Genomic DNA, 55652 nt, shown 5'->3' on the forward strand with positions numbered 1-55652 from the left:
TCCGTCACCATTTTCTTGAGGTCTTCAGCCGCCTTGGCCTGCATGCGGGCGGGGATTTCCTCGGAGAAGAGTTCGAGCAGAAGGTCGGGCATGGGATCGGTTTCGAAGTTGGGCGACCCGGAAGGTCGAATGAAGGAGGCGAGGACGTGTCGGGCAAGGGAGAGTTGGGGAGAGCTAGGCTCCACCTGCCTCGGTCCTGACCCAGGCCTCGCCGCAGGCCTTGGCGAGCTCGCGCACGCGCAGGATGTAGCTCTGGCGCTCGGTCACCGAGATGGCGCCGCGGGCATCGAGCAGGTTGAAGCGGTGGCTCGCCTTGATGCACTGGTCATAGGCGGGCAAAGCGAGCTGATGCCGCTCGCCTTTGTCGCCGGCCGCGAGCAGGGCCTTGCACTCCTTTTCGGCATCGGCGAAGTGCTGCTTGAGCATCTCGATGTCGGCATGCTCGAAATTATGCCGCGAATATTCCTGCTCGGCTTGCAGAAAGACGTCGCCATAGGTCACCTTCTCGGCGCCGTCGCGGCCGTTGAAGTTGAGGTCGTAGACGTTCTCGACGCCCTGGACATACATGGCCAGGCGCTCGAGGCCGTAGGTCAGTTCCCCGGAGACGGGACTACACTCTTGACCAGCCACGATTTGGAAATAGGTGAACTGCGACACTTCCATGCCGTCGCACCAGCATTCCCAGCCCAAACCCGATGCACCGAGGGTGGGGCTTTCCCAGTCGTCCTCGACGAAGCGGATGTCGTGCAGCAAGGGATCGACGCCGATGGCGGCGAGCGAGCCGAGATAGAGGTCCTGCAGATCCGGCGGCGACGGCTTGAGGATGACCTGGAACTGGTAATAATGCTGCAGGCGATTGGGGTTTTCGCCATAGCGGCCGTCCTTGGGGCGGCGCGAGGGCTGGACATAGGCGGCATTCCAGGCCTTGGGGCCGAGCGAGCGCAGCGTGGTGGCCGGATGGAAGGTACCCGCACCCACTTCCATGTCGTAGGGCTGCAGCACGACACAGCCATAATCGGCCCAGTAGCGCTGGAGGGTCAGGATCAGGCCCTGGAACGAGCGTTCAGGGCGCATATAAGCGGGGGTAGCGTCGGCCATCTCGGTTCTCGAAAGTAATAAGCCGTGCCGGGGAAGGTGTTTCCGCCGGTACAGACGTCAGCCCGACCCTTAGAGCAAGATCGACACTGGGGAAACCTGTTTGTGCAGCGCGCGATCCTGTGCCTGTCCGCACAGCTGCCGGGAAGCTCTCATGAGACAAGGGATGCAACGGGACACATCAACCGATCCCGTACAACCAAATCCCAGGAGAGTAGTATGTCCAGGCAATCCCTTCTTCGTACCGGTCTCATCGCAGCCTTGATCTTCGGCTCGGTGGTCGGCTCCATCACCACCTCCTTTGCCGCATCCACCGGCCCCGGTGCGGGCGGCAACGGTGGGAACGGCGGCGGTCGCGGCGCCAGCGCGGGTCCTTCCGGTGGCGGTGGTGGCGGTGGTGGCATCTCACCCGAGGCCCGCTTGATCATCGCGAACCCGCCGCCCTGCCGCACCCATGTCTGCAATCCGCCGCCACGCCCGCCCGTGGTTCGCATCCAGACCAAATTCGTCGATCAGACGCGCTGCACCAATGTCTGGCGCCAGGTGGTGCTGGATGACGGCAGCGTCATCGAGGACCGCACGATGCCGATGCGCAAGCATTGCCGGGTCATCCGCAATTTCGATTGATCGAGCGTCCCAAAACAAAGAAGCAGGTTCGCAAGAACCTGCTTCGACGCGTCTGATAGGCTTGGCGTTAAGAGCGGCCGCACATACGCATGTGCCATGCCGGGAGGCAGCACCAGGTCTGCCGTCCTCCGGTTCAATCCGGGCGATAGACGCCGCTGCGCGGGTCGCGGCGCAGGTTGATGGCTTCCTGCCGAACGGGCTGGGGCTTGTAGAGTTCGTTGTTCACTCGCTCCCATTCGCGCTTGACCAGGCGAACAAGCACCACGGTCCCGACGAGGCTGGCGACTGCTAGAACGACAGGATGCATGGCAGGCCCTCTTCATTCATCATTTCGTAACTATAAACCGAAACGGGCACGAATTGCACGCCCTTCGAGTGCGGCAAGTACGCCTTCGGTTAATTGCTCACTTTCGGCGGCCGAAAAATGGGCGCCCAGACCAAGGCGCCGGCCCAGCAGACCACGTGACTCCGAGACAGTCTTGAAGCGCACCTTTTCGCCGTAGCGCGCGCGCATGACGGACCGGATGTCCCCAATCGCATCGGCAAGGCCGAACTCGATCGCCTGCGGCGCGAGCCAGAACTCGCCCGAAAAGAGCTGGTCGTCTTCGCCCTTGAGCTTGCCGGCTCGGCGCTCCTTCACCAGGGCGATGAACATATCGTGGATGTCGCGCTGCAGGGTGGCCAGCCTTTCGACATCTTCGGGTCTTTCGGGGCGGAAGGGGTCCAGCATCGTCTTGGAGCGCCCGGCCGTATGGACACGGCGCTCGACCCCGATTTTCTCGATCAGCTTGTCGAAGCCGAACGAGGCGGAGACCACGCCGATGGAGCCGAGGATCGAGGCTGGGTCGGCGATGATCTCGTCGGCAGCGCAGGCGATCATATAGCCGCCGGAGGCGGCGACATCCTCGACGAAAGCGAAGACCGGCAGCTTCTTCTCGGCGGCAAGGGCCCGGATGCGGCGCATGATCAGATGCGACTGCGCCGGCGAGCCGCCGGGCGAATTGATCACCAATGCGACCGCCTTGGCACCTTTTACCGCGAAGGCGCTGTCGATGAGCTTGTCGAGCTTGGTCATGTTCAGGCTGGCGCTGAAACGCGAGCCGGTGCCAATGGTGCCCGAGAGCGGAAGGACGGCAACCACGGGAGCCGGGTGGCGCCACTTCTCGGGCAGCAACCGCCGGATCCGGCCGACACTTCGCTTCAACAGATTGTCCGATTGCGGGATATCAGGTGTCGTCAACGCGGCTTCGCCTTTTCCTGTGCAGCATGAAGCGGCGGGCCTCACGAGAAGGTGATGACCGCCTTTGCCGCATATAGGCACGAAATCCCGGCGGGACGATAGGCTGCGGCATCTGCTGAATGCAGGATGAACGGGTCGATCAAGTGGCATTCAGCAGATGATGGGATAGTGAAAGCGGGAAGGAGCGAGAGATAGTCGCCACTCCCCTGGAACCTTCCCGGTTCTGGCAGTTAGTATCATAGTAAGCTGGCCCGTCGGGGTTGGGTCGAGCTTTCGCCGATCTGAATCGCAGGAGGAACGAATGTTTCGCAAGCTCGCTTTAGCGGCCGCCTTGGCTTTCGGCATGGGGGGCGCTGCCATGACCGTGCAGTCGGTCCAGGCCGCGGTGGTTCATCCGGCAGCCAATGCCGGCGTGATCCAGGCCATCGAACAGTCGGCCCCGGCACCGGATGCCGCACAGAAGGTCTATCACCGCGGTCGCCCGCATTATGGCCGTCCGCACTACGGCCGCCCGCATTGGCGTCCACGTCCACACCGCTATTGTCGGGTGAAGCGCGTGCGTGTGCACACCTATTACGGCTGGCGCTGGGTGAACCGTCGCGTCTGCTGGCGCTAACGAACGTTTCGTCCAAGGCGTTTCGCGACTTGGCGGCATCGCCAGGGATCACAAGGATGCGTCGGACCAAAGAGTGAGAGCAAAGCGATGCTCCGTCTGAACGCGCTTTGCTCGAGGGCGTGAATATGAACACCCCCGATCTTGGTTCGGGGGTGTTTCTTCATGCGCAGAGCGGATGCCTTAGAACTCGTCGATGCCGAGTGCCCGCCAGGCTTCGGTCAACTGCAGGGAGATAGGCAGGTTGAGGTTCTCCCCCGTGGGAGTGGGCTGGAGGAACCATCTGCGATAGGTTCTGACCAGCTTGCCCTGTTCGGCCATGGTCGCGAAGGCTCGCCTGACGGCTTCGGCCATCAGCGGATCTTCCCGGCGGAACATGATGCCATAGGCGTCGTAGGTGATGAAATCCCCGACGACGGCCAATGACTTCTGGGCGTGATTGCGGGCGATAAAGCCATAGAGCAGGGCGTCATCGGTCGCGAAGGCATCGGCTTTGCCTGCCGCCAGCATGTCGTAAGACTGCTGGTGGTCGGGAGCCGAGGCGATGATCATGCCAAGCTTGTATTTGTCGTTGAGCTGCTTCAGTGCGGCTTCATTGGTGGTGCCGGCTGTCACCACCAGGGTCTTGCCGTGCAGGTCCTTGTAGGTGTGGATGCCGGAATCGCGTTTGACCAGGAGCTTGGTGCCGGCCACATAGGTGATCGGCGAAAAGGAGACGCTCTTCTGGCGCTCGAGATTGGCAGTGGTCGAGCCGCATTCGAGATCGGCCTCACCTGATGTCACGGCCTCGATACGCGTATCGGAGGTGACGAGCTTGTAGTCGATGCGCACCGGCTTGTCGTGCAGTTCGCGCGAGATCTCCTCCACCACGCCCTTGCACAACTCGATGGCGTAGCCCTCTGGTCCGGCCTGGTCCGGGCGCTTGAAGGAGAAGGGAAAGGAGGCGTCGCGATAGCCGATGGTGATGGCACCGGTGCTGTTCGCCTTCAAAAGGGTGCCGGACAGTTCGAGCGGAAAATATTGCTGCTTGGGCGCGGCCGACAGGTCCTCGCCGATCATGTCTTCGGCCCTGGCGATGCCGATTGCCGCCATCACGATAGCGAACGTGAGCGGAATGAGTTTGTTCAAGGATCTCTCCCGAAAATCCGGGCGGCCGCCGGTCGGCGCCGCCCTCATGCGGCGTGCCGCGACGCAAGAGGCGATTGGCGGCACAAACGATGCTCGATGAGGGCGGCGGCATCGCAGCCGATGCCGCCGCCAGGCGTTCAGGCGTGAGCGCCTGCGGGTGTGGCACCGGCCACGCCGATGTCGTCCTTCTCCGGGCCGAGATCGCCTTCGAACTTGGCGACTGCAGAGGCCGCCAGCGAGTTTCCGATCACATTGGTGGCACTGCGGCCCATGTCGAGGAATTGGTCGATCCCGATGATCAGGAACAGGCCGGCCTCCGGAATCTTGAACTGCTGCAGCGTGGCGAGGATCACCACCAGCGAGGCACGCGGTACACCGGCCACGCCCTTGGAGGTGAGCATCAGCACGGCAGCGATGGTCAACTGGGTACCAATCGAGAGTTCGATGCCATAGGCCTGCGCGATGAACAATGTCGCGAAGGTCGTGTAGGCCATGGTGCCGTCCAGATTGAACGAATAGCCCAAGGGCAGCACGAAACTGGCGATGCGCTTGGAGACACCGAAACGCTCGAGCTGGTCGAGGATCTTCGGATAGGAAGCCTCCGAACTCGCGGTGGAGAAGGCAAGGAGGAAGGGCTCGCGCATGCGGCTGACAAGGCTGGTCATACGTCCGCCGAGCACGAAATAGCCGACGCCGAGCAGGAGTGCCCACAAGATGGCCAGAGTCAGGTAGAAGCCCCCAAGGAACTTGGCGAAGTTGAGGAGAACGCCCGGCCCGGACTTGGTGATGACCGAAGCAACGGCCGCGCATACGGCGAAGGGGGCGACCTTCATCACATAGCCGGTGATGACGAGCATCATATGGGCGATATCGTCTGCCAGCTGGATCAGTGGCTTGCCGCGCTCGCCCAGGGCCATGATGGCGACGCCGGCAAACATCGAGAACACCACGATCTGCAGAATCTCGCCCTCGGCCAGCGATTTGAACAGCGAGGTCGGTACCAGGTGTTCGACGAAGTTCTTGAAACTGAAGGATTCGGAGGAGAGATTGGCTGTGTTCGCGGCCTGATCGGCGATGACGATGCCATGACCGGGCTGGAGGAGATTGGCCATCAGCAGGCCGAGCAGCAGCGACACGATCGAAGCCGATATGAACCAGGCCATGGTCTTGGCGCCGACGCGCCCAAGCGTCGCGGCATCGCCCATATGGCCGATCCCGACGATCAGGGTCGTGAGAACCAGGGGGCCGATGATCATCTTGATCAGGCGCAGGAAGACGGCGCTGACCAGGGACATGTAGTCGGCGACCGAGACAGCCGTTTTCTTGTCGGGGAAGGAATAGAAGCAGGCGATACCGATCGCGATGCCCAGTACAAGGCCTATCATCACGTAGATGAAATTCTTATTCAAGTTGACCCCCCTCATTTGACCTAACGGTTGCATCCGGCGGGATGCAGACAAGCGAGATTTCTCTGGGGCAAATTATCAGACAAACGGCGTTTGAAAGGGCGCTTGCCAAAAATTTGCAACGGATTTGTCATGTTATTGACATAGTTGCACTCCAGCCGGCCGCGTGAGTCAAGCCTTTTCAAAGCGCTTTTGCAGATGTCGACCGGCACATTTCCTGTCGAATATTGACGGGATGTTTTGCTCGAAAAACAGGAGCGTTCACTTTGGTCAACGCGAAGCAGGACCATACCGCCCGTGGTGCAGGCTTCGCGCAGGACAGTGCGGCGGAACGGCGGTGCTGACCGGTGAACTTGCGGTGGCGGCTCAGCCGATGCTTTCCCCACCGTCGACGACCAGGGCCTGCCCGGTCATGAAGGCGGAGCGATCCGAGACCAGGAAGAGGATGGCCTCGGCGATCTCCTCAGCCGTGGCCCAGCGGCCCATCGGGATCTTCTCGCGGACATAGGCTTCGATGGCGGCACGGCCGCCCATCTGGGCGATGAAGGGCTCGTTGAAGGGGGTGTCGACCCAGCCGGGGCAGAGGGCGTTCACGCGCACCTTGTGCCGGGCATAGTCGAGGGCCATCTGGCGGGTCATCGCCACCACGGCGTGCTTGGAGGTGGCATAGGCGATCATCTCCCGGTCGTAGAACATGCCGGAATTGGAGGCGGTGTTGAGGATGACGCCACCGCCAGCCGCGATCATCGCCGGCATGGCGAGCCGGGCCGCAAGGAAATGGGCGCGGACATTGATGCGCCAGGAGGCGTCGAACCCATCGAGGCTGACATCGGTGAGCGGCCCGCCGATCTGGATGCCGGCATGATTGTGCAGGATGTCGATGCGGCCATGGCGATCGAGCGTGCTGCGAACGAGATGCTCGACGGCCGCATCGTCAGCCACATCGGTGGCTACAGCCTCGGCACGGCCTCCCTGCGTGCGGATCCTGTCGGCGGTCGCCTCGCCGGCGGCGGCGTCCCGGTCGGCGACGATCACGACGGCTCCTTCGCGCGCCATGGCAAGGGCACCGGCCTGGCCGATACCCGAGCCCGAACCGGTGACGACGGCGATGCGGCTTTCCAGGATCATGGTCATTCACTCGATGATGGGGAGCAGGGGCGCTATTGGCGCTTGCGCAGCAGGAACTGGGCGAGCAGCACCATCAGCACCGAGGCGACCAGCACCAGCGTGGCGATGGCGTTGATCTCGGGCGTGACGCCGCGGCGGATCGAGGCGAACACATAAATGGGCAGGGTGGTCTGCGGGCCCGCGACGAAGAAGGCCACGATGAAATCGTCGAAAGAGAAGGTGAAGGACAGCAGGAATCCCGCCAGGATGGCCGGGAAGATCTGCGGCAGCACGATGGAGCGGAAGGTGGTGAAGGGCGTGGCGTAAAGATCGCTCGACGCCTCGACCAGGTCGCGGCTCAGGCTGCCGAGGCGCGCGCGTACGATCATGGTGACCAACGCCATCGAGAACAGGCCGTGCGCGGCGATGATCGAGCCATAGCCGAGGCCGAGCCTGGGCGGGGCATCGCCCGGCCAGATCGCCGCGAGCAGCGGATTGGCGAAGGCGAAAACCTGCACCAGCGCCACCAGCGTGGCGATGCCGATGACCACGCCGGGCACCACGATCGCGGCGCCGAAAAGAGCATCGAAGACGAGGCGGGTTCGCGTGCCGACGCGCGACAGGCCGAGGGCCGCCATCGTGCCGAACACCGCCGCCAGCAGTGCACTGCTGGAGGCGACGATCAGGCTGTTGCGCAGGGCTTCCATCAGGAAGGGATTGGCGAGGGCGGTGCCGTACCACTTCGTCGAAAAGCCGACGATCTCGCTGGCGTTGCGGCCGGCGTTGAAGGAGAACAGGACGAGGAGCCCGATCGGCAGATAGAGAAAGGCGAAGACGGCGGCGACGAAGGCTCTCATCAGATCAGGTCCACCTGCCGGGCGCCCGATACGCGTGCCGTGATGCGGTTGGCGATCATGAGCACCACGACCGAGGCGACCACCAGCGTTACGGCGATGGCGGAGCCGAACGGCCAGTTGCGCGATTGCAGGAAGAGGTCGACCAGGGCATTGCCGATGAAGAAGACCTTGCCGCCGCCGAGCAAGGTCGGGATCAGATATTCGCCGAGCAGCAGGATCATCACCAGGCTGAAGCCGGTCATCACGCCGGGCAGGGACAACGGCAGCGTCACGCCGAGGAAGGTCGAGACGGGCCTGGCGCCGAGGTCGGCCGAGGCTTCGAGCAGGCGGCGGTCGAGCCGCTCGAGGCTGACGTAGATCGGCAGGATCATCAGCGGCAGGTAGCCATAGACGATGCCGACCAGCACCGAGCCCGGCGTGTTGAGGAGCCGGATATCGGCAATGCCGATGAGATCGAGCAAGGCCGGGATGCCGCGCGAGCCGAGGATGTACATCCAGGCATAGCTGCGCATCAGCAGGCTGGTCCAGAATGGGATGACCACCAGCGCCAGCAGGATCAGGCGCCAGCGTGGCGGCGCTTTGACGGCGAGGTAATAGGCGACGGGATAGGCCACCAGCAGGCAGGCGAAGGCACCGGCCGGCGCCAGGATCGCGGTGTTCCAGAAGGCAGTGGAGCGTGCGCCGAGATTGGCATATTGCGCAAAAGAGAACGCGGCCTGGTAGCCGCCCTCCGGCGCCCGCTCGCCGACGCTGAAGACGAGCACGGCGATGAAGGGCAGCACCAGGAAGACCACGAGCCAGGCGCTCGCTGGGGCGAGCAGCAGGGTCGTCACGAGCGTGCGGCGGGCGCGGGAGGAGGCCACGGATGAGGTTCCAGTGGAAGGGCGAGCTGCATTGTTGGCAAAATGCGCTCGGTGTGAGGATGCTGTCATTCCCGGCGCCGCCGCAGGTGGCGGGAAGGGAATCCAGGGCCAGGGGCGTCGTGCTGCCCCTGGATTCCCTTCCCCTCGCTGTGCTCGGCCGGGAATGACGGAGCGGCCTTGTCTCCAGCGATCACCAGGGGGCACTCAGGCCGATTTGAAACGGGCCATCAGCTCGGCCCGGTTCGGATCGGTCAGTGTCGCCGCCGCCCCGAATTCCAGAGGCTTCAGCAGGTCGGCGGCCGGATAGAGGATGGGATTGGCAAGAAATTCCTTGGGCAGGAGGGCGTTGACACGCGAATCCGTGCAGGGCGCGCCATTGGCGATGTGCTCCTTCACCGCATTTTCCGGCGTCATCAGATAATTGAGCAGGGCGTAGCCGGCCGGCTTGTTGGGCGCGTCCTTGGGAATGGCGTAGAAGTCGGTCCAGATCTCGCCGCCTTCCTTGCCGAGGATATATTTGATGTGGGGCAGGTCGCGATTGAGCTGGGCTCCGTCATTGGTCCAGCACATCGTCATCCAGGCATCGTTGGCGCGCATCGGCGGCTGATAGTCGGAGGACACGGCATAGAGATGGGGCTTGGCCTTGATCAGCAGTTCCTCGGCCTTGGCGAGCTCGTCCTGCTTCAGCGAATTGAAGGAATAGCCGAAATATTTCAAGGCGTTGCCGATGGTGGTGAGCTGGTAGTCATGCACCATGGTGCGATTGGAGCCCTCGGCCATGGCGGTGTCCCAGAAATCCTTCCAGCTTGCCAGCGGCTTGCCGAGCTTCTGGGTGTTCACCGCAAAGCCGGTGGTGCCCCAGTTCTTCGGCACGGTAAAGACCGTGCCGTCGATGGTGCCCTCCGCGGTGAAGCGGGCATCCTCGGTGGGGGCGCTATAGGCCGGCAGCTTGGCAAGGTCGATGGCGTCGATGAGGCCGAGCTTTTTGTAGGTCGAGATGGTGTAGTTGGTCGGCACGAACAGGCTCCAGCCGGTGGCGCCGGCCTGGAGCTTGGCCAGCATCTCCTCGTTGGAACCGAAGACGTTGACCTCGACGGCGACGCCCGTCGCCTTGGTGAAGTTCACGAAGGTCTGCGGGTCGTGATAATTGGGCCAGGTGGCGATCGACATCTTGTCGCCGAGTTCGCCGGCGGCATGGGCGGGAGCGGGCAAGATGCCGTTTTCCCGGCCGAGCACGGCCATCGCCATACCGAGGCCGGTGGCGCCGAGGAAATGGCGGCGGCTGATCGAGCCCTTCCGGTAGCGCAGGAGCTGATCGACAAAGTCTTGGGCGGAGATCGGCAGGCCGTCGCGATAGGATTTCGACATGGCTCATTTCCCTCTGGTGGTGCCGCTTTGCGCGGCTTTTAGATCGACTTCTCGATTAAGAAAATGGGTTAAAACAAAGAGTTAGAGCGAAGGTGACAATTCGAAGATAAAGTCATTTTGCTCTATCGTCGTTCAGGCGGCGAAGGCCAACGGTGCTCCCGGTGCGAAGCCGATCGAGACGCTGTCGCCCGGCCCCTTGAGGCCGGGGCCATGGGCCAGATGGTCGGCGGCGACCAGCACCGTGCCGACATCCTTGACGTCGATGGCATATTCGGCGGTCGAACCGAGAAAGATGCGGTTGTGCACGGTGCCCCGCAGGCTCGGTCCCTCGCCGGCCTCCAGGCGCATGGCTTCGGGGCGGATGCTGATGCGCGCGGCCTGGCCGGGCTGGAGCGGGGCATGGCTGCGCGCCTGGAGCATGGTGCCGTCGGCGAGCACGATCCTGGCCGCCTTGCCGTCGACCTCGGCGACCTTGCCGTCGAGGAAATTGGACTTTCCGACGAAATCGGCAACGAAGAGGTCGGCCGGATCGTCATAGATCTGGCTGGGTGCCCCGGTCTGGACGATGCGGCCCTTGTTCATCACGCAGACGAGATCGCTCATCGAGAGCGCCTCTTCCTGGTCATGAGTGACGAGCACGAAGGTGATGCCGAGGGACCTTTGCAGATTCTGCAGTTCGAGCTGCATCTCGGTGCGCAGCTTCTTGTCGAGCGCGGCGAGCGGTTCGTCGAGCAGCAGCACGGCAGGCTTGTTGACCAGGGCCCGGGCCAGGGCAACACGCTGCTGCTGGCCGCCGGAGAGCTCGTGGATGCGCCGGCGGCCATAGCCGGAGAGGCGCACCATGGCGAGGGCCTCGTCGACGCGCCGGGCGATCTCCGAACCAGCCAGGCGCGGACGCGCCTGGCGCAGGCCATAGGCGATGTTGTCGCCGACGGTCAGATGCGGAAACAGGGCATATTGCTGGAAGACCATGTTGACCGGGCGGCGATAGGGCGGCGTGCCGGCCATGTCCTGGCCGCTGATCATCACCTGGCCGCTGCTTGGCTGTTCGAAGCCACCGATCATGCGCAGGCAGGTGGTCTTGCCGCAGCCCGAGGGGCCGAGCAAAGCGACGAAGGCCCCGTTGGGGATGGCGAGATCGATGCCATGCACCGCGGTGACCTCACCATAGCGCTTGGCGACGGCGCGAAATTCGATATCGGGCGAGGTCCTGTCGTTCATCCGCGCTTGTCCCCTCGGTCGCTGCCAAGCCGTTTCGATCTGGCCGGTTCATTCTTGCTTTTCGGCTTTTGCGAAAGGAAAGCTAGCAGAGCCGATTTCATCTCGTATATACCTACCAGGGGGTATATGCTGCATGTTTGTTCAGCACAGGGGGTAGAAATCGGCGGCACCAGGCATAATCTGGCGGCATCCACGGCGCTGGCGGAGGCGATAGGAACCGCGGGTCGCACCGGCTCGGGTGACTTCGCGCGCGCCCTGCTGGCCTGGCTCGGCCTGCATGCGCGTTTCGACCACAGCGTGGTGTTCGCCTATCGCGGCTCGGCGCGGCCGCCGATGCTGTACGAGACCTTTTCGCCGGCCGAGAGCCATATCTTCGTCGCCCTCTATCAGGATGGCGCCTATCTGCTCGATCCCTTTCATCGGGCTGCGATCGGGGGCTGCGAAGGCTTCCGGCGCATGCGCGAGCTGGCGCCCGACCGCTTCTATACGAGCGAATATTTCCGCTCCTATTACAGCCAGACGGGTCTTGCCGAGGAGGTGGGCTTTTTCGTGCAGCTCCCCGAGCAGACTTCGGTGGTGCTGTCGCTGATGCGCCTGGCGGGGTCGGGGCCGTTCGGCACCGCCGAGGTGCGCGGCCTGCGCGACCTGGCGCCGATCGTCCTCGCGCTGTGCGCCCAGCATTGGCGCGACCTGCCGGAGTTCGGCGAGACCGGCAGCCGGATGGCGACATTGCCGCTGCCGGGCAGCGATTTCGATCGCGCCCGCCTATGGGCCAGCCAGTCGCTGACGGCGCGGGAGGGCGAAATCGTCAATCTGGTGCTGCAGGGGCATTCGTCGGATTCGATCAGCCGCCTTCTGCATATCTCAGTGGGCACAGTGAAGGTGCATCGCCGCAACATTCACCACAAACTCGGCATCCATTCCCAGGCCGGCCTGTTCGCCCGTTTCCTCTCGCTTTTGAACGAGACGGGCTAGCCTCCAGGCTAGGCCTGCCAGTCGATCGAGGCTTCACCGCGATGCAGGGCCTCCGCCTCTGCGGTGAAGCCGCCGTTCTCGTCATGCAGGATCAGCGGCGGCAGCAGGAGGAAGGGCGCGCGCGAACCCTTGACGGCGCGGATGAGCAGGCGGACGGCCGGCGCGCCGGCGTTCGGCTGCACGGGCTTGACCCGGATGTCGCCGAAGCGCCGGTCGAGGCTGGCCAGCAGCCGGGGCAGGGCATCCGCGCGGTGGATGAGGGCGAGGCTGCCTTTGGCGCGCAGGAGGGCGAGGGCGCAGAGGATCCAGGCTTCCTCATCGGCCTCGCCATGCACATGCGCACCGGCGCGATAGGCATCGGGTGCCGGGCGAATCGTGCCGGGAAGATGGAAGGGCGGATTCATGATGACATGGTCGGCCGTGCCGGGCTGCAAGGCCTGGCCCTTTGCCGGCCTTTGCGTGACGTCCGCCTCGATCGTGGCCACCCGTTCGGCAAGGCCGTTGCGCGCAGCATTCCCGGCTGCCAATGCCGCGATGACCGGATCGATCTCGACCAAAGTGACGCGACATTGCAGGCAGCGGACGGCAAGGCCGAGGCCGGCGGCGCCGATCCCCGCACCGAGGTCGTAGACCATCTCTCCCGCAGCCGGCAAAAGACAGGCCGAAAGCAAGGCGGCGTCGGTTCCGACCCGATGGCCCCGGGCCGGCTGTGAGAGCTGCAGCCGACCGCCGAGAAAAGCCGAGAGGGTGGTCTCGGTTGCGGTCACGGCGTGCGCAACTCCTTGCCGAGGCCGGCCTCGGTCAGCCGCTGGCGCGCCAGCACGCTCTGGTCCGTGTCGACCAGGATGCGGCGCGGGATCATGCCGAGCGAGCCTTCCAGCACGCTCATATGGGTGTCCAGCACGAGATGGACCACGCCTGCCTCTGTGAGCAGGGCCTCGATATAGGAGATCAGCACGGGATCATTGGTACGAACGATTTCTTCCATGCGGCAATGGTTGCGATTATCGCAACAATTGCAATGTGCTTGTTGGCGCGACAACTGCGAGCTTGTATGGGGAGCCGCGCATTTCTATGGTGCCGGCAAAACGGAGTGCATGTATTGGGCGTCGTTGTCGCATTCGAGGACAAATCCGGGTCGCAAGGATCGATCCAGCCGATCGTCGACCTGACCAAGGCGGATATGGCGCGGGTCAATGCCACCATCCTGTCGCGGACAGGGTCGGAGGTGACGATGATTCCTGAAGTCGCCAACCATCTGATCTCTTCCGGGGGCAAGCGACTGCGCCCGATCCTGACGTTGGCGACTGCCCAGCTTGCCCGCTACCAGGGCGAGGGGCATGTGAAGCTGGCCGCCTCCGTGGAGTTCATGCATACGGCCACGCTTTTGCACGACGATGTCGTCGACGAGAGCGATATGCGGCGCGGCAAGCCGGCCGCGCGCATGCTGTGGGGCAATGAGGCGAGCGTGCTGGTCGGCGATTTCCTGCTCGGCCAGGCTTTCAAGATGATGGTGGAAGTCGGCTCGCTCAAGGCACTCGACATCCTCTCGACCGCTGCGACTGTGATCGCCGAGGGCGAAGTGGCCCAGCTTGCCGCCGCCAAGAATACGGCGACCACCGAGGACGAATATCTGGCGGTGATTCGCGGCAAGACGGCGGAGCTCTTCGCGGCCGCCTGCGAAGTCGGCCCGGTCCTGGCCGAGCGCCCCAAGGATGAGCAGGCCGCCTGCCGTTCCTTCGGCATGAATCTCGGCATTGCCTTCCAGCTCGTCGACGATGCGCTCGACTATGGCGGCTCGGACACCAAGCTCGGCAAGAATGTCGGCGACGATTTCCGCGAGGGCAAGATCACCCTGCCGGTGGTGCTGGCCTTCCGGCGCGGCAATGAGGGCGAGCGCGATTTCTGGCGCCGCACGCTGGAACGCGGCGAGATCACGGAAGCCGATCTCGAGCACGCCATCGGCCTGATGCGCCGCCACAAGACGCTGGAAGATACCATCGAGCGCGCCCGTCATTATGGGGCCATGGCCAAGGATGCCCTGGCGCTGTTCGCCGACAGTCCGATGAAATCGGCCCTGGCGGATGTGGTGGAGTTCTGTATCGGCCGCGCTCACTGAGCGCCGGCCGGCCGCTTTTGGCCGGATGCGGAACTCGACAAGCGTATTTATGCGGACGGTCCGAGGCCGTCCAGGGAAGCAAGCCCATGGCTGATCTTTTCGACGTTTCCGTTCCGGTTTTCCTGCGCTATCTCACCAATCTCGACGCGATCCTCGACAAGACGGCCGAGCATCTGCAGCTCCGGGGCACTGAGCAGGCGGAGGTCCTCAACCTGGCCCTGCAGCCGAACATGTTCCCTTTGAAGTGGCAGGTTCGCATCGCGCTGGGCTTCTCCATCCGGGCCATCAACCCGGTGCTGCAGCAACCGATCATGCTCGATGACGGCCCGATCGAATCGATCGAGGACATCCGCCTCTTGCTGGGAAACACCATCGCGCGGCTCAAAAACGTCTCCCGGCGCGATTTTGCCGGCGGGGAAGCCAGGCTCGTACGGGAAAAGGCCGGCCAGGCGGTGTTCGAGGCCAAGGCCGTCGAATTCGTCACTCAATATGCCTTGCCGAACTTCTTCTTTCATCTCGGCATGGCCTATTCACTCTTGCGCCTTGCCGGTTGCCCGATCGGCAAGGGTGATTTCGACGGCTTCCACCAGTATGAAGCCGGCCTCAACCTGGTGCCGGAGATGCCGGCGCAGCCGCAGCCGCTGATGCAGCGGCTACCCGGTTGAAGCATGCGCGCCTGGCTGCGCAGCAGCCGGAGCCTCTCGTCAAAGGGCGGTGATCAGCTTTCGGAGCAAGCCATCGAGGGTTTCCTGCTCGGCCCGCGTCAGCACCGACAGCAGCCGCTCCTCATTGGCAACATGGCGCGCGATAGTCTCGTCGATCACGGCCTTGCCGGCCTCGGTGAGGGCGATCAGCTTGCCGCGGCGGTCATTGGGATCGGGGCGCCTCTCGACCAGGCCGGCGTGTTCCAGCCTGTCGAGGCGATTGGTCATGCCGCCCGAGGAGATCATCGCCGCTTCGTAGAGCCGGGTCGGCGAAAGCATATGGGGCTCGCCCGAACGCCTCAGCGTAGCCAGCACGTCGAACTCGCCGGGCTGCAGGCCCGCGGCGGCGAAGAGCGGGTTCATATGGTCGCGCAGCACCCGTTCGGACGCATCGGACAAGCGGCCGAACACCGCCATCGGCAAGGAGGGAAGGTCGGGGCGTTCGCGAGCCCATTGTTCGACGGCAATATCGGCGCGGTCCATCGGCAGGTTCTCTTGACGAAAAGTATCTTGACATTAAGATATTTTTCGTCTACTAACATGATAGCGAGATAATAAGTCAACTCGCCCATTCGGTGAAGGAGGAAGTGATGGCCAAGATGATTTTCTTGAATCTGCCGGTGCGCGATCTTGCCGCCGCAACTGCATTCTATGTCGCCCTGGGCGGCGAGGTGAATCCGCAATTTTCCGATGAGCAGACCAAATCGGTGGTGCTTTCGGATGCGATCGTCGTGATGCTGCTCACCCATGAGCGCTATGATCAGTTCACCAAGCGCCCGATCGGTGATGCGCGCCAGTGGAGCCAGGCCCTGATCGCCCTCAATGTCGACACCCGCGATGGTGTGGATGCGACGCTGGCCCGCGCCACGGCGGCGGGCGGGCGCGCCGATCCCAACCCGGCGCAGGACCATGGCTTCATGATCAGCCGCAGCGTCGAGGATCCCGACGGCAATGTCTGGGAAATCGTGTGGATGGATCCCGCCGCGATGGCGCCGCAGGGCTGAGGCGCGAATTCATCATCCTACCCTGGAGGTATCGGCACTTCCTCTTGGGAGTGCCGATACCTCCAGGGGAGGATGAAACTTGCGCTTGGGCTTCACCTGCACCCCGCAATTCAGGGGACATCCTGTGGCTGCGCGGCGCGTCCCGCCAGAATGCGCGTTCCCGCAGCCAGGATAATCGCAACCACGATCAGGAAGGCGGCGGTGCCGAATGTCGCCTGCATGCCGAAGGCGACGGCCTCCGAAGGGGCTTTGGCGATGTCGCCCGTTCCGGCGGCAAAACGGAAGATGGCTCCCATGGCCGAAGCCCCGGTTATCAGGCCTAGATTGCGCGACAAATTGACGAGGCCTGATGTCACGCCTCGCCGGTCCGCTGGGATACCGGCCATGACGGCGGTGTTGTTCGCGGCCTGGAAAAGCTGGTAGCCCGGCGTCAGGATGACGATGCCGGCAATATAGCCGGCGACGCCGAACGTCGGGCCCATCATGGACAGGGCGATGGCTCCGACGGCCATCTCGGTGAGGCCGATAAGGATCAGGTGAGGCGCACCCAGGCGATCGACGATGCGTCCGGCAAACACGCCGCTCAGGATGGAAAGGACCGGGCCGACCGCCATCACCGCGCCGATTTCAGCCTCGTCGAGAGCGAAGACGCTGGACAGATAGAATGGCCCGACCACGAAGGTCGTCATCATCACCGTCGCGACCAGGGCGCTCGTTGCCAAATTGACGCTCAGCTCCTCGCTACGGAAGGCCGCCACTTGGATCAGGGGTGAGCTGACACGTGCCTCCGCCAGCAGGAAGAGACCGCCGCCGATGACGGTTGCCAGCAGCAGACTCGTGCCGATCCAGCCGGGAGTGCCGCGTCCCGTGGTCATGGCCAGGGCATAGGCGGCGAGCGTTGCGGCCAGCAGCAGCGTGCCGAGGCTGTCGAAGCTGTTGCGGACATCCCGGGATTTGCCGCCGTCCTCGCGCAGGAATCGATGGGCAAGATAGAAGGCCAGGAGGCCCAAAGGAATATTGAGGAGGAAGATGCTCCGCCAGCCGAAGGCGGAAATCATGAGGCCTCCGAGCGATGGCCCCAGAGCGGTGCCGACGGCCGACATCGTACCGAGCAGCCCCATGGCACTGCCGGTCCTTTCCCTGGGAACGGCTTCGCCGATAACAGCCATGCCGAGAGCCGCCATGATGGCTGCGCCGAGGCCCTGGGCGGCGCGAGCCGCGACCAGCAGCCCGAATGTGGGCGCCACTGCGCAGGAAGCGGAAGCCAGCGTAAACAGGGCGAGCCCGGCCAACAGCAGCCTGCGCCGCCCGACGATGTCCCCCAATCGGCCGACACTGACGACCAAAGTGGTCATCGCCAGCAGATAGGCCAGCACGATCCACTGCACCTGCTCGAATGAGGCCGAGAAGGCCGTGGCCAAGGTCGGCAGGGCGACATTGGCGATGCTGGTGCCCAGGGACGACAGCAGGATGCAGAGGGAAAGGCAGGCAAGCGCTCCGTGGAACTTGGGCGTGGCCTTTTCATGCATTCGTCCATCGTCTCTGGTGGCTGATTTCGGCATGGATCGCGTCTTCCGTCGGTTCGAAGGTGGAACCACCGAAAGATAGGCCTGTGCCTGACATGGCGGAATACGCATCATTTGCACTTCATTCGTGCATCAAACGCCATGCCATAATTGACTTTGGATGCTATGATCGACCCATGTCGCTTCCCGATTTCAATCTTCTCATCACGCTCGACGTTCTGCTGACGGAAGGCGGTGTCGCCCGAGCGGCCCGCCGCCTCAGGCTCAGCCCCTCGGCGATGAGCCGGGCCCTGGCCCGCTTGCGCGAGACGACCGGTGATCCCCTGTTGGTTCGGGCCGGCCGCGGGCTCGTGCCGACGCCGCGGGCTCTGGAACTGCGCGAACGCGTCGGCCAACTCGTCCAGAGTGTCGAAAGCGTTCTTCGTCCGGTAGAAGCGCTCAACCTGAAAAAGCTCACGAGAACCTTCACCCTTCGCAACCGGGAGGGCTTCGTCGAGAATTTCGGACCCGATCTCATTGCTCATGTCCGCGAACAGGCGCCGGGGGTCACGCTCCGGTTCGTGCCGAAAGTCGACAAGGACAGCACGCCTCTGCGGGACGGCAGCGTGGATCTGGAGACGGGCGTGATCGGCGATTCGATGGGACCGGAAGTGCGGGCGCAGGCCCTGTTCCGCGATCGTTTCGTCGGTGTCGTCAGGATGGGGCATCCTCTGAGCGAGGCTCCGGTCACGCCTGAGCGCTATGCTGGCGGAAGCCATGTTCTGATTTCTCGCCGAGCCCTCTATCGGGGGCCTGTCGACGGCAGGTTCGAAGCGCTTGGCCTCAAGCCGAACATTGCCACTATCGTCAGCGGTTTTGCGGAAGCCCTGGCCCTGGCCCGCTCGACTGACCTGATCGCCACCGTGCCCGAGCGTTCCACCGGCCGGCTGCGCGCGGGGCTGTTCTGCTTCCCGCTGCCGTTTGCCTTGCCGGAGATCACGATTTCTCTGCTCTGGCACCCGCGGCTCGATGCCGACCCGGCGCATCGCTGGCTGAGGGAGTGCGTCCGAAAGGTCTGCATGGAGCAGCTTGCCGGTTAGGCCGGCTCATCATTTCATGGGATGCCTGCGATCCAAAAAGAGGGACATCCTACGGTGCCATGGCCGGCCTCAGCCCGGACAGCAGCCGGGCGAGACCGGGATCGTCCACGATGATGGAGGCGTCGCCGAGGCCCATCCATTGCACGCGGCGCTCGGCCTGTTCCTTCCACGCCGGCAGCATGCCGGTGACGCGCAGGGGATAGACGTTCACCTTGATCAGTTCGAAGCGGTCGGCGAGACGTTTCCAATAGATAAAGGAGCCGAGCGCCTTCTTGCGCGGCTTGCCGGTCAGCCCCGCTTCCTGCTCGGCCTCGATGCGCGCGGCGACATGATCCTTGCGGCCCTTGATGGGCCAGCCCTTCGGCACCGTCCAGCGATGGGTAGTGCGGGTGGTCACCAGGCAGACCTCGATGCGACCGTCTTTTTCGCGAAGCGGCAAGGCCGCGACCTGGCGGCGCGTCGGATTGGGCAGGATGTCGGTGGCGGTACTCGGCATGGTACTCTCACGCTTCCAGGGCAAAGCGCGTTGGGACGGGAACGTGCTTTGCTCTAACTCTTTGTTTCCTCGCGTCTTTGCGATTCTTGGCGATGCCGCCAGGAATCACAAAACGCCATGGTGGAGCAAAGGCTCCTACGCGACTGACTTGCCGATATCTTTGCTCAAGCACCGCTATGCCGGCGTGACACGGCGCACGCGCCGGGCAGGGGGTGCCTCATGGCGTGCCGAATATTTCGAGCGATGGTCCTTCCGGGAGCGCGGACGTCACAGCGACATGCCTGCATGTCGCGGCGTTCGCGCTCCCGGAAGGAGCCTATCTCCTCGAACTTGGTATCATTCCTCAGCCGGCAGGACCTGCTTGCGCTTGCCGAGCAAAGCCAGGATCGCGGCTCCCTTCACGGCGACGGCCAGGATCAGCGTGATCACGATGATCAGGAAGGCAGCCGCGGCGATGGCCGGGCTGATGTTCTCCCTGAGCGACGAGAACATCTGCCGCGCCAGCGTGGTCTGGTTGGGGCCGGCGACGAACAGGGTGATCACCACCTCGTCGAGCGAGGTCGCGAAGGCGAAGGCAGCGCCGGTGAGGATGCCGGGCAGAGCGAGCGGGAAGGTCACGGCTCGGAAGACGGTGCCGGGCGAAGCGCCGAGGCTGGCCGCCGCCTTTTCCAGTGCCGGATCGATACTGGCGAGCGAACCGGAGACGTTGACCAGCACGAAGGGTACGCACAAAACGGCATGGGCGATGATCACGCCCGCATAGGAGGAGGCGAGGCCGAGCCGGGCATAGAGGATCTGCATGCCGACGCCGAGCACCACCGCCGGCACCACCATGGGCAGCAGGAAGATCGAGCGCAGCACGCCCGAGAACGGCACCAGATTGCGCCTGAGGCCGAGGGCGGCAAGCGTGCCGACCACGGTGGACAGCACCGTCGCGCCAGAGCCCACGATCATGGAGTTGACGATCGAGCGCTGCCAGGCGTCGCTGGTGGCGAGCGTATCGAACCAGCGTGTCGAGGGGCCCGTCATCGGGTAGGTCAGGAACACGCTGTCGGTGAAGGCCAGCGGCAGGATCGCCGCCAGCGGGACGACCAGGAACGCCACGATCAGCGCGCCGAAGGCAAGGCGCAGGGCGTTGAAGGAATTCTTGCCCAATCCCATCATGGCTGCACCATTGGCGTGCGCGAGAGCCGTCCATAGACGAGGTAGAGCACCGTGGTCGGCACCAGCAGGAAGATGCCGAGCGCGCCGGCCATGCCCCAATTGGCGGTGCCGGTGGCATAGAAGGCGATGACCGAGGAGATCATCTGCTCGTTCGGGCCGCCGACCAAAGCGGGGGTGATATAGTAGCCGAGCGCCACCATGAAGACGAGGAGCGAGCCGGAGAGCACGCCCGGCATGGCCAGCGGCAGGAGAACGTGGCTGAAGGCCCGCAGCGGGGGGGCGCCGAGCGAAGCGGCGGCCGGCATCAGATTGCGCGGAATGGCGACGAGGCTGGCATAAACAGGTAGCACCATGAAGGGCAGCAGCACATGCGTCATGGCGATGAGGATGCCGGTGCGGTTGTAGATCAGCGGCAGCGAGGCATCGATCAGGCCGAGGGCCTTCAGCGTCTGGTTGATCAGCCCGTTCTCCTGCAGCAGGATCATCCAGGCGGCGGTTCGCACCAGGAGCGAGGTCCAGAGCGGCAGCAGCACGGAGAGCAGCAGGAGATTGCGCTTCCAGCCCGAGAGGCTCGCGGCCAGCATGGCGAAGGGCAGGCCGATGGCGACGCAGAGCAGCGTCACCTGCAGGGCGATCATGAAGGTGCGCAGCATGATCATGCGGTTTACGGCCATATCCGCAGGCACATTGGCGATGCTGCCGTCATCGGCGCGCTTGAGATCGACCGCAGCCAGGAGGTTCGCATCCGTGTAGGACGGCATCGAGCGCTTCAGCGCCAGCCAGAAGGCAGGCTGCCCCCAGCGCGGATCGATGCCGGCGAGGGGAGGCGGGCTGTTTTCGGGGGCGTTGCGCACGGCAGTGGCGGTCTTCGGCAAGAGGGTGCGGAAGCCCGCCTGCTGGCTGTTGAGCGCGCGCACGGCATCGCCGAATTGCTCCTGGGGGATCGTCGTACGCAGATCCTTGGCGAGCGCGGCCTGGACCTCGGCCGGCGGCAGGCCGTCGCCCTTCCAGCCGGCGATCGCCTCCGCCGTCAGCGGGAAGGCATGACGCACGGTGCCGCCCTGCACGGAGGTGACGATCATCATGCCGAGCGGCCACAGGAAGAAGATGCCGAGAAAGGCGATGAGCGGAAGCACCAGGAGAGCGGCCTTGAGCCGCGCCGCCGCCGTCATGGCAGGACCAGCGTGCAGTCGTCGGGCGCGAAGCCGACATGGACCTCGGAACCGATGGCCCGGCTCGCCTCGCGCCTATCGGCCTTGGCCACGAGGCGGCGTTCGCCGCTCGACAGATGCAGCCGGACATGGTCGCCGTGATAGACGTCATCCTCGACGCGCACGGGCAGGCTGTTGGCCAGGGCCGGCGCATCGCTCAGATGCAGCCTTTCGGGCCGCACGGAGACCAGCACCTGCGCACTCGGCTTCGGCGAAAGCTCGGTGCGACAGGAGACTGTCGGTCCCAAAGCGAGCTCGACGGTGGCCAGGCCGTCCGAGCAGGATTTCAGGGTACCGTCGAGCAAATTGGTCTCGCCGATGAATTCGGCGACGAAGCGCGTGCGCGGACGGTCGTAGAGGCCCGATGGCGTGTCGAGCTGCTCGATCTTGCCGAGATTGAGCACGGCGACCCGGTCCGACATGGTCAGGGCCTCGCCCTGGTCATGCGTGACGAAGATCACGGTGAGGCCGAGCTTGCGATGCAGCTCGCGGATCTCGAGCTGCATGTGCTCGCGCAACTGCTTGTCGAGTGCGCTGAGCGGCTCGTCCATCAGCACCACCTTGGGTTCGTAGACGAGGGCGCGCGAGAGAGCGATGCGCTGCTGCTGGCCGCCAGAGAGTTGGGAGGGCTTGCGGTCCTTGAGATGGCCGAGGCGAACCAGGTCGAGCGCCTTGGTCACCCGGGCGTCACGCTCCGCCCGGCTGATCCCGCGCATCTTGAGCGGAAAGGCGACGTTCTCGGCGATGCTCATATGCGGAAACAGGGCGTAGTTCTGGAAGACCACGCCCATGTTGCGCTTGTAGGAGGGCAGGTTCTCCACGCGGGTGCCGTCGACGAGCAAGGCGCCGCTGCTGGGTGCCTCGAAGCCGGCCAGCATCATCAGGAGGGTTGTCTTGCCCGACCCGGAGGGGCCGAGCAGGCTGACGAATTCCCCCTGGCCGACATGGAAGTCGAGATTGTCGACGACCTTCATCGTGCCGAAGGATTTGCTGACACCGTCGAAGTGAATGAACGAGTCCATCGGATCCGAAAAGCTCCTTCCAGGCGCGGGCCTTGGGAAGTTGGAATGAGCGATGTCCACACGGACATCGAGACGCAACCCAGCCGGCATTAACGCAGCCTTGTCATGCCTGGGCTCGACCCGGGCATCCAGTGCCTCGCCTCAACCTTGAAAGCGGTCCTGGATTGCCGGGTCAAGCCCGGCAACGACAAAGGCTGGTGCCCGAGAGCAGGCGCATGCCGGAGAAAGGACGGGCCTACTGCCCGAGCCAGGCGTTGAAGCGCTTGGTCAGATCCTCGATGTTGTCATTCCAGAATTCGGTGTCGATGGAGACCGAATCCGTCATGTTGGCCGGCGAGGTCGGCAGATCGACGGCAAGATCGGCGGGCACCTGGGCGGCCGCGGCCTTGCTCGGCAGGCCGTAGGCGATGTCCTGCGGCAGCTTGGACTGGTTCTCCGGCAGGCTGGCGAAGGCGATGAAGTCCATCGCCGCATCCTTGTTCGGGCTGCCCTTGAGGATGACCCAGCTGTCGACGGCGTAGATCGAGCCTGGCCACACGCCCTTGAAATGGGTGCCCTCGGTCTTGTTGATGCCGGTGATGCGGCCATTATAGGCCGAGGTCATCACCACCTGGCCCGACTTCAGGAGCTGAAGCGGCTGGGCGCCCGATTCCCACCAGACCATGTCGCCCTTGATCTCGCCGAGCTTCTTGAAGGCACGATCGACGCCCTCGGGCGTGCGCAGCACCGTGTAGACGTCCTTGGGGGCGACGCCATCGGCCATCAGCGCGAATTCGAGGGCGTATTTGGGGCCGCGTCGCAAGGCGCGCTTGCCCGGAAACTTCTTGGTGTCCCAGAAATCGGCCCAGGATTTCGGGGCTTCCTTCAGCTTGTCGCTGTCATAGGCAAGCTGGGTTGACCAGACGATGGCGCCCACGCCGCAATCGCTGACGGCACTGTCGATGAACTTGTCCTTGCCGCCGAGCTTGTTCCAGTCGAGCGGCTCGTAGATCCCGTCAGCACAGCCGATCGCCAATTCCTCGGCCTCGACCTGCACGGCATCCCAATTGGGCGTGCCTGCCTTGACCTTGGCCTGCAGTACGCCGATGCCGCCGTCCCAGGCCTCGTCGAGCACCGGCTTGCCGGTCTTCTCGGAGAAGGGCTTGAAATAGATCTTGCGCTGGGCGTCCTGGTAGTTTCCGCCCCAGGATACGACGGTGAGGTCGCGCGCCGAAGCGCTGGCGACGCCGGCGAGGACGGTGCCCAAGGCGATGCCGGAGGCAAGAAGGAGATGTCTGAAGCGCATTGCGGTCTTCCCCACTGGTTCTGGTCTCTGGTGTGCGTCGCAGTGTCTTTCCCGGAGGAAGGACCCGCTTCGTCTGTTGCACGCGGCTCACCGCCGCATGGAATTGTCGCATCGGAACCCGCGAGCCCGCCAATGGCAATGGCAGCGCCCGCTTCCGGTGAAAAAATTAGACGCCGATCTCCGCAAGCAGCTGCTTGGGAGCGAGGCGCAGGGCTGCCGCCCGGCGATGGCCTTCCAGCCCCTCGCTGGCGCTCTGCCGAATGGCCGGCGGGGCGACTGCGGCGACGCCGCGATCGTCCAGCCACTGATGGGTGCAGGTCTTGAGGTAGGATCCGACCCACAGGCCTCCTGTGTAGCGCCCCGCGCCCATGGTGGGCAAGGTGTGGTTGGTGCCGCAGCACTTGTCCGAATAGACCACGCTGGCCGAGACGCCGATGAACAGCGAGCCGTAATTGCGCAGCCTGGCTGCGGTGGCGTGGGCATCGCGCGTGTGCACCTCAAGATGTTCTGCAGCGATAAAGTCCGAATAGGCCAGCATGGCCCCTTCGTCTTCGCACAGCACGATCTCGCCATAGTCGCGCCACGCCGGACCGGCGACATTGGCGGTGGGCAGGTTGGCGAGCTGGCGCTCGACCTCGGCCAGGGTCGCTTCGGCCAGGGCCCTGTCCGTGGTGATCAGGCCGACGCGCGTGCGTACGTCGTGCTCGGCCTGCGCCAGGAGATCGACGGCGATGGTGACCGCGTCTCCCGTCTCGTCGGCCACCACGAAGATCTCGCTGGGGCCGGCGAGCTGGTCGATGCCGACAAGGCCGAAGACCTGGCGCTTGGCCTCGTTGACGAAGGCATTTCCGGGGCCGAAGATCTTGTCGACGGCCGGGATGCTCTCGGTACCATAGGCCATGGCGGCAATGGCCTGGGCGCCGCCGACCCGGAAGATGCGGTCGGCGCCGGAGAGGTGGCAGCCGGCAATCATGGCCTGGTGAGCGCCCGGCGGCAGGCAGGCGATCACCTCGTCGCAGCCGGCGACCTTGGCGGGCACGATGGTCATCACCGGCGCCGACAGCAGCGGATAGCGCCCGCCGGGCACATAGGCGCCGACACGGGCGATCGGGATGATGCGATGGCCAAGATGCAGGCCCGGCAGGGCCTCGATCTCCAAGGGCAGCAGCGTGGCGCGCTGGGCCTCGGCAAAAGCGCGCACCCGCTCGATGGCGAATTCGGTATCGGCTCGGGTCTGCGGGTCGAGGGCATCCACGGCCGCCTGGCGCTCGGCGGCGGTCACCTCGAAGCGCTCCACATCGACCTTGTCGAACTCGCGCGAATAGTCGCGCAGCGCCGCATCGCCGCGTTTGCGCACCTCGTCGACGACCTGCTTCACGGTGGCTTCCACGGACGCATTGTCGGTGAGGGCGCTGCGTCCCGGTGCCTTGATGCGTGTGATGCGAGCTTGGATGGTGGCGTCGAGCATTGGTGGCCTTTTTCTCTAATTCTTTGTTTTGGCGCATTTTCTGAATCAGGAAGTCGATCAACTTCTTGGAAAATGCCTTGGGAAGCGAGATGCCCAAAGACTTGCCGCCGCAAGCGCCCGGCGCAATTGCCCCAGACTGGCTCGTTCAATATATTCACCACTTGCGTGATGCCATGCCCAAGGAGGGACGATGAAGATCGGAGACAAGCTGCGCGAATTGCGCCACCGGCGCAAGCTCAGCGTCAGGGAGGTCGCCCTGCGCTCGGGTGTCTCGCACTCCTCGGTCTCGCTGATCGAACGGGACCTGATCAGCCCCTCGCTCGACACGCTGAGAGCGGTTCTCGACGCGCTCGGCACCACGCTGCCGGGCTTCTTCATCGATCTCAAATCCGCGCTGCCGCAGAGCCCCTTCTACCGGGCCGCCGACCTGACCGAGATCGGGCAGCCGGAGGCGATCTCCCATCGCGTCATCGGCCTCGATTATCCCAACAAGTCCATGCTGCTGCTGCACGAGACCTACGCGCCCGGCGCCGATTCAGGCGAGGCCTATGCCCATTCGGCGCAGGAAGGCGGCATGGTGCTGAGCGGCGCCATCGAGATTACCGTCGACGGCAAGGTCGAGGTGCTCCGTGCCGGCGATGGCTATTATTTCGACAGCCGGCTGCCGCACCGTTTTCGCAACATCTCGGACGGGCGCAGCGAGATCGTCAGCGCGATCACGCCGCCGACCTATTAGGCTATCAAGGACGCAATCTAACGAGGCCGAGTAGAGCGCGACAATCCCTCCCCGACTTCGGGGAGGGTGGCCCGGCAAAGCCGGGTCGGGTGGGGGAGAGTGGCGCAGTCGATCATATTTGACAGATGGGCGCCACTCTCCCCCTTCCGCCGCTGCTTCGCATCGGCACCTTCCCCGAAGTCGGGGAAGGATGATCGCGCGCCATTCTGAGAACCGAGGCCTGATGGCCGAAACAGCCATACAGGCAGGCACCCTGGTCGATTTACCGACCATTGCGCGGCCTCTCCCGCCATGCGGGGGTTGCGTCGAGGCCTGAGGGATGGGAGAGGGGGATGCCATGGCGCCTCCACAGACATCGACCGTTCTTTCAACGCCGGCCCCGCCTGTTTCCAAGGCACGTGCGGAGGCCATCATCCGTGATCATTACGGCCTCGACGTCGAAGCCTTCCCGCTGATCGGCGAGCGCGACAACAATTTCCGGCTCCGGGCGGGCGACGGACGCGAGTTTCTCCTGAAGATCGTCAACCCGGCCGAAGATGTGGCGGTGACCGATTTCCAGACGGAGGCCCTGCTGCATATCGCCCGAAGGGATGCCGACCTGCCGGTGCCTCGGGTCGTGCGTACGCAGGCCGGCGAAGCCTATTTCTGGCTTGAGGAGCCCGGGCAGCCGCCGCGCCTGGTGCGCGTGCTGACCTATCTGCCCGGCACGCCTCTGGCCAAGCTCGAACGGGGCCCCGCGCTTCGCCGCAATCTCGGCGCCGGCCTTGCCCAGCTCGACCGCGCCCTGGACGGTTTCGAGCATGCCGGCAGCCCGGCCGACCTGTTGTGGGACCTCACCCACGCCCCCAGCCTGCGGCCGCTGGTCGTGCATGTCGAGGACGAGGAGGCTCGCGCCCTCGTCACCGCCGTGCTGGACCGGCTCGAGGCCCACACATTGCCCCTGACGGCCGGGCTTCGAACCCAGGTGATTCATAACGACTTCAACCCCTCCAACATCCTGGTCGGACCGGGAGATGACGGTGCGTTGGACCAGCTCGCCGGCATCATCGATTTCGGCGACATGGTGCGAGCCCCGTTGGTCAACGAGGTGGGCGTATCGGCCTCCTATCATATCGGGGAAGGGGTAGACTTCCTGGAGCCGGTCAAGCAGTTCGTCGCCGGTTACAACCGCATCCAGCCCCTGCAGGACGATGAGATCGGCTGCCTGTTCGATCTCATCTGCGGCCGCATGACGCTGACGGCCATTATCACGGCCTGGCGCTGCACGCTGGAGCCCGGCAATCGCGACTACATCCTGCGCAATGCCGGCCGGGCCTGGGCGGGATTGGCTGCCGCGCGCTCGCTCTCGTCAAACCAGGCGGCGGACGAATTCCACCTTTACCTGAGCAAGGATCGCCTCTCATGACCATGGTCAATGCCTTCGATCCCAGCAACACGGCCGGCTTTGCCGCCGATGAGGCAGCCCTGATCGAGCGCCGCCGGCGCGTGCTCGGTCCTGCCTATCGTCTGTTCTATGCCCATCCGGTGCATGTGGTCAGGGGCGAGGGCGTCTGGCTTTACGGGCCCGACGACACGGCCTATCTCGACGCCTACAACAATGTCGCCAGCGTCGGTCATTGCCACCCGCATGTGGTGGCGGCGCTGGCGCGCCAGGCCGGGGTGCTCAACACCCATACGCGCTATGTCACCGACGGCATTCTCGACTATGCCGAGCGGCTGGTCGCGACCATGCCGGCCGAGATCTCCAACATCATGTTCACCTGCACCGGCAGCGAGGCCAACGACCTGGCCTTGCGCGTCGCCAAGGCTGTGACCGGCGGTACGGGCGTCATCGTCACGCAGAACGCCTATCATGGCGTGACGGATGTGCTCGCCCAGATGTCGCCCTCGCTCGGCGCGGGGGCGCCGATCGCCGAGACGGTGCGGGTGGTGCCTGCTCCCACATCTGCCGACACGACCGGCGAAGCCTTTGCGCAAGGCGTGAAGGCGGCGATTGCCGATATGGCTGTTCATGGCATCCGACCTTCGGCGCTGCTGGTCGACACCATCTTCTCCAGCGACGGCGTCTTCGCCGACCCGCCGGGCTTCCTGCGTCCGGCGGTGGAGGCCATCCGCGCTGCCGGCGGCCTGTTCATCGCCGACGAGGTTCAGCCCGGCTTCGGCCGTACCGGCGCCGGCATGTGGGGCTTTGCCCGGCATGACATCGTTCCCGATCTCGTCACCATGGGCAAGCCGATGGGCGATGGCCATCCGATGGCGGCCATGGCGGCGAGGCCCGAGCATCTCGAAGCCTTCGGGCGCGAGGTGCGCTATTTCAACACCTTCGGCGGCAATCCCGTCTCCTGCGCGGTGGGCATGGCCGTGCTCGACGTTATCGAGAACGAAGGCCTGATCGCCAATGCCCGTGACGTCGGCGCCGCGCTCAAGCGCGGCATTGAGGATCTCGGCAGGCATGATGGCCGTATCGGCGAAGTGCGCGGGGCAGGGCTGTTCATCGGCGCCGACATCGTCGATGCCAAGGGTGCCCCCGACGCCGCAGCGGCCGCCGCCATCGTCAACGGCCTGCGCGAGCGCCAAGTGCTGATCTCGGCTACCGGACTGCGGGGGCACAGCCTGAAGATCCGCCCGCCCATGGTGTTCTCGCATGAGAATGCGGCCTTGCTGATCGAGCGATTGAAGGCGACGCTGGTGGACCTGTAGGGGCCCACCAAGGTATAGCCCCTTCTCTCCTCGCGGGAGAAGGGGCGGCTGGACGAGGGCGATGAGTTTCACTTAGGAAGGGCAGAGCGCTTCAATTCGTCATAGCCGGGCTTGACCCGGCTATCCAGCGCCACAGACAGGCGGGCAAGAGACTGGATTGCCGGGTCAAGTGTAAAGACCGCGGACGTAGCTCGCGCAAACTCCGATGGTGTTTTAGCGAACGACATTGAGCCGGACGAGGCGACGTATCACCCGCAAGGAACCTCGACGCGGACGCAGCCGTCCAAATCTACATGGTTTCAGGACCGGCTCGCCGTCGCCCGAAAATCCTCGGCCGTCATGACATAGACGAGGCTCGGCGCTTGCCCCGGCACATCGTCGAGAAAGCCATCGCGGCGCATCGCCAGTCTCTCGAGCGTTCGGATCGAGGGGAGATTGGCCGGCCGGACGAGCGCGAAGACCGCCTCGCTGCCCAGGTCCTCAAAGGCGTGTTCTAGGCCTGCACGGCCGAGTTCCGTGGCCAGGCCCTGACCCCAGGCTTCGGGGGCGAATCGAAAGCCGAGATTGAGGCGTTCCTCGCTGCCATAGGTTCGGTAACCGACGCCGCCGAAGCCGATCAGGTGTTCGGGATTGTCTGCGGCCGCCACCGCCCATGTCCCGAAGCCGTGCCGACGCCAATGCTCGATCCAGCGTGCAAGTGCCCGCTCGCTGGCTGCGATATTCGGGGTCGGACCCGCCGGATTGTAAAGATTGGTCGCCGGATCGCCGTGGATCTCGAAATGCCGTTCGAGATCGGACACAGCAGGTTGACGCAAGACCAGACGTCCAAATCGCTTCATGATTTTCGGCATCCGCGGCTGGGGCTCGGCAATCCGCGGGATCCCGCGCTGGCCCTGCAGCGGGCCTATCATCGGATCACGGCCTTTCCAAGCGACAGCGGCGCGAGCAGGACAATAAAAAACCGCCCGAGAGCTCGGGCGGTTTTCAACAGCGCCCGGTTCGGGCCGCTTAGTTGAGCTTGGCGCGCACCTCGTTGAGGGCAGCCGACATCAGATTGCCGGTGCTGGCGGGCGGCTGGTCGGCAAGGATCGTGGTGGCAGCCTTGACGGCGGCATCGGCAGCGGCGGCCTTGACCTCGGCGACGGCCGACGTTTCGGCCTGGGCGATCTTCTGATCGGCAAGCTTGGTGCGGCGCGCCACGAAGTCTTCGATCTTGGCGATCTGCTCGGCCTTGAAGCGCTCGGCCTCGGCCTTGGCAGCCTCGATCATCGCAGCAGCTTCGGCTTCCGCTTCCTTCTGCTTCTTCTGATAGTCGGCCAGCAGTTTCTGGGCTTCCTCGCGCAAGGCGCGAGCCTGCTCGAGCTCGGCGCGCACGGCATTGCCGCGGGCATCGAGGCCCTTGCCGATCTGGCCAAAGGCCCCGAGCTTCCAGGCGATGGCCAGGAAGATCAGCGTGGCGATGAGGATGTAGAACTCGGGCCCGGCAGGGTTGAAGAGTTCATGGATCATCTCGGCGAAATATTCGATCACGCCCGCCTCCCTTAGTTAGCCAAGGCCGTGTTGACGGCAGACTGGACCGTCTGCGGCTCAGGGGCCTTGCCGAGCAATTGCTCGATGATGGCGGTGGTGGCGTCGACGGCGATGCCGTTGACGTTGCCGAGGGCAGCCTGCTTGGTCGCCTGGATCTTGGCTTCCGCCGCTGCCAGCTTGGCCGAGAGATCGGCCTCGAGCGACTTGCGGGTGGTGTCCGTTTCGGCAGTCACGGCAGCTCGGGTTTCGGCCGCGATGTTCTGGGCCTTGGCGCGAGCCTTGATGAGGGAGGTCTGGTATGAGGCCACGGCCTCATCGCTGTCCGCCTTCGCCTTCTGCGCAGCCGCAAGGTCCGCCGCGATCTTAGCTGACCGCTCGGAGAGGATGCCGGCGATGCGCGGGAGCGCGATCTTCGACATCAGGATGTAGAGAAGCCCGAAAGCGATGACCAGCCACACAAGCTGTGAGGCAAAGGACGAGCTGTCAAAGGGCGGAAATGCGCCCTTGGCCCCATGTGCATCGCCGGGAACCTCGGTTCCTGCGTGACTTTCAGCCATGAAACACCTTCAACGGATGTGAACTCACGTTTTTGCAGGCCAAGCTACAAACAGATTGAGCCACAAACAGATGGAATTGCTGCCAGTTCTAGAGCAAAGCGCGTTTGGACGGAAACGCTTGTTTGCCCTAGCGCTTTGGTTCGACACGTCTTTGCGATTCTTGGCGGGACCGCCAGATCGCAAAACGCTTTAGCCACTGAAACGACAGACGGCCCCGCGATTTCTAGAAAAAACCGCGAAAGCCGTCCCGTTCGGCGTGGCTGGCGCGGATCAGACTGCGAAGAGGAGCAGCAGAGCGACGAGCAGCGAGAAGATGCCGAGAGCTTCGGTCAGAGCGAAGCCAAGGAGCAGAGTGCCGCGCTGGCCGTCGGCAGCCGACGGGTTGCGCAGGGCGCCCGAGAGGAACTGGCCGAACAGGTTGCCGAGGCCGATACCAGCGCCGGCCATGCCGATGCAAGCGAGACCAGCGCCGATATACTTAGCTGCGACGGGATCCATGGAGAACTCCTGTTGGTGTAGGTTTTGTTGGATTTAGACGGGATCAATGGCCGGGATGAAGGGCGTCATTGAGGTAGATGCAGGTCAGCGTAGCGAAGACATAGGCTTGCAGCACGGCAACCAGCACTTCGAGCGCCACCAGGGCGATCACGAGAAGCAGGGGCAGGGGCGAAAGGATCGCCGTCAGCGCGCCGGCGCTGGCGAGCATGACGATGAAGCCTGCGAAGATCTTCAGCGCGATGTGCCCGGCCAGCATGTTGGCGAAGAGACGGACGGAGAGGCTGATCGGACGCGAGACGAAGGAGATGATCTCGATCGCCACCAGCAGCGGCAGCAGCACGGCCGGAACGCCGGAGGGTACGAACAGCTTCAGGAAGTGGGCGCCGTTCTTGTAGAAACCATAGAGGATCACCGTGGCGATCACCAGGGCCGCCAGCGCGAAGGTGACGATGATGTGGCTGGTGACGGTGAAGAAGCCGGGAATCAGGCCGAGCACGTTGCAGAACAGCACGAACATGAACAGCGAGAACACCAGCGGCATGAAGCGCATGCCCTCGTTCCCGGCCGAGGAGCGCACGGTGCCGGCCACGAATTCATAGAAGGTCTCGGCGAGGGACTGCCAGCGGCCCGGCACGGTGGCGCGGGCAGAGGTCGTGGCAATCATCACCAGCGCGATGAGGATCACCGCCAGGAACATGAAGAGAGCCGAATTGGTGAACGCGATGCTGCCGATATGGAAGAGCGGCTTGATCTCGAACTGCGTAATCGGACTATGCATCGCCTGGCAGGCCCTGTCTTCAATTGTGGCGCAAGGCGCCGGATCATTCCTGTTTGCCGGGCGTTTTGCCCAACATATTCGAGGCGCGCAACAAGTTCCGGATACCTGCCCCGAAGCCAAGCATCAAAAAGATGATGAGCCCCCACGGCGAAGTACCGACAAACCGATCCACGACCCATCCCAGCAAGCCACCGGCGATGATGCCGCCGACGAACTCGGACGAGAGGCGCATGGCCTTGCCGATCGCAGAAGGATCGCCCTCCTGCTTGCGCGCCTTGGCCGTTTCGGCTTCTTCCCCGGCCTTGATGGAGCCGAGGCGCTCGTCGAGACGGCGCAAGCGTTCGTTCAATTCACGTTCGCGGGATTCGTCTTTGCCGGATTTCCCGGCCTGGTCCGCTTCGTCGCTCGCCATTGCGGCAACATGCTCCCTGGCCGGCCAAAACTGAGCCGGACGCCCCCCTTGAAAACGGCGGGACCATACCCAGGCCCCCTTGCGGTGTCAAGGCGAGGCAGAATTATGCCAAGTGTTTGAGAATAAATAAAAAATGGGGAGAATGGCTGTTGGCTGCCGGCTTTTCTGCCAAAGCGTTTTGCGATTTGCCGGAATCGGCAAGAATCGCAAAGACGCGTTGAACCAAAGAATGAGAGCAAAGATGCGCTTACACTCAAACGCGCTTTGCTCCAGGACAAGGCATGGTTGCGGCGTCACATTTGCTCGTGCAGGCCTGCACAAGCCTGCCTTGAAGCCGTCCCGGAGCCGCCACAGATGGGTTGTGGTGGCAAAACGGGGGCGAGAATCAGGAGCTGACAAGCGCAATGCGGCTCATTCAAACGTCATTGGGGGCTTGTGCGAGCTTTGTCGTTAGCGGTTCTCATTTTGACCTATGGCCGGGTCGTCTTGGGAACGCGGACGTCCCCATCCGCATTTTGGAACCGTGGGTAGATACGTGCCGCTGTCATCCCCGGCTGAGCCGCTCTTGAGCGAAGCGAGAGAGGGCGAAGGGAAGGGGATCAAGGGGTTGAAGGGCTCGATCTCTAGCCCCTGGATCCCCTTCCCTCGCTTTGCTCGCCGGGGATGACAGTCCGGAAGCAGTTCACTTATTTCTTCGACATTTTCTAAGCCGCTTCCTGGCGCTCCGATGCGACGTGGTCGACAAGGCCCCAGGCCTGGGCTTCGTCGGCTGACATGAAATTGTCGCGATCCATGGCGGCCTCGACTTCTCTGACGGTCCGGCCGCAATGCTGGGCGTACAGACCGTTGAGACGGGCTCTCGACTTGATGATGTTGTTGGCGTGGATGAGCATGTCGCTGGCCTGGCCCTGATAGCCGCCCGAGGGCTGGTGCACCATGATCGAGGCATTGGGCAGGGCGAAGCGGCGCCCGGCCGTGCCGGCCATCAGGATGAAGGAGCCGAGCGAGAAGGCCGATCCCATGCACAGCGTCGAGACCGGGCTCTTGATGAACTGCATGGTGTCGTAGATGGCAAAGCCGCTGGTCACCGATCCGCCCGGGGAGTTGATGTAGAGCGAGATCTCCTTCTTCGAATTCTCCGCTTCCAGGAACAGGAGCTGTGCGCAGACCAGGGCGGAGACGCCGTCATCGACAGGGCCGTTGATGAAGATGATGCGCTCGCGCAGCAGGCGCGAGAAGATGTCGAAGGCGCGTTCGCCGCGGGTGGACTGCTCCACCACCATGGGGACGAGGGAATTCATGACGAGCTCCTCAGGCGGCGAGAGCCAGTTGCGATCCGATTAGATCGCAACTTTTCTCTGACTCTTTGTTTCGACGTATTTTCTTAATCGAAAAGTCTGCCAACTTTTCTGGAAAATCCTTTGGCAGCATGGTCGGCTGGTTGAGATTGGCGGCGACGGGCCGCAGGACGAAGTTGCTCTGGGTGATGCGCAGCAGCGTGGAGCCTTCGCCATGGGGGGTGAGCTCGAAGGTGACGACGCTGTCGAGGACGCGGTCCTGCATCTTTTCGCTCCAGGCATAGCGCAGTATTTGCGGGGCCTCGGCGGCAAGGAGGCGGCAATCGACCAGTTCGGGCTCTTTCGACTCCCGTCGCGGTGAACGGGGAGCACCCGTCCCGTCCTCGGCCGGCGTCAGCCAGGCGGCGACGTAATCGGGAATGGTGAGGGCACGCCAGACCTTGGCGGGCGGTGCTTCCAGCAGGCTTTCGAAGTGAAGATCGTCCGGCGCTGTCTTGTCCTCCGCGCCTTTGATCGTCGCGTCGCTCAGGATCGTCATTGGTCCATCTCCTTCAGCACGGCCTTGAGCCGGTCGATGCGTCCAGGCCAGAAGCTCGCGTAGCGGTCGACCCAGTCGGCCAGCGGGGCGAGCGCCTGGGGGGCGGCACGGTAATGCACCATGCGACCCTCGCGCCGCTCGGCCACTAGGCCCGCCTCGCGCAGCACGGCCAGATGCTGCGAGATCGCCGGCTGGGAAATCTCGAAGCCGGCCTTGATCTGTGAAACGCTCATCTCGCCGCCCGCCAGCCGTTCGAACACGGCGCGGCGGGTGGGGTCGGCGAGGGCCCGGAAGAGGTTTGTCTGCATCATGCAAAACACATAAGCACTTGCTTATGGATTCGGCAAGAGCAATTCGGAGCCTGGAGGGTCGATCTCCAGATCGACCCTCTTCGCCTTTTTCAGGTACAGCTGTTCTAAGATGGTCGATCAGGAGATCGACCCACCAGTCCTGCCTCGACCGAGGCGCCCTTGGCGCTCGGCAGTCCTGCTATCCCGAACGCCTACACCGCTTCCAGGAACTTCTCGGCTTCGCTCAGATTGACCGAGACGAGTTGGCTGACGCCGCGTTCGGCCATGGTGACGCCGAACAGGCGATTCTGGCGCGACATGGTGATCGGGTTGTGGGTGATGGTGACGAAACGCGTCTCGGTTTCGCGAATCATCGCGTCGAGAAGATCGCAGAAGCGCTCCACATTGGCATCATCAAGCGGCGCATCGACTTCGTCGAGCACGCAGATCGGTGCCGGATTGGTGAGAAACACCGCAAAGATCAGCGCCATCGCCGTGAGGGCCTGCTCGCCGCCCGAGAGCAGGGACAGGGTCTGCGGCTTCTTGCCGGGCGGACGGGCCAGCATTTCCAGGCCAGCTTCGAGGGGATCGTCCGACTCGGTGAGCTGCAACTCGGCCGTGCCGCCGCCGAACAGGGTCTGGAACAGGAGCTGGAAGTGGCCGTTGACCACGTCGAAGGCGGCGAGCAGCCTCTCGCGCCCTTCGCGGTTGAGGCCGGCAATCGCCTGGCGCAGGCGTTTGATGGCCTCGACCAGATCGTCCCGTTCGCTGACGAGGCCATCGAGCTGGGTCTGCACGTCCTTCTGCTCGTCCTCGGCCCTGAGGTTGACGGCGCCAAGGCGCTCGCGCTCGCGCTTGGCGTCCTCCAGCATGCGCTCGACCACGCGCCGATCGGGGATCGGGGCGTCCGGCGCAAGATTGGCGAGCTTCAGGAGGCCCGTCGGCGCGACGTTCAGGGCTTCCGCGATCTCGGCCACGATCTGGGCGCGACGCGCACGCAGGGCGTCGAGCTTTTCTTCCGCGCGCACCTGCTCCTCGCGCGCCTGGCTCAGGGCGACCAGCGCCTCGCGGCCCTGGCGATCGGTCTGGGCCAGACGGGTCTCGGCTTCGGCCAGGCGGTCGGCGGCAATCTTGCGCACTTCTTCCGCCGTCTCGGTTTCCGCGATCAGGCCCCGCCGTCGTGCCGCGAAGACGACCGGGGCATCGTCGAACTCGGCCCGTTCGATTTCCAGTTCGGTCAGGCGGCTGGTCAGCGTCTCGATCTGGGCCGCGCCATTCTCCTGGCGGTCTGTCCAGGACTGGCTTTCCTGTTCGATGGCGGCAAGACGCCGCGAGCGCAACTCGTCCTCGCGTGCCAGCGTCTGGGCCTGGGCGCGCGTCTCGGCCACCACGGCGCGGCCTTCCGCGACGCCATGGCGCAATTCCTGCAGCTGGTCGTTGAGGGCGCTGCCATCGGGCAGTGCCGCCAAAGTCTGTCTTGTCCGCTCGCAGGCCTCGCGCGCCTCGGCAAGATCGCTGCCGAGGCGGTTGCCGGCTTCGTCCAGGGCGGAGAGGCGGCTGGCGAGCTGGGCTGCCTGGCGCTCGGCCGCGACGGCACGCTCGCGCAGCTGGTCGGCCTCGCGGCTGAGGCTGCGCCAGGCGTCGCGCGTGGTGCGCTCGCGCTCAGCGGCCTGGCGCGAGGCGGTCTGCGCCATCTCGGCCTCGCGGCGACGGGGAGCGACGGCATCCCGCGCCTCGAGCGCGCGCTCTTCCAGTTCGGCCAGACGGTTGCGTTCGGCCAGGCGCCGGGCGGCGGGAGAGGGGGCCTCGGCGGCGGCCACGAAGCCGTCCCAGCGCCAAAGATCGCCTTCGCGGCTCACCAGCCGCTGCCCGGCGGCGAGCAGGGCCTTGAGGCGGTGGCCGTCGGCCTTGTCCACGATGCCGATCTGGGCCAGGCGGCGCGCCAGGTTTTCGGGAGCCTGGACGAAGCTCGCCAGAGCCTCGGCTCCGGCGGGCAGAGCCGGGTCGCCGTCAGCGACCGCGGCGCCCGACCAGTGCGCCGGCGCGTCGAGATCGACAGGCGCGTCGATATCCTCGCCGAGGGCGGCGCCGAGCGCCACCTCATAGCCCTTGGCGACCTGGAGGGCATCGGCAATCGGGGGATATTTGGCGCCGGCCGGCGTCAGCACCAGCTTGGCCAGGGTTCGCGCCTCGGTTTCCAGGCGGTTGGCCGTACGCTCGGCGTCCTGGAGAGGCGTTCGCGTGGCGGCTTCGGCCTCGCGCGCCTCGGCATGAACAGCCTCGGCTTCCAGGGCGGCCTGTTCGGCCTGGCTACGGCGCTCCTGCAGCGCGGCAAGTTCAAGCTGCAACGCTTCGGCGACGGCCGTGGCATTGGATCCGGCGCGCAGGGTTTCGCTCTCGCGCCGGATCTCGGCGAGCTGGCGTTCGAGGCGGAGGACCCGTTCCGCGGCCTCGTGCTCGCTGCGTTCGGCCTGGGTGCGCGATGCCTGCAGTTCGGCCAGGGCGCTCTGGGCCTCGCCCATCGCCTTCTCCTGCTCGGCCAGGGCGGCCTCGGCGTCCCGCAACAGGCCAGCGGCCTCGGCGGCACGTTCCCCACTGCCGTCCTGCTCGGCCTTCAAGACGGATGCCTCGGCCCTCAGGCGCTGCAGCATGGTGCCGGCATCCGATATCAGCGATTTTTCGCGGGTGATGTCGGCGCCGGCCTGCTTGATACGGTGGTCGAGCTCGATGCGCCGCTCGCCGGCGCGCCGCTCTTCCTGCTCCAGTTGTTCGCGCGCCAGCACCAGGCGATGCAAAGCGGTGCCGGCGGCATGCTCGGCGTCGCGCAAGGGCGGCATCTCATGGGCGGCGATGGCGGCAAGACGGGCTGTCTCGGCCTGTGCCCGCGTGCGCTCGGCTACGGTGCGGGTATCGAGATCCAGTCGCTTCTCGGCCTCGATCACCAGCCGCCCCGCTTCCTCGAAGGCAATGTGGAAGATGAGGGCCTCGGCCTGCCGGATCTCGTTGGAAAGGCCGCGATAGCGGAAGGCCTGGCGGGACTGGCGCTTCAGGCTGTCGAGCTGGGTCTCGATCTGGGTCAGCACGTCCTCGAGCCGCTCCAGATTGCTTTCGGCCGCCTTCAGCCGCAATTCCGCTTCGTGGCGGCGCGTATGCAGGCCGGAGATGCCGGCGGCTTCTTCGAGGATACGGCGGCGCGACTGCGGCTTGGCGGCAATGAGCTCGGCGATCTGGCCCTGGCGCACCATGGCGGGCGAGCGTGCGCCGGTGGAAGCGTCGGCGAAGATGAGCTGTACGTCGCGGGCGCGCACCTCCCGGCCGTTGATGCGGTAATTGGAGCCGCGATCACGCTCGATCCGGCGGGAGATTTCCAGAATGTCGGCGTCGTTGAAGGCAGCCGGGGCGGTGCGGTCCTTGTTCTCGACCGTCAGCATCACCTCGGCCATGTTGCGCGGCGGCCGGTTGCCGGAGCCGCCGAAGATGACGTCGTCCATCTCGGCGGCACGCAGATTCTTGTGGCTGCTCTCGCCCATCACCCAGCGCAGGGCTTCGACAAGGTTCGACTTGCCGCACCCGTTCGGCCCGACCACGCCGGTCAGACCGGGTTCGATCAGGAAATCCGTCGGTTCGACGAACGACTTGAAGCCGAGAAGCCTGAGCTTGGTTAGTTTCATCCATCACCCCGCAGTCCGGCGGGGCCGGGACTGCTTTCAGGATTTGAGGAACGGATCGACGATCTTGGAGAACTCGTCGACCGTGATCTCGCCGCCCTTCCTGATACCGTTGATGAAGAAGGTCGGCGTGCCATCGATACCGAAAGCCGAAGAACCACGCTCCTTCACGGCATTTACGCCAGCATAGAGCGCCTGGTCTTTCAAGCAGGCCTGGAACTGTTCCTGTGTAAAACCGGACTGCTTGGCAATGCCGAACAGGGCGGGAAGCACCTGCTTGGCGTCATTGACGAACGCCCAGCTCTCCTGCTGCGAGAACAGGACGTCGAGCATGGTGTAATATTTCTCCGGCGGCGCATCCTTGGCCACGCAGCGCGCCAGCATGAAGGCAGCGGTGGCGCGCGGGTCGAGCGGGAACTCGCGCATCGTCCACAGCACCTTGCCGGTGTCGATATATTTTTCCTTGATCCCCGGGAACACGTCCTTGGCGAAGCGGGCGCAATGGGGGCAGGTCATCGAGGCATATTCATAGACCTTCACCGGTGCATCCGGCTTGCCGAGCGCGATATCGGGGATGGGGCCGGGAACGGCCAACTCGAGGAGGCTGACCTTGTCGTCGGCCGCGAGGGCGGGCAGGGCCGCAAGCGCCGGACTCGCCGCAAGGGCTGCGATCAGGGTACGGCGGGAAAGCATCGGGCTCATCGGCGACTCATGTCCTTCATCATTGCGCGTTCGCGCACTCTATCTGTGCGGTACTTGAGCCTTGCAATTATGGCAACAGGCAGACCGGCCACCTTCACGTAGCTGTGACCGGTTTGGCACGGCGAGGCGTGCCGCGAACCTGCCGCCCCAGCCGTTCCAGGGCCTCGCGCAAGCCGGGGTTCTCGATGCCGCTGAGATCGTCAGCCAATTGACGGGAGGCTTCGGGAGGCAAATCGGGAATTTTTGGCCTCTCCCGCGGCGCCGGATGGTCCACCGGCCCCTGCTTGAGGCGCAGCTTGCCGATACAGCGCCAGCCGAAAACGGCGTTGATGCGTTCGATGATCTGGCTGGCCGACATCTCGACCTCGAGCGCGAAGGCGCTCTCGACCCGCAGGATCAGGGTCGCGGCGGCAGGAGCGGTATCGGACGCTTCGCCTTTGGGGCGGGGTGGCCATTGGATCTTCACGGGCAGCGAATGGGCCGAGAGCCGGGCGCCGACAATATCCGGCCAATGGCCGATGATGTCGGCCGTGGCGAAGCCACGCGCCTTGAGGGCGTCGGCCAGGGCCGGTCCGACGAGATCCGCGAAGGGGCGGGCCGACCTTCGCTTGAAGGGGGCCTGCTGTGGAGACGCTCTGGGTTGAGGCGCTTTGGGTTGAGACTTGGGCTTGTTGATCATGGTCGATCTGTGGAATGAGGAGCCATGCTTAATGGTGTCGCTCCCGAGGTCAAGTCCGCAGAAGGCTCGCATGCCCAAGCCCTGCACGCAGAAGCCCTGCTCGTCTGGTATGACAGGCATCGAAGGCGGCTGCCCTGGCGTGCGCTTCCCGGCGAGAAGGCCGATCCTTATCGCGTCTGGCTTTCCGAGATCATGCTGCAGCAGACCACGGTGAAGACCGTCGGCCCTTATTTCCAGGCTTTTCTGGCACGCTGGCCCACGGTCGACGCCATGGCTGGAAGCGACGAGGAGGATATCCTCAAGGCCTGGGCCGGGCTCGGCTATTATTCGCGCGCCCGCAATCTCCATGCCTGCGCCCGTTTCGTTAGCGGGAAGCTGGGCGGGCACTTTCCCGACACGGTCGAGGGCCTCAGGCAATTGCCGGGAATCGGGGCCTATACGGCGGCGGCCGTTGCCGCTATCGCCTTCGACCGACGTGCGGCCGTGGTCGACGGCAATGTCGAGCGGGTGGTCACCCGGCTCGAAGCGCTGGAGACGCCGCTGCCGCAGGCCAAGCCTCGGATTGCCGAAATCGTCGACGGCATGACGCCGGCCGACAGGCCCGGCGATTTTGCGCAGGCCATGATGGATCTGGGGGCGACGATCTGCACCCCGAAACGCCCGGCTTGCGGCCTCTGCCCCTATTTGCCCTTCTGCCGGGCACGCCGGGAAGGGACGCAGGAAAGCTTCCCGCGCAAGGCCCCCAAGCCCAAGCGCCCCCTGCGCAAGGGGGCAGCCTTCTGGATCGTCAGGCCGGATGGCTGGGTGCTGGTGCGCAAGCGCCCCGACAAGGGACTGCTCGGCGGCATGACGGAAATTCCCTCCAGCGTGTGGAGCGAAGACTTCGATTCGGCCACGGCGGTCAACCACGCGCCGCTCAAGGCAAAATGGCGCAGGCTGACGGGCGAAGTGAGCCATGGTTTCACCCATTTCGAGCTTGCCGTCAGCGTCTATGCCGCCGATGCCCTGCTGAGTACCAAGGCGCCGGCCGATTGCCGCTGGGTTCGTCTTGATGACCTCGATGGCGAAGCCCTGCCGACGGTGATGCGCAAGATCGTGGCGCTGGCGCGGGGGAACTAGCGGCTGTAGCCCGAGAAGATCGGCACGCCGTCTTGTTGCCGGTCAGTTCCGAGGCCTGCCGCCATTCTCGATCGCGGCGATCATCAGATCCACCGCCGATCCGATGGGCGCGATGATGGGGATGTCGAACTGGGTGCGCAGATATTCCGCCGCTTCGCCCAGCGGCCCACCGCCGATGATGACCGCTTTGGCTCCGTCTTCGATGCACAGCCTCACCGCGGTTGCCAGCTCGCTGCGCAGGCGTTCTGCATCATCGGCCAGCTTGACCGGGTCACCCGGCGTGCAGCGTATGCCGGTATAGAGGTGCTGAAGCCCCAGGCTTGCCGCACGCGCGGCGATTGCTTCGGCGAGATCCGGCGTGACGGTGGCGACGCCGAATTTCCGCCCGCCCTGCGAGGCGTCGATCATGGATGCCTCGCAAATGCCCATGACCGGCACTTGCAGGCTTTCCTGCAGATGGACGACACCCGGATCGCCATAGGCACTGACGATGATGCCGATGCAGCCCGTGTCCTGCGCGCGGCCGATCTCGATGACCTGGCTTGCCGAAGCGGCAAGCTGAGTTTCGTTGACGATCATCGAGGGGCTGCGGGTTGCCGTGGCGGCTTCCAGTCGAAGCCGCCCATCGGCCTTGCGACGGGCAATGGCCAGCATCATCCCCGTGGTCGCTTCCGAACTGTTGGGATTGATCAATAGGACATGGGGGGACGATGCTTGCATTGTCAGGCCTGTTCTCTGGCGGTTTTGGTAAAATCGACGGTCGGGGTTTCGGGTTCGGCCGGCTGGGTCAGGTCTTCCATGGAGCGGCCATAGGTTTCGGGCCCGAGCTGAATGCAGAAGGCGAAGACCGCATACATCGAGGCGGCGAGACCGAAAATGCCGAGCATGCCCAGATGGTCGAACAGGTAGCCAGCCACGGTCGGCACGATCGAGCCTGCGGCCGAGCCGCTTGCCAGGATCAACGCCACGCCGAAGCCGCGAATACGGGTCGGATAGAGTTCGGGCGCATAGATCCAGATCGAGGTGTTGAGCAGCAGCACGAAGAACTGGAAGAGCGCGCCGAAGAACAGCACCAGATAGAGACTGGTCCCCAGATAGACGATGGCCAGCGCCGCCGCGCAGGCGCAGACCGAACCGATGCTCAGGACCCTCTTGCGCGGGAAATAATAGCCGAACATCGAGGCGGTGATCGCCCCCAGCACGCTGCCGCTCTGGATGATCATGCTGAAGAGCAGGCTGCCGGAGAGCGTGTGGCCCATCGACATGAAGATCATCGGCATGAGGGTGAGCACGGAAAGCTGCGCCCCGTAGCTCATCAGGATCGCGATCGCCACCGGAATGGTGCGTCCGAGATAGGGCGCCCGGAACAGCTCTCTCCAGCTGCTTTTCGCAGGCTGGTCGCTGCCGTCTTCGGGTTTCGACAGATATTCCTTGATCCGCAATTCCTTCGGCCGCAGCGAACCGGAGGCAAGAATGGAAAGCACCTTGTTGGCTTCGTCGATCTTGCCCTGAGAGGCGAGAAAGCGCGGTGTTTCCGGAACGTAGCGGCGGAAGAACACGACGAGGAAGGCCGGGATCGCCAGCATCCCGAAGAGCCAGCGCCAGGCATCTTCGCCTGCGAACAGGGTGAAGATCACGAGCCCGAATGCCGGAGCGAGGAAATTCCCGAAGCCGCCGGCGCCGACATTGACCAGGCCTGCCGCCGTGCCGCGGAATTTCGGCGAGCAGAACTCGGCGAGCATGGTGACGGCCGTGGAGATTTCACCGCCGACGCCAAAGCCGACGATGGCGCGCGCCATGCAAAGCACCGCGAAACTCGGTGCAAGCGCACAGAGCGCGGACCCAAGCGTGAACAGCAGCAGATTGATGGTCAGCATGACGCGGCGGCCATAACGATCACCGAGGATGCCGGAGAGGAGGCGGCCCGCGGCCGCACTTGCAAAGGTGATGGTGTTCAGGAAACCGATGTCGGCGCCGGTGAGGCTCCATTGCGTCTTCAGCATCGGCGCGACCAGCCCGATGGTGTTCTGCTCGAAGGCGTCGAACAGACATCCGATCAGAATGAGCGCGAGAATTTGCTTGTGCGCCGTGGTGACGCCGATCGTCCCCAGTGCCTGTTCCATCTGCTTTTGAACCGGCGACGATGCGCCGGATGGGATCATCTGTTCCCCTGCCATGGCGATTAAATCCTCTGGATGATGTTTTTGAAATTATTTTTTCACAATTAAACTCAAAGAAAATATTTTTACAATTGGTATTTTTGGTCTCTTGCTCAAGGCACAATTTGTGAGGATCCGAGGTGATATGATTGTACAAACGGTCAAAATCTCCTAGTGCTCGGAATGTCCTGAAAAATAGATTTCAGCAGCCTCGGCCATGCAGTCTTCCGAAAGATCATTCCTGACCCGCGTGCGGGACGTCCTCGACGAGCTTCCGCCGGCCGAACGCCGGCTCGGGGAATTCGTGTGTGATTTTCCCGGCGAACTGGCGAGCTATTCGGCATCGGAGCTGGCGGCCTTGGCTCATGTCTCCAATGCCACCGTGACGCGGTTCGTGCGTCGCCTGGGCTACGAGACCTATGAGGAATCGCGCCGCCACGTGCGCCAGGAGAGGCAGACCGGGTCACGGCTGTTTCTTTCCAATGCGGCTGACGCTGCCGCCGGCCAGTCGCTTTCCAGCCATGTCGGCCAGGCCATCGCCAATCTGGAACAGACCTTTCTGTCGATCCGCGAAGCCCAGATCGATGCGGTGGTGGAGGCCATGCTGGGCGCACGCAGGACCTGGGTCGTGGGCTTTCGCTCCAGCCAGCCCTTTGCCGCCTATCTGCAATGGCAGATGCTGCAGGTCATCGACAACATCGTCGCCATTCCCGGCCCGGGCCAGACGCTCGGCGAATATCTGGCGAGCATCGCCACGGAGGACATGGTGGTGGTTTTCGCCTTACGCCGCCGCATTGCCAGGCTGGACGACATCCTGGCGGCCATTGAAAAGCGGGGCGCCAAGCTGCTCTATATCACCGACGAGGGCGCGCCTCTGCGTTCCTCTGCGCAGTGGCATTTCTACTGCCAGACCTTGGCGCCCGGCCCTTTGTTCAACCACACGTCGGTGATGGCGCTGTGCCATCTGCTCACCACCCGCGCCATCGAGAAGGCTGGCGCTGCCGGGCGCAGGCGCCTGCGCGACATAGAAACCTACGGTGACGCGCTCGATGAGCTGTAGCGGCTTTGTCACAGCCGGGCTTAACCCGGCAATCCAACCCCTCGGCCACCAGGGCATGTGGCTTGTGGATAGCCGGGTTAAGCCCGGCTGTGACAAAGGTAGCGCCAGCTCGAAGATGCTTGAGTGAACGGCGTCGGCTGCCAGTGCAGTGTGGTGCCGCGACGTCGGCGCTCCAAAACCCTATTGCCTTTATACCATCCTACCACCAGCATGAGGGCTCATCGGCATAAGGGGGCTGCATGTCGTTGTTTGGCGCTTTTCTGATCGGCGTGGTCGCGGGACTGCGCACCTTCACCGCTCCTGCAGCCGTGAGTTGGGCCGCCTATCTGGGGTGGCTGCCGTTGGATGGCACGTCGCTGGCCTTTCTTGGCCATCCCGTCACGCCCTATGTCTTCACCGTGCTGGCCCTGTTGGAATTCGTCGGCGACCAGCTGCCCTCGACGCCCAGCCGCAAGGTGCCGATGCAGTTCGGCGCCCGCCTCGTCAGCGGTGCCTTCAGCGGAGCGGCGATCGGCCTCGCCTCCGGATCCTGGCTGACCGGCCTCGTCGCCGGCCTAGCCGGTGCTGTCGTCGGCACGCTGGGCGGCCATGAGTTCCGCCGCCGCCTGGCGCTCGCCTTCGGGCGGGACCTGCCGGCCGCCTTGATCGAGGACGTGGTTGCGGTCCTCGGGGCGCTCCTGGTCGTCAGGGCATTGCTATGAGCACACAGTTCGACGCCATCATCATCGGCGCGGGCCAGGCCGGGCCGTCCCTGGCTGGCCGGTTCAGTGCGGCGGGGCAGCGGGTTGCCATCATCGAGCGCAAGCATGTCGGCGGAACCTGCGTCAACACCGGCTGCATGCCGACCAAGACCCTGGTGGCTAGCGCCTATGCCGCCCATCTCGCGCGCCGCGCCGACGATTATGGCGTGGTGCTGAATGGTCATGTCGGCGTCGACATGAAGAAGGTCTGGACCCGCAAGCAGGCGGTTACCATGAATGCGCGCACCGGGCTGGAGGACTGGCTCGGCGGCATGCCGGGCTGCAGGCTGATCCGGGGCCATGCCCGCTTCACCGGCTCCCATGAGATCGAGGTCGATGGCGAGCGGCTGAGCGCGCCGAAGATCTTCCTTAATGTCGGCGGGCGCGCTTTGGTGCCCGACATGCCGGGGCTTGATGGCATCGACTATCTCACCAACACCTCGATCGTGGAGCTCGCTACGCTGCCGGAGCATCTCATCGTGATCGGCGGCAGCTATATCGCGCTGGAATTTGCGCAGATGTATCGCCGTTTCGGCTCGCAGGTCACGGTGATCGAGCGCGGGCCAAGGCTGACCTCGCGGGAAGACCCCGATATTTCCGACGCCATCCGCGACATCCTGACCAAGGAAGGCATCGATATTCGCCTGGAGGCGACGAACTTGTCCTTTGCCCGTGAGGGTGGCGGCTTTGCCGTCACCGTGGCGGGGGAGGGGCAAAGCCCCGCTCGGATATCAGGCTCGCATGTGCTGGTTGCCGTCGGCCGGGTGCCCAACACCGACGATCTCGGCTTGGACAAGGCGGGCGTACACACCGATGCGCACGGTTATGTCACCGTCGACGATGAGCTTCGCACCAATGTCGAGGGGATCTGGGCTCTCGGCGATTGCAACGGCAAAGGCGCCTTCACCCATACCTCCTACAACGACTACGAGATCGCCGCCGCCAATCTGTTCGATGCCGATCCGCGCCGGGTGAGCGATCGGATCACCGCCTATGCCCTCTATATCGATCCGCCGCTCGGACGCATCGGCATGACGGAGGAGGAGGTGCGCCGCTCCGGGCGCAAGGCCCTGATCGGCAAGCGGCCGATGACACGGGTCGGCCGGGCGGTCGAGAAGGGCGAGACGCAGGGCTTCATGAAGGTGATCGTCGATGCCGAAAGCCATGCCATCCTCGGCGCGGCCATCCTTGGTGTCGGCGGCGACGAGGTCGTCCATGGCCTGCTCGACGCAATGTATGCCAAGGCGCCCTATGCCACCATCCAGCGCGCCGTGCACATCCATCCGACCGTCTCGGAACTGGTGCCGACCATGATCGGCGAGCTGCAGCCGCTGGTGTAGCGGCAGGACGCCGCTGGAGACGTCAGGGTATCTTCGCGCAGACAGTCGTTCAATATTACACGGGTAATATTGACGCAGATGTTTTATCCGGGTAATAAATGGATGTGGGAGTTCGTCGTGCCGATTGCGCGCTCGACCCCTCCCTCTCCAAACCTAGCGCGGCCTTCGATGGTCATTGGTTGCAGCTAGGAAGATCCGGACGGAATACGGCCTATGAACAGTGTGAAAGCCAACGCCATCGACCTGGCCTATGACAGCTTCGGCGACGAGGCCGGCGAAGCGATGCTTTTGATCGCCGGCCTCGGGACGCAGATGATCCACTGGACGGTTCCGTTTTGCGAGGAGCTGGCGACACGGGGCTATCGTGTGATCCGTTTCGACAACCGGGACGCCGGCTACTCGACGCATTTCAGTCAATGCGTCCCGCCGGATTTTGGCGCGCTGGCGGCTATGCTCGCGGCGGGGCGGCGGCCGGACGTTCCCTATACTCTTTACGACATGGCAGCGGACGCAACGGGCCTGCTCGATGCCCTCTCCATCGACCGGGCGCATGTCGTCGGCCGGTCGATGGGCGGGATGATTGCGCAGATCATGGCGAGCGAGCATCCCGAGCGAGTGCTGTCGCTCACCTCGATCATGTCGAGCACCGGCAATCCGAGCCTTCCGCAGGCAGCCCCGGACGTCATGGCGATGATGATGCGCCCGGCACCCGATCCTGTCACGAATCATGCGGGATTTCTGTCGCACAGCCTCGCCTTCAGACGCCGCATCGCCGGCACGGGCTATCCGTTTGATGAAAAAGCCCATCGCGCTCTCGTTCTGGAAGAGGTCCAACGCGCCTATGATCCCGGCGGTACCGGGCGGCAGATCGCCGCGATGGCCGTGATCGGCGATCGTCGTTCGCGCTTGGCAACGATCACCGTGCCTAGCCTCGTAGTGCATGGGGTTGATGATCCGCTCATCCTCCCCGCTTGTGGCAGGGACACTGCCACGTCGATCCCGAACGCGGACTTCATGCTGGTCGACGGCATGGGGCATGATCTGCCGCCCGCATTGTATCAGATGGTTGTCGATGCGATTGGCAGGACGGCTCGCCGGGCATCCAACGGCTAAAACACCTCTGATGGGTCGCGCCGCGGCAAGGGGCGCGAGACCCTATGAACCGCCGTCGGCTTCCGAAGCTTTTCCTCATCGCTTCCACTCACAAGCGAGCGCAGTGAGGATATGCGGGGGTGACAGAGTGCTATCCGCACAGCCGCTAATCCCCCAAGGGCTCCATCTCCTTGCCGGCGCGGCGGATCTGCACATTGTATTTGATGCGGCGCAGTGTCTCGCGGGCCGAACCGCCGAGCTTATAGCCGGTGGCGGTGGCCATCAGGTCGATCAGGGTCAAGAAGGCAAAGCGCAGGGCCGTGGGCTTGAGGGTGTCGGGGAATTCGGGCACGGCCACGGTCAGCCTTACGTCGCAGGCGCGGGCGAGATCGGTGTCGGGTGCGGTGACGCAGATGGCAGCGGCCCGGTACTGGCGGGCGATCTCGACTGCTTCGACGACCTCGCGCGTGCGTCCGGTTGCAGAGATCGCGATCACCACGTCCCTCGGCTTCAGGGTCGAGGCCGTCATGCGCATGACATAGGGGTCGCAATGGGCCGATACCGCGACGCCATAGCGGAACAGACGATATTGGGTCTCCTGGGCCAAGGCGGAGGCGCTGCCGCCGAGGCCGAAGACGGCGATCTGGCGAGCGCCGGCGATGAGATCTGCCGCCTTCTGCAGTTCGGCAGGATCGAGCTGGCGCTCGGTCTCCTGGATGGCGCGATGGGCCTCGCCGAACACGGCACTCCAGTAGGGCAGCTCAGGTGCCTGGTGGCCGGCATCGGTGCCCGGCTTGCCGAGATAAAGCGCGCCGACCACCAGGCTCTGGGCTAGGCGCAGCTTGAAATCCCTGACGCCCTCGCAACCGATGGCGCGGCAGAATCGGGTGACGGTGGGCTCGCTGACCCCGGCGCGCCTGGCCAATTCACCATTGGAGGCGGCAATGGCAGCCTCGACATCGTCAAGCACCACGTCGGCCACGCGCCGTTCCGCCGGACGCAGGTCGCGATAGCCGTCCTTAACCAGGGAAATGATATCGGGGATATGGGTCACGCGCTCGGCAACGCCGCCGCCCGGCTCGCTTGCCTTGCTGCGCGGGGAGGTCCGCATCCTGCCCTGGCTCATGAGGCGTTTCTCCCTAAGCTTCAAGGCCCGCCGGCGACGGCAGGCAAGCGGCCCATGTAGGAAAGTAACACAACCTTCATTTTGCAATAACACAAGATAATTCCGATAGATAGAAGGCATATCGGCTCACTGGTCTTGCAATGGTCCTACCATATGCTTGACACTAAAGTAGGATAGTTACACAGTGCCGCCTGCGATGAGATGGCCCTTGAGGGCCACGGCGCATTCTCCGAGGGATGGAATGAAAACGGGGCTGGCATCACACCCGAAGCTTGCCGTGCGGGAGGCAAGCAAGGTCTATCACACGGCTTCGGGCGATCTCGTTGCGCTGGACCGCTGCAACATCGACATTCAGGCCAATCAGATCATCTCCATCGTCGGGCCCTCGGGCTGCGGCAAGACCACTTTGCTGTGGTCGATGTCGGGGCTTCACCGCCTGTCGAGCGGCGAAATCAGGCTGGACGGCAAGGCCATCACCGGCCCGCATCCCGATATCGGCCTCGTCTTCCAGGAAGCGAACCTGCTGCCCTGGCGCAATCTCGATGCCAACATCGCCTTTCCCTTCGAGATCAAGGGCACTCGGCCCGACCGGGCCTGGATCGAGCATCTCCTGCAGCGTGTCGGCCTTGCCGGCTTCGGCGGCAAGTTCCCGCGCGAGCTCTCCGGCGGCATGCAGCAGCGGGCGTCCATCGTACGCGCTTTATCGCTCAAGCCCTCGGTTTTGCTGATGGACGAGCCTTTCGGTGCTCTCGACAGCTTCACCCGCGAGGAGATGAACGGGTTGGTGGAAGAGATCTGGCTCGATAGGCCGACCACCATCGTCTTCATCACCCACAGCATCGAGGAGGCCATCTTCCTGTCGGACCGGGTGATCGTGATGAGCGCCAGGCCCGGCCGGGTGGCGAGGGAATATCAGGTACCGTTTGCGCGTCCGCGCTCCCTGGAAATCATGGCCACCAAGGAAGTCTTCGACCTTCAGAACGCCATCAAGCTGGACATCGTGGGCGGCCGCGCCAGCCAGACGCAGGTGCCGCTGCGCAGCGCCATGGCTGCAAGCTGAGGACATTGCCGTGAGTGACGCCGTTCCCCAATTTTCCAAAGCCAGCTCCGGCGACGGCCGGGATGTCAGCCTCACCAATCTGTCGGCCTTTTCCTCGGGGCCCGGCATCAAGTCCGGCTTCGAGATCGCCGCGATCGTCGCGGTCGCCGTGATCCTGATCGGCGGCGCCGAGCTCGCGCTCAGGCTGTTCAAGGTGCCGCTCTACATCATGCCGCCGCCGAGCGCGATCGTCACGGCGCTGTTCACCGAATTCCCGCTGATCCTGCCGCATCTCGGCTACACGCTGGTGGAACTGGGCGGTGGCTTTGCCATCGGTGCCTGCATCGGCCTGATCCTGGCTGCGGTGATCACCCAGTTCCCCTTCGCCGAGAAGATCATCGCGCCCTACATCCTCCTGCTGGTCACCACGCCGATGCTGGCTTTGGTGCCGCTGCTCATCCTGCGCTTCGGCTTCGGCTATACGCCGAGGATCATCGCGGTGGCGCTGGCCGCCGGCCCGATGGTGATGATCAACGCCGCAACCGGCTTCCGGCGGGTGGACAATGCCAAGATCGCGCTCGCTCGGTCCTATGGCGCCTCGACGCTGCAGATCTTCTGGAAGATCCGGGCACCGATGGCTTTGCCGATGATCCTGGTCGGCCTGATGATCGGTGCCATTTTCGGCCTGCTGACGGCTGTCGGAGCCGAAATGGTCGGCGGCGGCTTCGGGCTCGGCAACCGGCTGACGACATATTCCTCCATGATCCAGATGCCGCAATTCTTCGCGGTGGTGCTGGTGCTCTCCATCCTCGGCATCCTGATCTATGTGCTGTTCTTCCTGATCGGCAAGAAGTGGGCAAGCTGGGAAGCCTGAGCAGGAAAGCCAACGATAGCAAAGCGATAGAACGAAAAGACCACTCACCATTCGAACTGCCGGAAACAGGCAGGGCCCAACCGGAGGAAAGCCGTGACGAAGAACGAGAGCGCATCGACGAGGCCAAAGAGTGTAGAGCCTGGCATCAGCCGGCGCTATTTCCTGCAGGTGGGGGCCGGCGGCCTGGTGACGGCGACGGCCCTCGGCGCCTCCGGCCTGCTGACACCGGCGCGGGCCGCGGCCTATGAGAAGTTCACCTGGATCTCGCCGCGCGGCACGCTGGAAGTGCTCGACGACTATCCCTATTGGGCGGCGAAGAAGGCGGGTTACTTTGGCGATCTCGCCACCGACATGCAGCCCGGCCCTTCCGACGGCACGGCGACGGTGAAATTCGTCGATGTCGGCCAGGCCGATATGGGTTTCCCGTCCCCGGGCGTGTTCTCCTTCGCCATTCAGAACGGCATGAAGCTCAAATCCGTGTTCCATATGGGCGCGCGCGACACCTTCAGCTTCGCTTTCCGCAAGGGGGAGGGCACCAAGGATCTCAAGACGCTGGAAGGCAAGACCATCCTGCTCGGCTCAGCCGCCTGGCAGGCGATCACCGATCCGCTGCTCGCCGCCCAGGGCGTCGATGTCAAGAAGGTGAAATATGTCGAGGCCGGCTGGCCGACCTGGGGCACGGCGCTGGCCGGCGGGCAGGGCGACGCCGCCCTGTCCTGGGAAGGGCTCAGGGCGGAATGGATCGCCAAGGGCCTCAGCTTCGACTACTGGCTCGGGGTCCAGCATTCGAAATTCCCGGCCAATACCTTCGTGGTGCGCAGCGCCGATCTCGAGGATCCCGATCGCAAGGTCTTCCTGGAGAAATATCTGCGCGGCTGGGCCATGGGCCTGGAGTTCGGCTACCAGAATCCGCGGGCGGCCGTTGAGGCGGTGTTCGAGCAGTTCCCGACGCTCGCCAGCAATCTCGGCCCGGAGCTCGGCACCACCTCGATCCTGCAGCAGGTCAACGTCTTCCGTGGCGACATGGACAAGCGCGGCGGCTGGGGCTGGCACGACATGACAAGCTGGCAGGCCTTCTTCGACCAGATCCATAAGATCGGCCAGATCTCCGCGCCGGTTAAGGCGGAGGACGTGCTCACCAACGACCTCATCAAGCCGGCCAATGATTTCGACAAGGCCAAGGTCAAGGCCGACGCAGACGGCGCCAAGCTTTCGGACGGCTTTGCCAAGGTCGACGTCGAGAAGATCAAGGCGAATCTGTTTAACGGAGCCCTGTAGGGGGAATGCGGGTCCACTTAAGGAGGTAATGCTGCGATTTGTCATAGCCGGGCTTGACCCGGCTATCCAGGAGCCACACGCGCAAACGGTTTGGGGCTGGATTGCCGGGTCAAGCCCGGCAATGACAAAGGTCGCGCAAGCTCCAAGACGCTCAAGTGAACCGCATCAGCCCTCTGAGGGGTGCTTTGCAAACATTTGAAATCCGGCGCGGATCCCGGTCCGCGTCGGACTATGTGATTGGTATTGGGGGAGGGCGCATGTCCGACAAGGTTAGGATTCTCGTGGTGGGGCTCGGCAATATGGGAGCCTCCCATGCCAGCGCCTATCATCGCAATGATGGTTTCGAGATCGTCGGCATCATGAGCCGCTCGATCAAGTCGAAGCCCGTACCGGCCGAACTCGCCGGCTACCCGCTGTTCGAGGACTTCGATACCGCACTCAGGGAAACCAGGCCTGATGCCGTCTCGATCAACAGCTGGCCGAACACCCATGCCGAATATGCGCTGAAGGCGATCGAGGCAGGCTGCCACGTCTTCATGGAAAAGCCGATCGCTACCACGATCGAGGACGCGGAGAAGGTGGTCGCCGCTGCTCGTGCCAAAAATCGCAAGCTGGTGCTGGGCTATATCCTGCGCGTGCACCCCTCCTGGGTGAAGTTCATCGAGATGGGCCGGACCCTGGGCAAGCCGTTGGTGATGCGCCTCAATCTCAACCAGCAGAGCAGCGGCCCGGCCTGGCACTGGCACAAGAACCTGATCGATTCGCTAATCCCGATCGTCGATTGCGGCGTGCATTATGTCGATGTGATGTGCCAGCTCACCGGCGCCAAACCGCTGCGCGTGCATGGCATCGGCGCCAAGCTCTGGCAGGAGGCGGCCCAGCAGAATTACGGCCATCTGCACGTCACCTTCGACGATGGTTCCGTCGGCTGGTACGAGGCGGGCTGGGGGCCGATGATGAGCGAGATCGCCTATTTCGTGAAGGACGTCATCGGGCCGGAAGGGGCCGTATCCATCGTTGCCGGCCAGACCGAGAGCAGCAAGCAGGGCGAAGAACTCTCCGATTCCGCCGACATCGATCGCCACACCAAGACCGACGCCATCAAGATCCACTACGCCAAGGTCGACGCCGACAAGAACTTCGCCAAGCCGGACGAGATCTTCAGCATGGAGGACGAACCGGGCCATCAGGAATTGTGCGATCGCGAGCAGGCCTATTTCCTGCGTGCGATCCGCGAGGACCTCGATCTCACCGAATCCATGGCGGCCGCAGTGAACAGCTTACGCATCGTGCTGGCGGCCGAGCAGAGCATCCGGGAACAGCGGGCGATCGAAATCGGCTGACGGTGTTCGTCGCTCCGCCAGCGATCCGACGTGCGCGTTTTGCGCGCGTCGTAGCTTTTCATTTCATCACCAAGGGACACTCGTCATGACGACATTGCTGGAAACCTACGTCGAATCCGATGCGCTCGCTTTGGCCGGGCTGGTGCAGAAAGGCGAGGTGTCGCCACTCGAGGTGGTGGAGACCGCCATCACCGTGATCGAACAGCTCAATCCGAAGCTCAATGCAGTCATCCACCGCCTCTACGACATGGGCCGTGCCGCCGCAGCCGATGTCGATCGCCAGGCCGCGTTCGCCGGGGTTCCCTTTCTTGCCAAGGAACTCGCCAGTTCCTGGAAGGGGGCACCGCTCACCAATTCATCGCGTTATCTGAAGGATCTGGTGGCCGAGAGCGATTCGGTGTCGGTGCAGCGCATCCGGGCTGCCGGCCTTGTGCTGCTCGGCAAGTCGAATGCGCCCGAGAATGGCTGGTCGATCTCGACCGAGCCCAAGCTCTACGGCGCCACCATCAATCCCTGGAAGGAGGGCATCACCGCCGGCGGGTCGAGCGGCGGCACGGCGGCGGCCGTGGCCTCGCGCATGGTGCCGATCGGCGAGGCGAGCGATGGTGCGGGCTCCATCCGCGTTCCCGCCTCCTGCTGCGGCATCGTCGGCCTGAAACCCTCGCGCGGACGCGTCACCCTCGCTCCGGCGGGGGATTTCTGGTACGGCGGCGCCTATTTCCTCTGCCATTCGCGCAGCGTGCGCGATACAGCCGCTTATCTCGACGCCGTTGCCGGAGCCTTGCCGGGTGATCCCTACACGCCGCCCAGGCCGGCGGAGAGCTGGCTTGAATTGTCGAAGCGTACGCCTGCGCGGCTGCGCATCGGCTACACCGTCACGCCGGCCAACGGCACGCCGATCGACCCCCAGGTGAAGGCTGCGGTGCTGGCCACGGTGAAGACCCTAGAGGGCCTCGGCCATTTCGTCGAGGAACATGACATGGCCCTCGACGGCAATGATGCCTGGAAGACCTATACCCATATGTCTCCGGTCGAGACGGCCGCGATGTTCGACGGATTGGCCAGCGTGATCGGGCGTCCCGTCACCCGGGACGACGTCGAGCCGGTGACCTGGGCGGTGATCGAGCGCGGCCGCTCGATCAGCGGCGTCGAGCATGCCCGCGATGTCTGGAAATTGCGCGAACTCAGCCGTGCCATCGCCGAGGATCTTGGGCCTTACGACATCTTCATCACGCCGACCCTGACGCAGCTGCCGCGCCCGATGGGCTATTACGACATGTCGATGACCGATCTCGACCAGTACAACGCCAAATGGACGGATGCGGTCTTTGCCTTCCCGTTCAATCTTTCCGGCCTGCCCGCGATCTCGCTGCCGCTTGGATCGACGCCGGACGACATTCCGATCGGCGTGCAACTGGTCGGGCGTTACGGCGACGAGGCGAGCGTGCTGGCGGTTTCCGCACAGCTCGAACAGGCCATGCCCTGGAACGGCCGGCGCCCGGCCATCAGTGCGTGAGGGGCAATTACCTTCTCCCCTTGTGGGTATCGTCCACTCCACTTGGAGTGGACTGGGTGCCCCTAACGGGCGGATGAGGGGTCGCGCGACCCATCCTAAACGCCTTGCAGGCAGCCACCGGCAATGGGGAGGTTTCGTCGACCCCTCATCCGGCTGCCGCCGCCTTCTCCCGCAAGGGGAGAAGGAATTTTACCCCGCCGCTGCCAGTTCCTTGCGCAGGATGGCGCGTAGCTCGTCGATCAGCACCGGCTTGCCACCATCGTCATAGTGCCAATAGGTCCAGCCATTGCAGGCGGGCAGGCCTTGGGCGAGGGCGCCGATCTTGTGGATCGAGCCGACGATGTCGCCGAGCATGATCGATCCATCGACCCGCACGCGGGCTTGATGACGACGATTGGCGTCGGTCAGGATGGCGCCGGGCTGCAGGAGCTGGCGTTCGATCACGTTGGCGAAGGGAATGCGGGGTTCGGAACGCTTTTCCGCCGGTGCCAGCATGGCGGCATCGTCGACAAGCGTGGCGTGGGCGATGCGCTCGCGGGCATGGGCGATATAGGCCTGATCGCGCTCGATGCCGACGAAGTGGCGGCCGAGTTTCTTGGCGACGGCGCCGGAGGTGCCCGAGCCGAAGAAGGGGTCGAGCACGACGTCGCCGGGCTTGGAGGCGGCGAGCAGGATGCGTGCCAGCAGCGCCTCCGGCTTCTGGGTCGGATGGGCCTTGCGCCCCTCGTCGTCCTTGAGCCGTTCGGAGCCGGTGCACAGCGGGATCAGCCAGTCGGAGCGCATCTGCACATCCTCGTTGCCGGCCTTCAGCGCCTCGTAATTGAAGGTGTAGCGCGAGCGCTGGTCGCGCGAGGCCCAGATCAGGGTCTCATGCGCATTGGTGAAGCGCTTGCCGCGGAAATTCGGCATCGGATTCGATTTGCGCCAAACGATATCGTTGAGGATCCAGAAATCGAGATCCTGCAGGCTGGCGCCGACCCTGAAGATATTGTGGTAGGAGCC

General features: G+C 64.1%; 57 protein-coding genes (2 of these 57 running past the window's edge). 20 read left to right on the forward strand and 37 right to left on the reverse strand.

Translation table 11 applies throughout. From position 1 onward, the window contains the following. Together glyS and AB4037_RS20560 are read right to left on the reverse strand one after the other, a co-directional pair. A protein-coding gene (gene glyS / locus AB4037_RS20555; protein ID WP_441772774.1) for a glycine--tRNA ligase subunit beta crosses the window boundary here: on the reverse strand, positions 1–92 show its 5' end (the start). 2014 nt of this gene lie to the left of the window's left edge; only the first 92 of its 2106 coding nucleotides appear in the window; its start codon is at positions 90–92; its stop codon lies off the left edge, out of view. Positions 93–174: 82 nt separating this feature from the next. Then, on the reverse strand, positions 175–1074 hold the full coding sequence (locus tag AB4037_RS20560; protein ID WP_441772851.1) for a glycine--tRNA ligase subunit alpha: 900 nt from the start codon (positions 1072–1074) through the stop codon (positions 175–177). A gap of 240 nt (positions 1075–1314) precedes the next feature. Between AB4037_RS20560 and AB4037_RS20565 the strand changes: the two genes are divergently transcribed. Next, positions 1315–1722 (forward strand): hypothetical protein, encoded by a 408-nt coding sequence (locus AB4037_RS20565; RefSeq protein ID WP_441772775.1) that lies wholly within the window; start codon positions 1315–1317, stop codon positions 1720–1722. A gap of 133 nt (positions 1723–1855) precedes the next feature. On the opposite strand, the gene AB4037_RS20570 is transcribed toward AB4037_RS20565, so the two are convergent. Both AB4037_RS20570 and AB4037_RS20575 read right to left on the reverse strand, forming a co-directional pair. Further along, the gene (locus tag AB4037_RS20570) at positions 1856–2029 is read right to left on the reverse strand and encodes a hypothetical protein (protein ID WP_187829741.1); all 174 of its coding nucleotides are present in this window, start codon (positions 2027–2029) and stop codon (positions 1856–1858) included. A 30-nt stretch (positions 2030–2059) separates the two neighbouring features. Continuing rightward, positions 2060–2962: a S49 family peptidase gene (locus tag AB4037_RS20575; protein ID WP_441772776.1), complete on the reverse strand. Its 903-nt coding sequence runs from the start codon at positions 2960–2962 to the stop codon at positions 2060–2062. 301 nt (positions 2963–3263) lie between these two features. On the opposite strand from AB4037_RS20575, the gene AB4037_RS20580 reads away from it, so the two are divergent. Continuing rightward, positions 3264–3578, forward strand: a complete 315-nt coding sequence (locus AB4037_RS20580) for a hypothetical protein (RefSeq protein ID WP_441772777.1) — start codon at positions 3264–3266, stop codon at positions 3576–3578. Between the two features lie 180 nt (positions 3579–3758). Here the strand turns inward: AB4037_RS20580 and AB4037_RS20585 are convergent, their stop codons facing one another. From AB4037_RS20585 to AB4037_RS20615, 7 genes are all read right to left on the reverse strand, one after another. Then, positions 3759–4703 (reverse strand): amino acid ABC transporter substrate-binding protein, encoded by a 945-nt coding sequence (locus tag AB4037_RS20585; RefSeq protein WP_441772778.1) that lies wholly within the window; start codon positions 4701–4703, stop codon positions 3759–3761. Between the two features lie 137 nt (positions 4704–4840). Then, the gene (locus AB4037_RS20590) at positions 4841–6088 is read right to left on the reverse strand and encodes a dicarboxylate/amino acid:cation symporter (protein WP_434959603.1); all 1248 of its coding nucleotides are present in this window, start codon (positions 6086–6088) and stop codon (positions 4841–4843) included. A gap of 387 nt (positions 6089–6475) precedes the next feature. Then, entirely contained in the window at positions 6476–7237 is a 762-nt protein-coding gene (locus AB4037_RS20595; protein ID WP_434955390.1) for an SDR family NAD(P)-dependent oxidoreductase, read from the reverse strand. A gap of 32 nt (positions 7238–7269) precedes the next feature. Next, the gene (locus tag AB4037_RS20600; RefSeq protein ID WP_434955391.1) at positions 7270–8073 is read right to left on the reverse strand and encodes an ABC transporter permease; all 804 of its coding nucleotides are present in this window, start codon (positions 8071–8073) and stop codon (positions 7270–7272) included. Next, positions 8073–8936 (reverse strand): ABC transporter permease, encoded by an 864-nt coding sequence (locus AB4037_RS20605; RefSeq protein ID WP_441772779.1) that lies wholly within the window; start codon positions 8934–8936, stop codon positions 8073–8075. Before AB4037_RS20605 ends, AB4037_RS20600 begins: the two co-directional genes overlap by 1 nt. A gap of 204 nt (positions 8937–9140) precedes the next feature. After that, complete coding sequence (locus AB4037_RS20610; protein WP_441772780.1) at positions 9141–10304, reverse strand: ABC transporter substrate-binding protein; 1164 nt, start codon at positions 10302–10304, stop codon at positions 9141–9143. 132 nt (positions 10305–10436) lie between these two features. Then, positions 10437–11525: an ABC transporter ATP-binding protein gene (locus AB4037_RS20615; RefSeq protein ID WP_441772781.1), complete on the reverse strand. Its 1089-nt coding sequence runs from the start codon at positions 11523–11525 to the stop codon at positions 10437–10439. A 126-nt stretch (positions 11526–11651) separates the two neighbouring features. On the opposite strand from AB4037_RS20615, the gene AB4037_RS20620 reads away from it, so the two are divergent. Beyond that, a complete protein-coding gene (locus tag AB4037_RS20620; protein WP_434955395.1) occupies positions 11652–12500 on the forward strand; it encodes a response regulator transcription factor in 849 nt (282 codons plus the stop codon). Positions 12501–12508: 8 nt separating this feature from the next. On the opposite strand, the gene AB4037_RS20625 is transcribed toward AB4037_RS20620, so the two are convergent. Next, positions 12509–13267, reverse strand: a complete 759-nt coding sequence (locus AB4037_RS20625) for a tRNA1(Val) (adenine(37)-N6)-methyltransferase (RefSeq protein ID WP_441772782.1) — start codon at positions 13265–13267, stop codon at positions 12509–12511. Beyond that, entirely contained in the window at positions 13264–13488 is a 225-nt protein-coding gene (locus tag AB4037_RS20630) for a putative signal transducing protein (protein ID WP_149251743.1), read from the reverse strand. Before AB4037_RS20630 ends, AB4037_RS20625 begins: the two co-directional genes overlap by 4 nt. Positions 13489–13602: 114 nt before the next feature. Here AB4037_RS20630 and AB4037_RS20635 point away from each other — a divergent pair, with 114 nt between their 5' ends. Next, positions 13603–14619: a polyprenyl synthetase family protein gene (locus AB4037_RS20635; protein WP_434955397.1), complete on the forward strand. Its 1017-nt coding sequence runs from the start codon at positions 13603–13605 to the stop codon at positions 14617–14619. A gap of 86 nt (positions 14620–14705) precedes the next feature. Next, positions 14706–15284 (forward strand): DUF1993 family protein, encoded by a 579-nt coding sequence (locus tag AB4037_RS20640; protein ID WP_434955398.1) that lies wholly within the window; start codon positions 14706–14708, stop codon positions 15282–15284. Positions 15285–15323: 39 nt separating this feature from the next. Here AB4037_RS20640 and AB4037_RS20645 read toward each other — a convergent pair whose 3' ends face one another. Beyond that, positions 15324–15806, reverse strand: coding sequence for a MarR family winged helix-turn-helix transcriptional regulator (locus AB4037_RS20645; RefSeq protein WP_434955399.1), 483 nt, complete (start codon positions 15804–15806; stop codon positions 15324–15326). Positions 15807–15913: 107 nt separating this feature from the next. Between AB4037_RS20645 and AB4037_RS20650 the strand changes: the two genes are divergently transcribed. Beyond that, the gene (locus tag AB4037_RS20650; protein WP_441772783.1) at positions 15914–16327 is read left to right on the forward strand and encodes a VOC family protein; all 414 of its coding nucleotides are present in this window, start codon (positions 15914–15916) and stop codon (positions 16325–16327) included. 110 nt (positions 16328–16437) lie between these two features. On the opposite strand, the gene AB4037_RS20655 is transcribed toward AB4037_RS20650, so the two are convergent. Continuing rightward, on the reverse strand, positions 16438–17856 hold the full coding sequence (locus AB4037_RS20655; protein WP_441772784.1) for an MFS transporter: 1419 nt from the start codon (positions 17854–17856) through the stop codon (positions 16438–16440). Between the two features lie 173 nt (positions 17857–18029). On the opposite strand from AB4037_RS20655, the gene AB4037_RS20660 reads away from it, so the two are divergent. Next, positions 18030–18932 carry a LysR family transcriptional regulator gene (locus AB4037_RS20660; protein ID WP_441772785.1) on the forward strand — a complete coding sequence of 301 codons (903 nt, stop codon included), beginning with the start codon at positions 18030–18032 and terminating at the stop codon, positions 18930–18932. Positions 18933–18981: 49 nt separating this feature from the next. On the opposite strand, the gene AB4037_RS20665 is transcribed toward AB4037_RS20660, so the two are convergent. The 6 genes from AB4037_RS20665 to hisD form a co-directional block, all read right to left on the reverse strand. Further along, positions 18982–19428, reverse strand: coding sequence for an NUDIX hydrolase (locus tag AB4037_RS20665; RefSeq protein WP_434955403.1), 447 nt, complete (start codon positions 19426–19428; stop codon positions 18982–18984). 336 nt (positions 19429–19764) lie between these two features. After that, positions 19765–20589, reverse strand: a complete 825-nt coding sequence (locus tag AB4037_RS20670; protein ID WP_434959604.1) for an ABC transporter permease — start codon at positions 20587–20589, stop codon at positions 19765–19767. Beyond that, positions 20589–21764, reverse strand: a complete 1176-nt coding sequence (locus AB4037_RS20675) for an ABC transporter permease (protein ID WP_434955404.1) — start codon at positions 21762–21764, stop codon at positions 20589–20591. Before AB4037_RS20675 ends, AB4037_RS20670 begins: the two co-directional genes overlap by 1 nt. Then, positions 21761–22825 (reverse strand): ABC transporter ATP-binding protein, encoded by a 1065-nt coding sequence (locus tag AB4037_RS20680; protein ID WP_441772786.1) that lies wholly within the window; start codon positions 22823–22825, stop codon positions 21761–21763. The genes AB4037_RS20675 and AB4037_RS20680 overlap by 4 nt, the downstream gene beginning before the upstream one ends. Positions 22826–23060: 235 nt before the next feature. Then, on the reverse strand, positions 23061–24110 hold the full coding sequence (locus AB4037_RS20685) for an ABC transporter substrate-binding protein (protein ID WP_441772787.1): 1050 nt from the start codon (positions 24108–24110) through the stop codon (positions 23061–23063). A gap of 166 nt (positions 24111–24276) precedes the next feature. Next, positions 24277–25578, reverse strand: coding sequence for a histidinol dehydrogenase (gene hisD / locus AB4037_RS20690; protein ID WP_441772788.1), 1302 nt, complete (start codon positions 25576–25578; stop codon positions 24277–24279). 190 nt (positions 25579–25768) lie between these two features. On the opposite strand from hisD, the gene AB4037_RS20695 reads away from it, so the two are divergent. The 3 genes from AB4037_RS20695 to AB4037_RS20705 all read left to right on the forward strand — a co-directional run bounded on the left by AB4037_RS20695 (position 25769) and on the right by AB4037_RS20705 (position 29014). Beyond that, the gene (locus AB4037_RS20695) at positions 25769–26314 is read left to right on the forward strand and encodes a cupin domain-containing protein (protein ID WP_434955408.1); all 546 of its coding nucleotides are present in this window, start codon (positions 25769–25771) and stop codon (positions 26312–26314) included. Between the two features lie 337 nt (positions 26315–26651). Next, positions 26652–27719, forward strand: coding sequence for a phosphotransferase (locus AB4037_RS20700; protein ID WP_441772789.1), 1068 nt, complete (start codon positions 26652–26654; stop codon positions 27717–27719). Continuing rightward, the gene (locus AB4037_RS20705; RefSeq protein ID WP_441772790.1) at positions 27716–29014 is read left to right on the forward strand and encodes an aspartate aminotransferase family protein; all 1299 of its coding nucleotides are present in this window, start codon (positions 27716–27718) and stop codon (positions 29012–29014) included. The genes AB4037_RS20700 and AB4037_RS20705 overlap by 4 nt, the downstream gene beginning before the upstream one ends. Positions 29015–29313: 299 nt before the next feature. On the opposite strand, the gene AB4037_RS20710 is transcribed toward AB4037_RS20705, so the two are convergent. The 12 genes from AB4037_RS20710 to AB4037_RS20765 all read right to left on the reverse strand — a co-directional run bounded on the left by AB4037_RS20710 (position 29314) and on the right by AB4037_RS20765 (position 39964). After that, positions 29314–29829 (reverse strand): GNAT family N-acetyltransferase, encoded by a 516-nt coding sequence (locus AB4037_RS20710; RefSeq protein WP_441772791.1) that lies wholly within the window; start codon positions 29827–29829, stop codon positions 29314–29316. A 193-nt stretch (positions 29830–30022) separates the two neighbouring features. Beyond that, positions 30023–30523 carry a F0F1 ATP synthase subunit B family protein gene (locus AB4037_RS20715; protein ID WP_149255299.1) on the reverse strand — a complete coding sequence of 167 codons (501 nt, stop codon included), beginning with the start codon at positions 30521–30523 and terminating at the stop codon, positions 30023–30025. Between the two features lie 32 nt (positions 30524–30555). Beyond that, positions 30556–31101: a F0F1 ATP synthase subunit B gene (locus AB4037_RS20720; RefSeq protein ID WP_441772792.1), complete on the reverse strand. Its 546-nt coding sequence runs from the start codon at positions 31099–31101 to the stop codon at positions 30556–30558. A 270-nt stretch (positions 31102–31371) separates the two neighbouring features. Further along, positions 31372–31599, reverse strand: a complete 228-nt coding sequence (locus AB4037_RS20725; RefSeq protein WP_068291855.1) for a F0F1 ATP synthase subunit C — start codon at positions 31597–31599, stop codon at positions 31372–31374. 43 nt (positions 31600–31642) lie between these two features. Beyond that, the gene (locus AB4037_RS20730) at positions 31643–32377 is read right to left on the reverse strand and encodes a F0F1 ATP synthase subunit A (RefSeq protein ID WP_434955413.1); all 735 of its coding nucleotides are present in this window, start codon (positions 32375–32377) and stop codon (positions 31643–31645) included. 43 nt (positions 32378–32420) lie between these two features. Beyond that, positions 32421–32789, reverse strand: a complete 369-nt coding sequence (locus AB4037_RS20735; RefSeq protein ID WP_434955414.1) for an AtpZ/AtpI family protein — start codon at positions 32787–32789, stop codon at positions 32421–32423. 704 nt (positions 32790–33493) lie between these two features. After that, positions 33494–34090: an ATP-dependent Clp protease proteolytic subunit gene (locus AB4037_RS20740; RefSeq protein WP_434955415.1), complete on the reverse strand. Its 597-nt coding sequence runs from the start codon at positions 34088–34090 to the stop codon at positions 33494–33496. Between the two features lie 10 nt (positions 34091–34100). Continuing rightward, positions 34101–34625: an SRPBCC family protein gene (locus AB4037_RS20745; protein WP_441772793.1), complete on the reverse strand. Its 525-nt coding sequence runs from the start codon at positions 34623–34625 to the stop codon at positions 34101–34103. Then, positions 34622–34936, reverse strand: a complete 315-nt coding sequence (locus AB4037_RS20750; RefSeq protein WP_434955417.1) for an ArsR/SmtB family transcription factor — start codon at positions 34934–34936, stop codon at positions 34622–34624. Before AB4037_RS20750 ends, AB4037_RS20745 begins: the two co-directional genes overlap by 4 nt. Before the next feature lie 191 nt (positions 34937–35127). Further along, positions 35128–38586: a chromosome segregation protein SMC gene (smc, locus tag AB4037_RS20755; protein WP_441772794.1), complete on the reverse strand. Its 3459-nt coding sequence runs from the start codon at positions 38584–38586 to the stop codon at positions 35128–35130. Positions 38587–38622: 36 nt separating this feature from the next. Beyond that, entirely contained in the window at positions 38623–39285 is a 663-nt protein-coding gene (locus tag AB4037_RS20760; protein ID WP_434955419.1) for a DsbA family protein, read from the reverse strand. Positions 39286–39379: 94 nt separating this feature from the next. Further along, on the reverse strand, positions 39380–39964 hold the full coding sequence (locus tag AB4037_RS20765; protein ID WP_434955420.1) for a DUF721 domain-containing protein: 585 nt from the start codon (positions 39962–39964) through the stop codon (positions 39380–39382). 24 nt (positions 39965–39988) lie between these two features. Here AB4037_RS20765 and mutY point away from each other — a divergent pair, with 24 nt between their 5' ends. Further along, positions 39989–41083, forward strand: coding sequence for an A/G-specific adenine glycosylase (mutY, locus tag AB4037_RS20770; RefSeq protein WP_441772795.1), 1095 nt, complete (start codon positions 39989–39991; stop codon positions 41081–41083). A 42-nt stretch (positions 41084–41125) separates the two neighbouring features. On the opposite strand, the gene AB4037_RS20775 is transcribed toward mutY, so the two are convergent. Together AB4037_RS20775 and AB4037_RS20780 are read right to left on the reverse strand one after the other, a co-directional pair. Further along, positions 41126–41803: an aspartate/glutamate racemase family protein gene (locus AB4037_RS20775; RefSeq protein ID WP_441772796.1), complete on the reverse strand. Its 678-nt coding sequence runs from the start codon at positions 41801–41803 to the stop codon at positions 41126–41128. 2 nt (positions 41804–41805) lie between these two features. Continuing rightward, the gene (locus AB4037_RS20780) at positions 41806–43260 is read right to left on the reverse strand and encodes an MFS transporter (RefSeq protein ID WP_441772797.1); all 1455 of its coding nucleotides are present in this window, start codon (positions 43258–43260) and stop codon (positions 41806–41808) included. A gap of 199 nt (positions 43261–43459) precedes the next feature. On the opposite strand from AB4037_RS20780, the gene AB4037_RS20785 reads away from it, so the two are divergent. The 4 genes from AB4037_RS20785 to AB4037_RS20800 all read left to right on the forward strand — a co-directional run bounded on the left by AB4037_RS20785 (position 43460) and on the right by AB4037_RS20800 (position 47495). After that, positions 43460–44302, forward strand: a complete 843-nt coding sequence (locus tag AB4037_RS20785; RefSeq protein ID WP_441772798.1) for a MurR/RpiR family transcriptional regulator — start codon at positions 43460–43462, stop codon at positions 44300–44302. Between the two features lie 239 nt (positions 44303–44541). Next, positions 44542–45003 (forward strand): DUF4126 family protein, encoded by a 462-nt coding sequence (locus AB4037_RS20790; RefSeq protein WP_441772799.1) that lies wholly within the window; start codon positions 44542–44544, stop codon positions 45001–45003. Beyond that, on the forward strand, positions 45000–46382 hold the full coding sequence (locus AB4037_RS20795) for an FAD-containing oxidoreductase (RefSeq protein ID WP_441772800.1): 1383 nt from the start codon (positions 45000–45002) through the stop codon (positions 46380–46382). The genes AB4037_RS20790 and AB4037_RS20795 overlap by 4 nt, the downstream gene beginning before the upstream one ends. A 213-nt stretch (positions 46383–46595) precedes the next feature. Continuing rightward, the gene (locus tag AB4037_RS20800) at positions 46596–47495 is read left to right on the forward strand and encodes an alpha/beta fold hydrolase (RefSeq protein ID WP_441772801.1); all 900 of its coding nucleotides are present in this window, start codon (positions 46596–46598) and stop codon (positions 47493–47495) included. A 145-nt stretch (positions 47496–47640) separates the two neighbouring features. On the opposite strand, the gene AB4037_RS20805 is transcribed toward AB4037_RS20800, so the two are convergent. Beyond that, positions 47641–48600 (reverse strand): MurR/RpiR family transcriptional regulator, encoded by a 960-nt coding sequence (locus tag AB4037_RS20805; protein WP_441772802.1) that lies wholly within the window; start codon positions 48598–48600, stop codon positions 47641–47643. 241 nt (positions 48601–48841) lie between these two features. Between AB4037_RS20805 and AB4037_RS20810 the strand changes: the two genes are divergently transcribed. The 5 genes from AB4037_RS20810 to AB4037_RS20830 all read left to right on the forward strand — a co-directional run bounded on the left by AB4037_RS20810 (position 48842) and on the right by AB4037_RS20830 (position 54650). Beyond that, positions 48842–49660, forward strand: a complete 819-nt coding sequence (locus AB4037_RS20810; protein WP_441772803.1) for an ABC transporter ATP-binding protein — start codon at positions 48842–48844, stop codon at positions 49658–49660. A gap of 10 nt (positions 49661–49670) precedes the next feature. Beyond that, positions 49671–50513: an ABC transporter permease gene (locus AB4037_RS20815; RefSeq protein ID WP_434955430.1), complete on the forward strand. Its 843-nt coding sequence runs from the start codon at positions 49671–49673 to the stop codon at positions 50511–50513. 93 nt (positions 50514–50606) lie between these two features. Next, on the forward strand, positions 50607–51791 hold the full coding sequence (locus AB4037_RS20820; RefSeq protein ID WP_441772804.1) for an ABC transporter substrate-binding protein: 1185 nt from the start codon (positions 50607–50609) through the stop codon (positions 51789–51791). Positions 51792–52048: 257 nt separating this feature from the next. Further along, a complete protein-coding gene (locus AB4037_RS20825; protein WP_441772805.1) occupies positions 52049–53134 on the forward strand; it encodes a Gfo/Idh/MocA family protein in 1086 nt (361 codons plus the stop codon). Between the two features lie 85 nt (positions 53135–53219). Then, positions 53220–54650 carry an amidase gene (locus AB4037_RS20830; RefSeq protein ID WP_441772806.1) on the forward strand — a complete coding sequence of 477 codons (1431 nt, stop codon included), beginning with the start codon at positions 53220–53222 and terminating at the stop codon, positions 54648–54650. A gap of 189 nt (positions 54651–54839) precedes the next feature. On the opposite strand, the gene AB4037_RS20835 is transcribed toward AB4037_RS20830, so the two are convergent. After that, positions 54840–55652, reverse strand: the 3' portion of a protein-coding gene (locus tag AB4037_RS20835) for a site-specific DNA-methyltransferase (RefSeq protein WP_441772807.1). 360 nt of this gene lie beyond the right edge of the window; only the last 813 of its 1173 coding nucleotides appear in the window; its start codon lies beyond the right edge, outside the window; it ends in the stop codon at positions 54840–54842.

The organism is Labrys sp. KB_33_2, assembly GCF_052114505.1.
Classification (GTDB): Bacteria; Pseudomonadota; Alphaproteobacteria; order Rhizobiales; family Labraceae; genus Labrys.

Excerpts from the sequence above, each read along its gene's own strand:
- AB4037_RS20700 (WP_441772789.1), top strand. The coding sequence starts at position 26,652 with ATGGCGCCTCCACAGACATCGACCGTTCTTTCAACGCCGGCCCCGCCT.
- AB4037_RS20650 (WP_441772783.1), top strand. The coding sequence starts at position 15,914 with ATGGCCAAGATGATTTTCTTGAATCTGCCGGTGCGCGATCTTGCCGCC.
- AB4037_RS20695 (WP_434955408.1), top strand. The coding sequence starts at position 25,769 with ATGAAGATCGGAGACAAGCTGCGCGAATTGCGCCACCGGCGCAAGCTC.
- smc (WP_441772794.1), bottom strand. The coding sequence starts at position 38,586 with ATGAAACTAACCAAGCTCAGGCTTCTCGGCTTCAAGTCGTTCGTCGAA.
- AB4037_RS20645 (WP_434955399.1), bottom strand. The coding sequence starts at position 15,806 with ATGGACCGCGCCGATATTGCCGTCGAACAATGGGCTCGCGAACGCCCC.
- AB4037_RS20745 (WP_441772793.1), bottom strand. The coding sequence starts at position 34,625 with ATGACGATCCTGAGCGACGCGACGATCAAAGGCGCGGAGGACAAGACA.
- AB4037_RS20765 (WP_434955420.1), bottom strand. The coding sequence starts at position 39,964 with ATGATCAACAAGCCCAAGTCTCAACCCAAAGCGCCTCAACCCAGAGCG.
- AB4037_RS20685 (WP_441772787.1), bottom strand. The coding sequence starts at position 24,110 with ATGCGCTTCAGACATCTCCTTCTTGCCTCCGGCATCGCCTTGGGCACC.
- AB4037_RS20720 (WP_441772792.1), bottom strand. The coding sequence starts at position 31,101 with ATGGCTGAAAGTCACGCAGGAACCGAGGTTCCCGGCGATGCACATGGG.
- AB4037_RS20725 (WP_068291855.1), bottom strand. The coding sequence starts at position 31,599 with ATGGATCCCGTCGCAGCTAAGTATATCGGCGCTGGTCTCGCTTGCATC.
- AB4037_RS20560 (WP_441772851.1), bottom strand. The coding sequence starts at position 1,074 with ATGCGCCCTGAACGCTCGTTCCAGGGCCTGATCCTGACCCTCCAGCGC.
- AB4037_RS20660 (WP_441772785.1), top strand. The coding sequence starts at position 18,030 with ATGTCGCTTCCCGATTTCAATCTTCTCATCACGCTCGACGTTCTGCTG.
- AB4037_RS20665 (WP_434955403.1), bottom strand. The coding sequence starts at position 19,428 with ATGCCGAGTACCGCCACCGACATCCTGCCCAATCCGACGCGCCGCCAG.
- AB4037_RS20785 (WP_441772798.1), top strand. The coding sequence starts at position 43,460 with ATGCAGTCTTCCGAAAGATCATTCCTGACCCGCGTGCGGGACGTCCTC.
- AB4037_RS20580 (WP_441772777.1), top strand. The coding sequence starts at position 3,264 with ATGTTTCGCAAGCTCGCTTTAGCGGCCGCCTTGGCTTTCGGCATGGGG.
- AB4037_RS20800 (WP_441772801.1), top strand. The coding sequence starts at position 46,596 with ATGAACAGTGTGAAAGCCAACGCCATCGACCTGGCCTATGACAGCTTC.
- mutY (WP_441772795.1), top strand. The coding sequence starts at position 39,989 with ATGCTTAATGGTGTCGCTCCCGAGGTCAAGTCCGCAGAAGGCTCGCAT.
- AB4037_RS20630 (WP_149251743.1), bottom strand. The coding sequence starts at position 13,488 with ATGGAAGAAATCGTTCGTACCAATGATCCCGTGCTGATCTCCTATATC.
- AB4037_RS20570 (WP_187829741.1), bottom strand. The coding sequence starts at position 2,029 with ATGCATCCTGTCGTTCTAGCAGTCGCCAGCCTCGTCGGGACCGTGGTG.
- AB4037_RS20620 (WP_434955395.1), top strand. The coding sequence starts at position 11,652 with ATGCTGCATGTTTGTTCAGCACAGGGGGTAGAAATCGGCGGCACCAGG.
- AB4037_RS20825 (WP_441772805.1), top strand. The coding sequence starts at position 52,049 with ATGTCCGACAAGGTTAGGATTCTCGTGGTGGGGCTCGGCAATATGGGA.
- AB4037_RS20790 (WP_441772799.1), top strand. The coding sequence starts at position 44,542 with ATGTCGTTGTTTGGCGCTTTTCTGATCGGCGTGGTCGCGGGACTGCGC.
- AB4037_RS20760 (WP_434955419.1), bottom strand. The coding sequence starts at position 39,285 with ATGAGCCCGATGCTTTCCCGCCGTACCCTGATCGCAGCCCTTGCGGCG.
- AB4037_RS20810 (WP_441772803.1), top strand. The coding sequence starts at position 48,842 with ATGAAAACGGGGCTGGCATCACACCCGAAGCTTGCCGTGCGGGAGGCA.
- AB4037_RS20610 (WP_441772780.1), bottom strand. The coding sequence starts at position 10,304 with ATGTCGAAATCCTATCGCGACGGCCTGCCGATCTCCGCCCAAGACTTT.
- AB4037_RS20730 (WP_434955413.1), bottom strand. The coding sequence starts at position 32,377 with ATGCATAGTCCGATTACGCAGTTCGAGATCAAGCCGCTCTTCCATATC.
- AB4037_RS20640 (WP_434955398.1), top strand. The coding sequence starts at position 14,706 with ATGGCTGATCTTTTCGACGTTTCCGTTCCGGTTTTCCTGCGCTATCTC.
- AB4037_RS20590 (WP_434959603.1), bottom strand. The coding sequence starts at position 6,088 with ATGATAGGCCTTGTACTGGGCATCGCGATCGGTATCGCCTGCTTCTAT.
- AB4037_RS20655 (WP_441772784.1), bottom strand. The coding sequence starts at position 17,856 with ATGCATGAAAAGGCCACGCCCAAGTTCCACGGAGCGCTTGCCTGCCTT.
- AB4037_RS20595 (WP_434955390.1), bottom strand. The coding sequence starts at position 7,237 with ATGATCCTGGAAAGCCGCATCGCCGTCGTCACCGGTTCGGGCTCGGGT.
- AB4037_RS20775 (WP_441772796.1), bottom strand. The coding sequence starts at position 41,803 with ATGCAAGCATCGTCCCCCCATGTCCTATTGATCAATCCCAACAGTTCG.
- AB4037_RS20750 (WP_434955417.1), bottom strand. The coding sequence starts at position 34,936 with ATGATGCAGACAAACCTCTTCCGGGCCCTCGCCGACCCCACCCGCCGC.
- AB4037_RS20715 (WP_149255299.1), bottom strand. The coding sequence starts at position 30,523 with ATGATCCATGAACTCTTCAACCCTGCCGGGCCCGAGTTCTACATCCTC.
- AB4037_RS20740 (WP_434955415.1), bottom strand. The coding sequence starts at position 34,090 with ATGAATTCCCTCGTCCCCATGGTGGTGGAGCAGTCCACCCGCGGCGAA.
- AB4037_RS20735 (WP_434955414.1), bottom strand. The coding sequence starts at position 32,789 with ATGGCGAGCGACGAAGCGGACCAGGCCGGGAAATCCGGCAAAGACGAA.
- AB4037_RS20600 (WP_434955391.1), bottom strand. The coding sequence starts at position 8,073 with ATGAGAGCCTTCGTCGCCGCCGTCTTCGCCTTTCTCTATCTGCCGATC.
- AB4037_RS20680 (WP_441772786.1), bottom strand. The coding sequence starts at position 22,825 with ATGGACTCGTTCATTCACTTCGACGGTGTCAGCAAATCCTTCGGCACG.
- AB4037_RS20830 (WP_441772806.1), top strand. The coding sequence starts at position 53,220 with ATGACGACATTGCTGGAAACCTACGTCGAATCCGATGCGCTCGCTTTG.
- AB4037_RS20670 (WP_434959604.1), bottom strand. The coding sequence starts at position 20,589 with ATGGGATTGGGCAAGAATTCCTTCAACGCCCTGCGCCTTGCCTTCGGC.
- AB4037_RS20565 (WP_441772775.1), top strand. The coding sequence starts at position 1,315 with ATGTCCAGGCAATCCCTTCTTCGTACCGGTCTCATCGCAGCCTTGATC.
- AB4037_RS20780 (WP_441772797.1), bottom strand. The coding sequence starts at position 43,260 with ATGGCAGGGGAACAGATGATCCCATCCGGCGCATCGTCGCCGGTTCAA.
- AB4037_RS20615 (WP_441772781.1), bottom strand. The coding sequence starts at position 11,525 with ATGAACGACAGGACCTCGCCCGATATCGAATTTCGCGCCGTCGCCAAG.
- AB4037_RS20805 (WP_441772802.1), bottom strand. The coding sequence starts at position 48,600 with ATGAGCCAGGGCAGGATGCGGACCTCCCCGCGCAGCAAGGCAAGCGAG.
- AB4037_RS20675 (WP_434955404.1), bottom strand. The coding sequence starts at position 21,764 with ATGACGGCGGCGGCGCGGCTCAAGGCCGCTCTCCTGGTGCTTCCGCTC.
- hisD (WP_441772788.1), bottom strand. The coding sequence starts at position 25,578 with ATGCTCGACGCCACCATCCAAGCTCGCATCACACGCATCAAGGCACCG.
- AB4037_RS20795 (WP_441772800.1), top strand. The coding sequence starts at position 45,000 with ATGAGCACACAGTTCGACGCCATCATCATCGGCGCGGGCCAGGCCGGG.
- AB4037_RS20705 (WP_441772790.1), top strand. The coding sequence starts at position 27,716 with ATGACCATGGTCAATGCCTTCGATCCCAGCAACACGGCCGGCTTTGCC.